Source organism: Paenibacillus doosanensis, from assembly GCF_025060755.1.
In the GTDB taxonomy this organism is placed as follows: Bacteria; Bacillota; Bacilli; order Paenibacillales; family NBRC-103111; genus Paenibacillus_S; species Paenibacillus_S doosanensis.
The window spans coordinates 1-57,671 of sequence record NZ_JANYUY010000036.1 but is presented as its reverse complement, the minus strand read 5'-3'; the positions used below and the strand labels follow the sequence as shown (position 1 = coordinate 57,671).

The 57,671-nt window shown below is 54.1% G+C and carries 46 protein-coding genes (1 of these 46 running past the window's edge); 4 read left to right on the top strand and 42 right to left on the bottom strand.

All coding sequences use genetic code 11. The features are described from left to right. From N0M98_RS22490 to N0M98_RS22450, 9 genes are all read right to left on the bottom strand, one after another. On the bottom strand, window positions 1-75 hold the beginning of the coding sequence (locus N0M98_RS22490) for a mandelate racemase/muconate lactonizing enzyme family protein (protein WP_259619237.1). Its footprint begins 1,014 nt before the window's first position; only the first 75 of its 1,089 coding nucleotides appear in the window; its start codon is at window positions 73-75; its stop codon lies beyond the left edge, outside the window. A gap of 84 nt (window positions 76-159) precedes the next feature. Continuing rightward, entirely contained in the window at window positions 160-1,038 is an 879-nt protein-coding gene (locus N0M98_RS22485; RefSeq protein ID WP_249864527.1) for a carbohydrate ABC transporter permease, read from the bottom strand. Between the two features lie 21 nt (window positions 1,039-1,059). Further along, a complete protein-coding gene (locus N0M98_RS22480) occupies window positions 1,060-2,013 on the bottom strand; it encodes an ABC transporter permease (protein WP_259619236.1) in 954 nt (317 codons plus the stop codon). 1 nt (window position 2,014) lies between these two features. Then, window positions 2,015-3,331 (bottom strand): Gfo/Idh/MocA family protein, encoded by a 1,317-nt coding sequence (locus N0M98_RS22475; RefSeq protein WP_259619235.1) that lies wholly within the window; start codon window positions 3,329-3,331, stop codon window positions 2,015-2,017. Window positions 3,332-3,675: 344 nt separating this feature from the next. Beyond that, window positions 3,676-4,761: a mandelate racemase/muconate lactonizing enzyme family protein gene (locus N0M98_RS22470; protein WP_259619234.1), complete on the bottom strand. Its 1,086-nt coding sequence runs from the start codon at window positions 4,759-4,761 to the stop codon at window positions 3,676-3,678. Window positions 4,762-4,796: 35 nt separating this feature from the next. After that, window positions 4,797-6,326, bottom strand: a complete 1,530-nt coding sequence (locus N0M98_RS22465; RefSeq protein WP_259619233.1) for an extracellular solute-binding protein — start codon at window positions 6,324-6,326, stop codon at window positions 4,797-4,799. Between the two features lie 80 nt (window positions 6,327-6,406). Beyond that, on the bottom strand, window positions 6,407-7,285 hold the full coding sequence (locus tag N0M98_RS22460; RefSeq protein ID WP_259619232.1) for a carbohydrate ABC transporter permease: 879 nt from the start codon (window positions 7,283-7,285) through the stop codon (window positions 6,407-6,409). A gap of 41 nt (window positions 7,286-7,326) precedes the next feature. After that, entirely contained in the window at window positions 7,327-8,241 is a 915-nt protein-coding gene (locus tag N0M98_RS22455; RefSeq protein ID WP_259619248.1) for an ABC transporter permease, read from the bottom strand. A gap of 268 nt (window positions 8,242-8,509) precedes the next feature. Next, window positions 8,510-10,828, bottom strand: a complete 2,319-nt coding sequence (locus N0M98_RS22450; protein ID WP_259619231.1) for a helix-turn-helix domain-containing protein — start codon at window positions 10,826-10,828, stop codon at window positions 8,510-8,512. A 181-nt stretch (window positions 10,829-11,009) separates the two neighbouring features. Between N0M98_RS22450 and N0M98_RS22445 the strand changes: the two genes are divergently transcribed. Together N0M98_RS22445 and N0M98_RS22440 are read left to right on the top strand one after the other, a co-directional pair. Beyond that, on the top strand, window positions 11,010-11,759 hold the full coding sequence (locus N0M98_RS22445; protein ID WP_249864534.1) for an IclR family transcriptional regulator: 750 nt from the start codon (window positions 11,010-11,012) through the stop codon (window positions 11,757-11,759). 212 nt (window positions 11,760-11,971) lie between these two features. Next, window positions 11,972-12,736 carry a fumarylacetoacetate hydrolase family protein gene (locus tag N0M98_RS22440; protein ID WP_259619230.1) on the top strand — a complete coding sequence of 255 codons (765 nt, stop codon included), beginning with the start codon at window positions 11,972-11,974 and terminating at the stop codon, window positions 12,734-12,736. 156 nt (window positions 12,737-12,892) lie between these two features. Here N0M98_RS22440 and N0M98_RS22435 read toward each other — a convergent pair whose 3' ends face one another. The 20 genes from N0M98_RS22435 to N0M98_RS22340 form a co-directional block, all read right to left on the bottom strand. After that, window positions 12,893-13,348 carry a VOC family protein gene (locus N0M98_RS22435; RefSeq protein ID WP_259619229.1) on the bottom strand — a complete coding sequence of 152 codons (456 nt, stop codon included), beginning with the start codon at window positions 13,346-13,348 and terminating at the stop codon, window positions 12,893-12,895. A 45-nt stretch (window positions 13,349-13,393) separates the two neighbouring features. Beyond that, window positions 13,394-14,794, bottom strand: a complete 1,401-nt coding sequence (locus N0M98_RS22430) for a mandelate racemase/muconate lactonizing enzyme family protein (RefSeq protein ID WP_249864537.1) — start codon at window positions 14,792-14,794, stop codon at window positions 13,394-13,396. 107 nt (window positions 14,795-14,901) lie between these two features. Then, on the bottom strand, window positions 14,902-16,095 hold the full coding sequence (locus tag N0M98_RS22425) for a Gfo/Idh/MocA family protein (protein WP_259619228.1): 1,194 nt from the start codon (window positions 16,093-16,095) through the stop codon (window positions 14,902-14,904). 32 nt (window positions 16,096-16,127) lie between these two features. Beyond that, window positions 16,128-17,204 (bottom strand): mannonate dehydratase, encoded by a 1,077-nt coding sequence (locus tag N0M98_RS22420; protein WP_259619227.1) that lies wholly within the window; start codon window positions 17,202-17,204, stop codon window positions 16,128-16,130. 86 nt (window positions 17,205-17,290) lie between these two features. After that, window positions 17,291-17,944 carry a ThuA domain-containing protein gene (locus N0M98_RS22415; protein ID WP_259619226.1) on the bottom strand — a complete coding sequence of 218 codons (654 nt, stop codon included), beginning with the start codon at window positions 17,942-17,944 and terminating at the stop codon, window positions 17,291-17,293. 40 nt (window positions 17,945-17,984) lie between these two features. Beyond that, window positions 17,985-18,695: an SDR family oxidoreductase gene (locus N0M98_RS22410; protein ID WP_259619225.1), complete on the bottom strand. Its 711-nt coding sequence runs from the start codon at window positions 18,693-18,695 to the stop codon at window positions 17,985-17,987. A 36-nt stretch (window positions 18,696-18,731) separates the two neighbouring features. After that, window positions 18,732-19,574 carry a carbohydrate ABC transporter permease gene (locus N0M98_RS22405; RefSeq protein WP_259619224.1) on the bottom strand — a complete coding sequence of 281 codons (843 nt, stop codon included), beginning with the start codon at window positions 19,572-19,574 and terminating at the stop codon, window positions 18,732-18,734. Further along, window positions 19,574-20,455 carry a carbohydrate ABC transporter permease gene (locus N0M98_RS22400; protein WP_249864543.1) on the bottom strand — a complete coding sequence of 294 codons (882 nt, stop codon included), beginning with the start codon at window positions 20,453-20,455 and terminating at the stop codon, window positions 19,574-19,576. Before N0M98_RS22400 ends, N0M98_RS22405 begins: the two co-directional genes overlap by 1 nt. Window positions 20,456-20,500: 45 nt before the next feature. Next, window positions 20,501-21,775 (bottom strand): ABC transporter substrate-binding protein, encoded by a 1,275-nt coding sequence (locus tag N0M98_RS22395; protein ID WP_249864544.1) that lies wholly within the window; start codon window positions 21,773-21,775, stop codon window positions 20,501-20,503. Window positions 21,776-21,911: 136 nt separating this feature from the next. Then, the gene (locus N0M98_RS22390; protein WP_259619223.1) at window positions 21,912-22,328 is read right to left on the bottom strand and encodes a VOC family protein; all 417 of its coding nucleotides are present in this window, start codon (window positions 22,326-22,328) and stop codon (window positions 21,912-21,914) included. 169 nt (window positions 22,329-22,497) lie between these two features. Next, window positions 22,498-23,538: a LacI family DNA-binding transcriptional regulator gene (locus tag N0M98_RS22385; protein ID WP_249864546.1), complete on the bottom strand. Its 1,041-nt coding sequence runs from the start codon at window positions 23,536-23,538 to the stop codon at window positions 22,498-22,500. 220 nt (window positions 23,539-23,758) lie between these two features. Continuing rightward, window positions 23,759-25,942, bottom strand: coding sequence for a malate synthase G (locus tag N0M98_RS22380; RefSeq protein ID WP_259619222.1), 2,184 nt, complete (start codon window positions 25,940-25,942; stop codon window positions 23,759-23,761). 396 nt (window positions 25,943-26,338) lie between these two features. Then, complete coding sequence (locus tag N0M98_RS22375) at window positions 26,339-27,481, bottom strand: efflux RND transporter periplasmic adaptor subunit (RefSeq protein ID WP_259619221.1); 1,143 nt, start codon at window positions 27,479-27,481, stop codon at window positions 26,339-26,341. Window positions 27,482-27,497: 16 nt separating this feature from the next. After that, a complete protein-coding gene (locus N0M98_RS22370) occupies window positions 27,498-28,376 on the bottom strand; it encodes a carbohydrate ABC transporter permease (protein WP_259619220.1) in 879 nt (292 codons plus the stop codon). Window positions 28,377-28,389: 13 nt separating this feature from the next. Then, complete coding sequence (locus tag N0M98_RS22365) at window positions 28,390-29,265, bottom strand: carbohydrate ABC transporter permease (protein WP_259619219.1); 876 nt, start codon at window positions 29,263-29,265, stop codon at window positions 28,390-28,392. Continuing rightward, the gene (locus tag N0M98_RS22360; RefSeq protein ID WP_259619218.1) at window positions 29,258-30,628 is read right to left on the bottom strand and encodes an ABC transporter substrate-binding protein; all 1,371 of its coding nucleotides are present in this window, start codon (window positions 30,626-30,628) and stop codon (window positions 29,258-29,260) included. Before N0M98_RS22360 ends, N0M98_RS22365 begins: the two co-directional genes overlap by 8 nt. 34 nt (window positions 30,629-30,662) lie before the next feature. Further along, on the bottom strand, window positions 30,663-32,114 hold the full coding sequence (locus tag N0M98_RS22355; protein WP_259619217.1) for an ABC transporter substrate-binding protein: 1,452 nt from the start codon (window positions 32,112-32,114) through the stop codon (window positions 30,663-30,665). Between the two features lie 415 nt (window positions 32,115-32,529). Then, the gene (locus N0M98_RS22350) at window positions 32,530-33,402 is read right to left on the bottom strand and encodes a carbohydrate ABC transporter permease (RefSeq protein WP_249864553.1); all 873 of its coding nucleotides are present in this window, start codon (window positions 33,400-33,402) and stop codon (window positions 32,530-32,532) included. Between the two features lie 18 nt (window positions 33,403-33,420). Further along, window positions 33,421-34,323: an ABC transporter permease gene (locus N0M98_RS22345; protein WP_259619216.1), complete on the bottom strand. Its 903-nt coding sequence runs from the start codon at window positions 34,321-34,323 to the stop codon at window positions 33,421-33,423. A gap of 92 nt (window positions 34,324-34,415) precedes the next feature. Next, window positions 34,416-35,948: an extracellular solute-binding protein gene (locus N0M98_RS22340; RefSeq protein WP_259619215.1), complete on the bottom strand. Its 1,533-nt coding sequence runs from the start codon at window positions 35,946-35,948 to the stop codon at window positions 34,416-34,418. Between the two features lie 290 nt (window positions 35,949-36,238). Here N0M98_RS22340 and N0M98_RS22335 point away from each other — a divergent pair, with 290 nt between their 5' ends. After that, window positions 36,239-38,458, top strand: coding sequence for a helix-turn-helix domain-containing protein (locus N0M98_RS22335; protein WP_259619214.1), 2,220 nt, complete (start codon window positions 36,239-36,241; stop codon window positions 38,456-38,458). A gap of 612 nt (window positions 38,459-39,070) precedes the next feature. Here the strand turns inward: N0M98_RS22335 and N0M98_RS22330 are convergent. The 9 genes from N0M98_RS22330 to N0M98_RS22290 form a co-directional block, all read right to left on the bottom strand. Beyond that, window positions 39,071-40,684: an extracellular solute-binding protein gene (locus N0M98_RS22330; protein ID WP_259619213.1), complete on the bottom strand. Its 1,614-nt coding sequence runs from the start codon at window positions 40,682-40,684 to the stop codon at window positions 39,071-39,073. 210 nt (window positions 40,685-40,894) lie between these two features. Then, window positions 40,895-41,908 (bottom strand): alcohol dehydrogenase catalytic domain-containing protein, encoded by a 1,014-nt coding sequence (locus N0M98_RS22325; protein WP_259619212.1) that lies wholly within the window; start codon window positions 41,906-41,908, stop codon window positions 40,895-40,897. A gap of 19 nt (window positions 41,909-41,927) precedes the next feature. Beyond that, window positions 41,928-45,095, bottom strand: a complete 3,168-nt coding sequence (locus N0M98_RS22320; RefSeq protein WP_259619211.1) for a carbohydrate-binding protein — start codon at window positions 45,093-45,095, stop codon at window positions 41,928-41,930. 12 nt (window positions 45,096-45,107) lie between these two features. After that, window positions 45,108-45,941 (bottom strand): carbohydrate ABC transporter permease, encoded by an 834-nt coding sequence (locus tag N0M98_RS22315; RefSeq protein WP_259619210.1) that lies wholly within the window; start codon window positions 45,939-45,941, stop codon window positions 45,108-45,110. Then, window positions 45,938-46,843, bottom strand: a complete 906-nt coding sequence (locus N0M98_RS22310; protein ID WP_259619209.1) for a carbohydrate ABC transporter permease — start codon at window positions 46,841-46,843, stop codon at window positions 45,938-45,940. The genes N0M98_RS22315 and N0M98_RS22310 overlap by 4 nt, the downstream gene beginning before the upstream one ends. 101 nt (window positions 46,844-46,944) lie before the next feature. Then, on the bottom strand, window positions 46,945-48,267 hold the full coding sequence (locus N0M98_RS22305) for an ABC transporter substrate-binding protein (protein ID WP_259619208.1): 1,323 nt from the start codon (window positions 48,265-48,267) through the stop codon (window positions 46,945-46,947). 402 nt (window positions 48,268-48,669) lie between these two features. Continuing rightward, window positions 48,670-49,116 carry a hypothetical protein gene (locus tag N0M98_RS22300; protein ID WP_259619207.1) on the bottom strand — a complete coding sequence of 149 codons (447 nt, stop codon included), beginning with the start codon at window positions 49,114-49,116 and terminating at the stop codon, window positions 48,670-48,672. 67 nt (window positions 49,117-49,183) lie between these two features. After that, the gene (locus tag N0M98_RS22295) at window positions 49,184-51,361 is read right to left on the bottom strand and encodes a helix-turn-helix domain-containing protein (protein ID WP_259619206.1); all 2,178 of its coding nucleotides are present in this window, start codon (window positions 51,359-51,361) and stop codon (window positions 49,184-49,186) included. 269 nt (window positions 51,362-51,630) lie between these two features. Continuing rightward, window positions 51,631-52,467: an AraC family transcriptional regulator gene (locus N0M98_RS22290; protein ID WP_259619205.1), complete on the bottom strand. Its 837-nt coding sequence runs from the start codon at window positions 52,465-52,467 to the stop codon at window positions 51,631-51,633. 152 nt (window positions 52,468-52,619) lie between these two features. Between N0M98_RS22290 and N0M98_RS22285 the strand changes: the two genes are divergently transcribed. After that, the gene (locus N0M98_RS22285; protein ID WP_259619204.1) at window positions 52,620-53,738 is read left to right on the top strand and encodes a glycoside hydrolase family 88/105 protein; all 1,119 of its coding nucleotides are present in this window, start codon (window positions 52,620-52,622) and stop codon (window positions 53,736-53,738) included. A 90-nt stretch (window positions 53,739-53,828) separates the two neighbouring features. Here the strand turns inward: N0M98_RS22285 and N0M98_RS22280 are convergent, their stop codons facing one another. From N0M98_RS22280 to N0M98_RS22265, 4 genes are all read right to left on the bottom strand, one after another. Continuing rightward, window positions 53,829-55,001 carry a glycine C-acetyltransferase gene (locus tag N0M98_RS22280; RefSeq protein ID WP_259619203.1) on the bottom strand — a complete coding sequence of 391 codons (1,173 nt, stop codon included), beginning with the start codon at window positions 54,999-55,001 and terminating at the stop codon, window positions 53,829-53,831. Further along, window positions 54,976-56,085, bottom strand: coding sequence for an L-threonine 3-dehydrogenase (gene tdh, locus N0M98_RS22275; protein WP_259619202.1), 1,110 nt, complete (start codon window positions 56,083-56,085; stop codon window positions 54,976-54,978). The genes N0M98_RS22280 and tdh overlap by 26 nt, the downstream gene beginning before the upstream one ends. A gap of 653 nt (window positions 56,086-56,738) precedes the next feature. Beyond that, a complete protein-coding gene (locus tag N0M98_RS22270) occupies window positions 56,739-57,242 on the bottom strand; it encodes a CcdC family protein (protein WP_375295537.1) in 504 nt (167 codons plus the stop codon). 39 nt (window positions 57,243-57,281) lie between these two features. Beyond that, entirely contained in the window at window positions 57,282-57,599 is a 318-nt protein-coding gene (locus N0M98_RS22265; RefSeq protein WP_259619246.1) for an HsmA family protein, read from the bottom strand. Between the last annotated feature and the right edge of the window lie 72 nt (window positions 57,600-57,671).

Here is a 57,671-nt window from a genome sequence, read left to right as displayed (position 1 = left end):
GCCTTCGTCGGTGTCGACCTTGATGTAGAACAGCCCCATTTCTTTTTTGTAGCAGGTGATGTTAGTAATTTTCATAAAATCCTCCTTAAGAAAATTCGCTTGCCGCCGTCATGGGACTTCAGCCCGCCGGGAGCGGCGCCGCCGGCAGGCGAAGCGGCATCAGCCTTTGACCGAGCCGAGCAGGACGCCTTTGGCGAAATGCTTCTGCAAAAACGGATACACGAGCAAAATCGGCACCGTCGAGACGATGATGACGGCCATCTTGATCACTTCGCCCGGCGGGGCGACATAATCGCTGCCCATCTGCTGCGAGTCGCCGATGCCGCCTTGAGACAGGATGACGATTTGCCGCAGCCACACTTGAATCGGCCATTTCGCATTGTCGTTAATGTACAGCACGGCGTTGAAGAAGGTGTTCCAATGGCCGACCGCGTAAAATAGCGAGAAGGTAGCCATCGCAGGCAGCGAGAGCGGCAGCACCACTTTAAATAAGATTTGGTAGTCGCTGCAGCCGTCGATTTTGGCCGCCTCCTCCAGTCCGTCGGGCAGCTGCTGGAAAAAGTTGCGCAAGATGATAAGGTTAAACGCGCTGATTGCTCCCGGCAGAAGCAGCGACCAATAGCTGTTCAGCAAACCCAGCGATTTGACGACGAGAAACGTCGGAATCATCCCCCCGCTGAACAGCATCGTGAACAGGACGAGCAGCATGATCGGACGGCGTCCGACGAACTCGTTTCTGGCCAAAGGGTAGGCGGTAAGCGTCGTGAACAGCAGATTGATCAGCGTCCCCGCCACCGTAATAAACACGGTCACGCCGAGACTCCAGACGATCGTTTTCGTAGAGAAAATGTACTTGTAGCCGTCGAGCGAGAACTTGGTCGGGAACAGCACGACCCCGCGGTTGACCAGCTCTTCCGAAGCCGTGAAGGAGCCCGACAGCACGAACAGAAACGGGATGACGGTAAATAATGCGAATACGATCAGCAAGACGGCGTTGACCAGATCGAAGATGCGCGAGCCCAGAGATGCTCGAACCATCCGTATCGCCTCCTTTTCATGTTAGTAGACTCCTTGCTCGCCGAGCTTCTTGGCCGCTTGGTTGGCCGCAAGCACCAGGCACAGCCCGATCACCGATTTGAACAGCCCGACCGCGGTGCTGAAGCTGAATTGCCCCTGCTGCACGCCGTTGACATAGACATAGGTGTCGAACACTTCGCCGACTTCGCGGTTCGTCGAATTCAGCATCAGGAAGATTTGCTCGAAGCCTGTGTCGAGAAAGCTGCCGAGCCGCAAAATAAACAAAATGACGATCGTGCTGCGGATGGCGGGAAGCGTAATATGCCACAGCTGGCGCAGCCGGCTCGCGCCGTCGATTTTGGCCGCCTCGTACAGCGTAGGATCGACGCCTGACAGCGCTGCGAGGAAGATGATCGTTCCCCAGCCGGATTCCTTCCAGATGACTTCGAGAATGATCATCGGCCGGAACCAGTCGTTCGACATCAGGAAGTTGAACTGCGGCATGCCCGCGTCCGCCATCATTTTCGTGAAAATACCGCCTTCCGAAGAGAAGAACGTATAGACGATCCCGACGACGACGACCCAGGAGACGAAATGCGGAATATAGATGGCCGTCTGGATCGAGCGCTTGAACCATTCCAGCCGCAGCTCGTTAAGCATCAGCGCAACCAGAATCGGGATCGGGAAGAAAAATACGATATTGTACACCGCCAGCACGAATGTGTTCTTAAACAGCAGCCAGAAGACGGGATCGTGGAAAAACCGGTCGAAATGTTTGAATCCTACCCACGGGCTGCTCCAGAAGCCGCGAAACGGCAAATAATCTTTGAAGGCGATCATGACGCCCCACATCGGCAAATATTTGAATAAGGCGAAATAGAGCAGTCCCGGAGCGATCATAATGTACAGATGCCGGCTTTTCAGTATACGGTTCCACAGCCCCGTGCGTCGGCTTAAGCCGAGCCTGGCCGGTTGCGCCGCCTGCGTTTTCAGCATGTTATCCCTCCTTTCCGCTGTACGCCTCGCCCGGCGAAGCCAGCACCTCGTCCAGACGGACGGGACGGTGATCCTGAACCGACCGCCACACGGCTTCGCCGGTACCGATGGAATAAGCTCCGTCCAGCGATCCGGACAAGATCGGATACGAGCGATGCGGATCGGCTCCGAGGAACAAATCCTCCAGCAGCGCCGGGTCCCCGCCTCCATGGCCGCCCTCGCGGTGCACTACATGTATCGTTTCCTTCGAACCGAACAACGGGAAATAGTCGATCGTCTGCACCGGCACCGGGAACGGCACGCGGCCGGACGAATGATATTCCATCGTTTCGATGCGGCCTTTCGTGCCGTTGATCGCGAGCCGGTATCCTTCGTACGGCAGCGAGAAGTTGACCGAGTAGGACAGCAGCGCGCCGCCGTCGTACTTGACGTTCACCGAATACGTATCCTCGATGTCGATCTCCGAATCGAAAATACAGGCGTCGGGGCGGTACAGGCTGTAAGGCTCCTGACCGGGCTGCGAGCTGACGGCGCCGATATGATCGTCCTGCACATGCACTTCCTTGCTGCGCGTCGACCAGCGCATAAAGTACCGGCAGTCCGGCTTCACCGCACAGGTGCCGCAGTGCCTCCCGTCTTCCTTAAGCGGGTTCAGCTCCCCGCCGGGACCATAATAATTCAGCGCGCCGAAGGCGAATACTTCGACCGGGCGCCGGCCGATCCACCAATTGACCAGATCGAAATGATGGGAGCTTTTATGAATGGACAGCCCGCCCGAATGCTCGCGCATCCGGTTCCACCGTTTGAAGTAGCTGGAGCCGTGATATGTGTCGATATACCAGTTCAGATCAACGGATGTCACCCGCCCGACCTTGCCCTCCAGCACTAGCTCCTTGATGCGGCTGTGAACGGGCGCATACCGGTAATTGAACGCGACCGTAACCTTGCCTTTGCTTCTTCGTTCCGCTTCGAGAATGCGGCGGCAATCCGCTCCGGTCGTCGCCATCGGCTTCTCGGTGATGACATCGAGATCCCGTTCAAGCGCAAGCAGGATGTACTTGACATGCGTATCGTCCCGGCCCGTTACGACAATAACGTCCGGCTTCGCCTGCTCGACCATCGCCGCGAACTCGTCCGGGCCGTATTCCTTCACTTCGGCCAGCTCGGCGAATTTGCTTTTGCATACCTCGAATCGCCTCGGATCGATGTCCAGCAGCCCGGCGATTTCGGTTTGGCTGGCAAAGGTTTTCAGCATCGGGCCGATGAACATCTTCATGCTCCGGTTGCTGACCCCGCATATGGCGTATCTTTTTTTCATGGAAGGTAGGCACCTCGTTTCTTGGTTATCTCCTGATGCAAGTGATGCAAGTTGTCCCGGCACTCGGCATCGCGCATCGCCGGAACTGACTTCATTATTTGCCAACCGGCGATAAAAGGCTACAATCCGCAAAGCGACAATTCGGACGGAGACGTCCCGGAACATAAGCGCAGGACGGCCGTAAGCCGCCGCCCCCATCGGCATAATCCTCAGCGATCCGCGCAATGATCTTTAGCGACACAAGCGAAACAGACCCCCGGCCGCGCCGCTTAAGGCGAAACCGGAGGTCATCTGGCAATCCGTAATTCATCATAGGAAGAACTCGGCTGGGAGAGCGCTAATGATTATTTGACGACGGTCAGCATCGCGTTCATTTTCTCTTCGTCGATGTCGATGCCGAGTCCCGGCCCGTTCGGAACGTAAATCCGGCCTTCCCGAACCTGAAATTCCGATTTGACCATTTGTCCCCGCAAATTATGCTTTTCGATCGAATATTCGTAGTAGCTGTTGCATTCCGGCGTGCTGGCCGCCAGATGCAGCGCCGCCGCAAAGCCGATGCCCCGCGTCGTGTTATGCGGCACATAATGGATGCCGAAAGCACGGCAGAGCACGGAGGCCCGTTTGGCGCTCAGCAGCCCGCCGCATTTGATCGGGTCGGCCGCATACAGATGGCAGGCGCCCCGCGCGATGAAGTCGCGGAACGTAAACAGATTCCAATCCTGCTCTCCGACGTGAATCGGCACCGGCAGCGTCTGAGCCAGCTTCACGTACGCCTCGATATCGTAGTACGGGCACGGCTCCTCGAAATGATGAATATCGCAGTCTTTGATTTTTTCGTATAGCTGCACGGCTTGAATGTAAGTGTACGAGCTGTTCCCGTCGATCATGAGACGCACCTTCGGGCCGATCGCTTCGCGCACGCGTCTCACCTTCTCCGCGTCGTCGTTCAGATCAACCGGCAGCCCCGTGCCGTACCGGGGACCGACCTTGATCTTGACCGCGCCGAATTGATAGGCGGCGATGCCTTCCTTCAGCTTCTCCGTTTCCTGATCGTGCGTCAGGTCCCGGCTCATGCTGGAGCCGTACAGCGGAACGGTCTCCCGGTAAAGACCGCCCAGCAGATTATATAACGGCTGGTTCAAAAATTTGGCGCGCGCGTCCCATAGCGCGATTTCGACGCCGCTGTAGGCGGCCGCCAGCATTTGCCCGGATATTTTATAATGCTTGCGCAGCACCGTCTCCTCGATCTTCTCGATATTGAACGGATCGCAGCCGATGATTTGCGGCTTGATGATCTCCTGAATAATCTTGACCAATATTTCCGAACGCATCGGGCTGCTCTCTCCGAACCCGGACACGCCTTCGTCCGTATCCACCTTCACATACAGCAGGCCGCTTGCCGCATAACAAGTCAAACCGGTTACTTTCATCGCGATTCCTCCAGTTGTCCGGACATGCCGCCGGATTATTTATTCGGGTCCTTCGCATACTGCTCGTTCAGCTCTTGGGTCACTTTGTCTCCGCCCGCCTTGCTCCAGCTGTCCAGAACGCTTTTCCAGCCGGCTTCGTCCAATTGGCCCATGATGTACTTGACTCTCGCGTCGTTAATCATTTTGTTTAATTCGGCGCTCTTCTGGTTCAGCGTATCGGAAGTGTACGAGGCCGCCGGATTCGGCACCAGATTGTTCGCTACCGCGTTTTTCGCGTCCTTGTACTTCTTCACATACGGATCGATGACGCCTTCCACCGCACGGGAGCCGTCGGACACTTGAAGCGTCTGCTCCAATTGGATCACTTCGGAATTGTACTTATCCTGCTGCTCCTGGCTACGCGCCGGCTTGCCGTTTTGCATCGTGTAATGAACGCCCTCGAGACCCCATTCGAAAATATTTTGCCCCGCATCCTCGGAAATTTTATCGAAGTAGGCCAATATTTGCCGCAGCTGCGCTTCGGTCTTCACGCTCGATTTGGGGAAGACGAATTCCCCGGTGTAGCCTGTGTCCATCAGGACGCGAACGCCGTTCTTGCCGTTCAATGTCGACGTCACCTCCAGCTGCGCCTTCGGGTTGCTCTTGAACAGCTGGGAATGGCGGGTAATCTGATCCGGATCGCCCATTCTCATGCCGTATTGGCCCTTATCCATATTGTCGATGTTCTGCGGACGGGTAGCCAGCGCAAAATCCTGATTCATCAGCTTCTCCTGATACAGCTTGCGGTAGAAGCTCAGCGTATCCAGGTAAGCTTGGCTGAAGTAAACCGATTGCAGCTTGCCGTCCTTCACATCCCATTGGTTGCCGCCGCCGAAGGCCGCGAGCAGGAAGTTGAAGCCGCGCAGCGACATCTCCTCGGCGAAGCCGATCGTGTCGTTTTTGCCGTTTTTGTCCGGATCGTTAAGTGTAAACGCTTTAATCGTATTGTACAGCTCATCGATGTTAGTAGGCGCCTTCATCCCCAGATTATCGAGCCAGTCTTTGCGGAAGATAACTCCGTCCCCGACCAGAGCGCGGCTTCTGAAGATCGAATACAGCTTGCCGTCCAGAGAGACGTTCTTGAGCACCTGCTTGTTGAGCGAACGCTCCAAATTCGGATAATCCTTGAGGTAGGGACCGATCTCCCAAAAGTAGCCCGAGCGTATCGCGTTGATGACCGTCTGCGGCCGGCTCTGCAGCAGCACGACCATCGGCAGCGAGCCGGCGGCGATCGTGGCGTTCAGCTTGTCCGTATAGGTCGTTCCCGGCACCCACTGGATTTCCAGCTTCGTATTGGTGTATTTCTCGATTGCCGCAATGACCGGATCGTCGGGACGAGGCGGCTCGGCGACGATGCTCTGGTTCATCATCGTAATCTTGAACGGCTCCTGGGATTTGCCGGTGTCCGCCGCCTTCTCCTGCCCCGCCGGTTTGTCCGTCCCTCCGCTGCAGCCGGCAGCAACCATAAGTCCCGCCACGGTCAGCGACAATACCGGCTTGCGCAGTCTGTTCATTTGGCTTGCCATAGTGAATACCCCCTTGAATGAAATGAATGCTTTTTATAGATACCTCCGCTTGGGAGGATGTCTATCCTGCTTCTTCGCTTTTATCCTTTGACCGAGCCGATTAAAGCTCCCTTGGCAAAATGCCGCTGCAAGAACGGATACACGCACAGGATCGGCAGCGTCGATACGACGATGACGGCCATTTTCACAATTTGCGCGGGCGGGACGATATAGGAGCTGTCGAATGCGGTGGAATCGCCGGCGCCTCCTTGCGACAAGATGACGATCTGCCGCAGCCATACTTGGACGGGCCACTTCATATTATCGTTAATGTAGAGCACCGCATGGAAGAACGAGTTCCAGTGGCCGACGGCGTAAAACAGCGTAAAGGTCGCCAGCGCCGGCAGCGACAGCGGGAGGACGATCTGCCACAGGATGCGCAAATCGTTGCAGCCGTCGATCTTGGCCGCCTCCTCCAGCCCTTCGGGCACCTGCTGGAAAAAGTTGCGCATGACGATCAGGTTGAAGGCGTTAATCGCGTTCGGCAGCAGCAGCGCCCAATACGAATCGAGCAGCCCGAGCCACTTGACGATCAGGAAGGTCGGGATCATCCCGCCGCTGAACAGCATCGAGAAGGTGACGAGCAGCATGATCGTTCTGCGCCCGTCCAGGTCTTTGCGCGACAGCGGGTACGCCATCAGCGTCGTAAACAACAGATTGACGAACGTTCCGGCGACCGTAATGAAGATCGTGACCAGCAAGCTTTTGAAAATAATGTTCGAGGAAAAAATATACTGGTAGCCGGCCAGCGAAAATTTGGTCGGAAACAGCAGCAGCGGATGCGCGAGAAACTCCGCCGGGTCCGTCAGCGAGCCCGAAACGATATAAATGAACGGCAGCAGCGTGCACATCGCGACGATAAATAAAAGGACGCAGTTTAAAGCATCGAACAATCGGCTTCCGAGCGACTTGTCTTTCATGCCTCAACACCTCTCTTGGAACTTGGAATGGACGTTCACGGTTAGTAAATGCCTTCTTCGCCGGCTTTCTTGGCCAAATAGTTGGAGCCGACGACCAGCGCAATGCCGATCACCGATTTAAACAGGTTCGAGGCGGTCGCATAGCTGAACTGCCCTTGCTGCAGCCCGCTCGTATATACGAACGTGTCGAACACTTCGCCGACCTCGCGGTTCATCGGATTCAGCATCAGAAAAATTTGCTCGAAGCCGGAATCCATAAAATTGCCGAGCCTTAAGATGAGCAAAATGACGACGGTGCTCTTGATGGCGGGCAGCGTGACGTGAAGCAGCTGCTGCCAGCGGCTTGCTCCGTCCATCCGGGCGGCTTCATAGAGCTGCGGATCGACGCCTGCAAGCGCTGCCAAAAAAAGAATCGTGCCCCATCCGGTTTCCTTCCACATCACTTCGCCGATGACCATCGTCCGGAACCATTCGTTGCTCAGCAGAAAATCGACTTTGCCGATTCCCGTCTGCATCAATATATTGTTGACGATGCCGCCTTCCGGCGTGAACAATATATACGCGATCCCGACGACGACGACCCAGGAAATGAAATGAGGAATATAGATCATCGTCTGAATAAACCGCTTGTACATTTCCGCCCGCAGCTCGTTCAGCATCAGGGCGATCACGATGGGCAGAGGGAAGAAAAACAGCAGATTGTAGACGGCCAGAATGACGGTGTTGCGGAAAATAAGGCCGAACGACGGGTCCGCGAAAAACGCTTTGAAATGAGCGAAGCCTACCCACTCGCTGCCCCAAAAGCCTTCGAACGGCGAGTAGTTTTGGAAGGCGATCATCACGCCCCACATCGGCAAATATTTGAATAACAAAAAATAGATCAGCCCGGGCAGCAGCATAAAATAGAGCCAGCGGTTTTTCAGCATCCGCTTCGTTAATGCCGATCTTGCCCGCATCCATTGCGCGCTTTTTACACTTTTTGCAATTTCGCCTTCGCCGTACAACTTCATCCCCCATCTCGTATGATGTGCTTTGTTTTGCAGATGTCGCTTATGCGGATCGGTCTTGCTGTATTTCACGATATCACGGCCCCGGATGGCTTTCCAGAATCTTTAGCCGCACAATCAAAGAACCCTGTATCTAAAGACACCGGGTTCCGTAATAATCCTTATCCAACCGATCGATAATCACTATCCAACCAAACGCGAGGGACGGCTCCAAGGCTCATTTCGGGTCGTTCGCATGCTGCTCGCGGTATTTCCCCGGCGTGATCCCCTCCATTTTGCGGAAATAGCGGATGAAGTTTTGCGAGTTGTGGTAGCGCAGCTTTTCGGCGATATCGGCGATTTTGGCGTCCGTCTCCACCAGCATTCGCTTGGCCATAAGCAGGCGGTAATGCGCCAAGTAATCGCTGAAGTTCATGCCGGCTTCTTGCTTGAGTACCCGGCTGACGTAATTCGGATGGTAGTGCAGCCGGCTTGAGCACTGCTCCAGCGTAAGATCCGTATCGTACTCCGTCTCGATCATCCGGATCAAGTCCGTTGCCAGCTGCCGCTGGCCGGACTGTTTGCGCGTTTCGAAGCAAGGCAGCATCGGCTCGATCATTCTCGTTTTGAACCAGTCCTTAATCTCATCGACTTTATGAAACGTAAATAATTGCTGGAAGAGCATATGTTCTTCTCCGTACACGGTTTGCAGCTGCAAATCCGATTCGTGAAGCAGGCGGATCAGGTCGGCGAATAAACGCAGGAAGGATGCCTGAAAATCGATATAATTGCCCCCCTGCTTCGTAATCTCCATGAAAAATTGTTCCACCAGCGGCTCGATCTTCTCTCTCTCCGCATATTGGATGGCCGCAAGCAGGCTTCGTTCCGTTTCTCCGGGAAACAAAATCGCCTGATGATTGCTTTGCGCCAAATTATCGTAATACAAAATAGGCGTGTTGCCGGATACAAGCCCGTGCTTCAGCGCTTCTTTCGCTTCCGCAAATGCGGGGCCCGCCGCCGCCAGCTGCCCGTAAGGACGGCTGATGCCGATGCTGACGGAGAGGCCGAGATACCGGTGCAGCTCCCGCTCGATGCGCTCCGCCGTCACGGTCAGAAACTGCCTGAACTCGTCCAAATCCGGCTGGTCGGTATGCACTATGACGATCTGATGATTTTGCAAAATGGTCGGCAGCAGGCAGCGTTTCTTCGGAATGATGTCGCTGACCATATTGTTGACGGCGAACTGCAGCAGCTCGCGGTCTTTCTCATCATAACGCGTCTTCTTAAGGGAATCGATCTGCAGCGCCATGACGCTCATCCACTCCAGCTCCAGCGGAGGGTCGTAGACCATCATCGACAGCTTCTCTTTGATCTCCTTCAGCGGAAATTCGCCCTGCACCAGCTTGAGCACGAACAGCTCCTCCAACTGGCGGATTTGGCCGTTCAATTGCTGCGTCATCCGGCTCTGCACGTCCTGCAGCTGCGTAATGTTCCGATTGATAACGGCGAATTCGTCGCCCTCCCTCGTCAAGCTACGGGGCGTCTCTTGGGAATTCCGGCCGATATCGGCGAAGCAGATTTCGTACAGCCGCTGAATCGGGGAGTACAGCCGCCGGGAATATTGGATGGAGAAGAAGTTCGCCACGAACAATAGGCCCAGGCAGCCGAGCAGCGTCGTCCAGCTTGTCCGCCAAGCCTCCTTGCGGATCTGGTCGTACGGAATGATCGAAACGTACAGCCAATCGTTATAAGCCGATTTCTGGTACTCTACGCCGACCTTGTGGCTGCCGAGCTCGGCCGATACGTTGCCTGCAGCGCCCGACTCCAGATCGAGGCCGTGAATCAGCGTCTGCAGCTCGCCGACCGGATACGGCGATAGTTCGTTTTGCTTGGCAAGCAGACCGTTAGCCAAGTCGAAAATAAAAATTTCGCCGAGCGAATTGTTTTGCGGCAGCATGCGAAATAGCTCATGCGTGGAAATTTCGGCGATAAGCAGCCCGAGCGGACGATCGGAAATGACCGGAATTTTTTTCACCAAATGAATGAAGCGTTCGTTGGAAATGGTCGTCGCGCGGGCCAGACTGCTCTCTTCGACGGCCCAGTACGAATTGCCGGAAATATTGACGTACTGCGTAATCCAGCCGCGGTTTTTGATAGCGTTTACATCTTGCAGTCCGTAGTTGCTCAATATCCAGCCGTTCTGCAAGCCGACCAGAGCCACGTCGTAGAGACCGAAGTCGAAGCGCTGAATCTGATTCAGATTGGAGGCGATCTCCTGCTCGAACTGAAAGTCCGCGGGCGTCAAATTTTGCGTCATCGACTGCATGATTTCCTTATTGTCGACGAGCCGCTGCAGCGACAAATCCACGCCGTGCAGCACCTGCTCTACGCGCAGCCGCGTCTGCTCCACGATATGCCGGTTGCCTTCATTCACCTTGTCCTGAATCGATTGCGAAGATTTGAAATACAGCAAAAAGCCGAGCAATACGATCGGAATCGTGCTTATGCATGTACTAAACAGCAGCAGCTTCGCTTGGTAACTGTTGAGCCGGTACATTTCACACCCCCTGATCCCCAATAATGAGTCTTATTCTAACCGAAAGTTTCCGTTCCGTCATCAACATTTGTTCAGCCGGCCGGTTCGCCGGTATGCGCATTGACGTTAAGAAGGGGGCGTGCTAAGATCAAATTTAACTATTGTTTATTATAATGAACAGGATGGCAAAGGATGGGATATTATGGAGCAAAAATATGCCGTGCCGGCCTTGGATCGGGCTAACGCCGTTCTCCATCTGCTGGCCGCGGAGCCGCTCAAGTGGAAGCTATCGGATTTGTCCCGGCAGCTCGGCATCAGCAAGAGCACGATGTTCTCGCTGCTTGCCTCGCTGGAACGGCTGGAGTGGATCATACGCGACCGCAACGATACGTATGCGCTCGGTCCGGTGATGGGCAGCTTGGGCAGCGCTTATTTCCGGCAGTACGACGTCATTGAAGAATTCCGCAGGCTGGCCGAGCCGGTGATGCGCAAGCTGATGGAATCCGTGCAGCTCGCCCAGCTGGAGGGCAGCGAGGTTCTGTACTTGTCGAAGATCGAAGCCCCTTCTCCGGTCCAGATGGTTTCGGGCCCGGGCGCGCGCTTCCCGGCTCATGCGACGGGACTCGGCAAAGCGCTCATGTCGGGGATGAGCGACGAACAGGTGCGGCAGATTTGGACCGAGGAGAAGCTGCCGCAGGTGACGGCGCATACGATCGCTTCACGCGAAACGCTGCTCCGGGAGCTGGAGCAAATCCGCCGGCAAGGCTACGCAACCGATATTCAGGAGGGCGTGATGGGATTTTGCTGTGTTGCCGCGCCGGTGCGTCGCCGCGGCTCAGAGGCGATGGTGGCGGTCAGCTGTTCCATGCCGTTGCATCATTGGGAGCAGAAGCGGTCCGAGGCGGCCCAAGCGATCCTGCATCTGGCCGAGCAAATGTCGCAAACAAGGTAAGCCCCGGAAGCCCGCGCTACTTGTTGCTTGCTGTAAACGATAAGACGTCCTTAAGCCCGAAAGCTTCCTTCCGCCGAACTGCGCGGGAGGGGGCTTTTTCTTTTGCGGTTGTCGGTCAAAATAGGATTGACATCCCGCTTCATGTATAGGAAGATAAGATTATACATTATTTTAAACCGTGTTCATAATAATGAACTCGATGAGGTGAGTATATGCAATTTGTACGATTTACTCTAGCCGGCGAAACGGATGTGCGCAGCGGAACCGTAGAATCCGGGATCATCCGCGAATTTACGGGCGATATGTTCGGCGATTTCGCCTATACCGGCCGGCAGCTTGCGCTTGGCGAGGCCGCGCTGAAGGCGCCGCTCGCTCCCTGTCATATTATCGGCGTCGGCAAAAATTTCGCCGCCGACGATGCGGTCAAGCCCCCGGCTCCCGAGCTGCCCGTGCTGTTCTTCAAGCCGCAGACCAGCGTGATCGGACCGGGCGAAGCGATCGTTCTCCCGCAGGCTCCCGAGCCGGTCAAATACGAAGCCGAGCTGGCCGTCGTCATCGGCAAGACCGCCAGGAACGTCCCGGCCGAACATGCCGGCAGCGTCATCTTCGGGTTTACCGTATCCAACGACATGAGCGCCTCCGGCTATTATCATCCGGACGGGCACTGGACCGTCGGCAAGTCGTTCGATACGTTCTGCCCGCTCGGTCCGGTGATCGAAACGGACTTCGATTACCGCAGCGCGCGCATTCAATCGAATGTGAACGGCGTGCCGAAGCAGAACAGCCCGATCGAGCGAATGATTACGCCCGTCGATCGGCTCATCGCCTTCATCAGCCGGTTTATGACGCTGTCGCCCGGCGATGTCATCCTGACCGGCACGCCTCCGGGGGCCGTAGCGGTTCAAGGCGGCGATGTCGTCGACTGCTTCATCGACGGCATCGGCCATCTGATCAATCCGGTGCAGGCCGCGGATTGACGAGGCTGTGCGAGCGCTTCGGGCGGTCTCCCGCTCCGGTGGGCCGCCCGCAATAGCCCGAAGCTGCGCCGAAGAGGGTTGTTCTCCAGGAGAACAACCCTCGGCCTTGCTGCTGTATTTACGGCTCACGGACGGGAACGGCCCAGGGATTCCCGCTTACCGGTCGTTTTCCAACAACTCGATAATCATTTTGAGCGGCCCCAGCGCATCGATATAAGCGTACCTGCCTCCGGTATATTCCCCCTTCTGCAGCAGGGGCATCCGATTGCGATCGAGCGTCGTCACTTTCTCCATCATTCCTTCAATAATAAAAGCGATATGATGAGGGCCTTCGCCGTGCTCATCCAAATATTCCCGCCAAGTGCTGGGATGCTCATCCGGCTCGATCAGCTCAAGCTGCAGCGAGCCCAAGCGAAAAAAGGCCAGCTTGGCTCGCGCTTCCGTGCGCTGCCCCCGGTATTCGGTCTGCGCGGTGTCCGCCGCTGCCGTAAGGCTCCATCCGGGATTGTCCACGCCGAAAAAATCGGCGTATGCCTGCGACGTCTTCTCGATATCTCGGACTACAATACCGATCTGCGCGATCACCTGCGTTCCGAGCAAGTTGGTATCCATTGGCATCCTCTCCCTAGCGTCAATATGATGAACGAAGCGGCTTCCTTAACTGAAAAGCCGGTCGTTCGAATATTCCGTGTTCCAATGGTCGGTGGAAGCCCACATATCGGGAAAGCCGGGCATCAAGTGATCCTTGATCACTTCATCGTTAATATCGTCGAAGCCGAGCCCTGGCTTGCCGGAAACGCGGATGAATCCGTTCTGAATCACCTTTCCGCCGAAGCCGGTAATGATATCGTCCCACCAGGGAACATCCGGCGCGTTAAATTCGGTAGCGACGAAATTTTCGGTGGCAACGCCCATATGCGCGGTCGCCAGCGCCGCAACGGGCGTTTCGCACATATGCATCGCCATCGCCACATGATACCGCTGTGCCAAATCGCCGATCTTCTTGGTCTCGTAGATGCCGGAAGAGCAGATGTCCGGATGAATGATCGGCACCGCCCGGTTTACGATCAGCTCTTCGAAGCTTTCCAGCGTCGACAAATCTTCTCCGGTCGCCAGAGGCGTCGAGGTCAGCATGCTTAGCCGCTTGTACTCTTCCGTATAGGTGCAGGGCAGCATATCTTCGGCCCACAATAAATTGTATTTCTCCAGACGGCGCAATAGACGCGCGGCATCCTCCACATTCAAGTAGCCCAGATGATCGATCGCCAAAGGCATTTTATACCCCAGAACATCGCGCATATGCGCTACTTCTTCTTCGTACCGGTCCAAGCCGCGCTCCGTCATCCGGAACAGCGTATAAGGAGATTGCGTGTTGACCAAGTCGTAGGCGCGGTTGCGCTTCTGAAATTCCGGGCCGTACGGGGTATCCCGGCGGTTTCTAATAAACTCGAAATTGTATTGCGCAGCCTGCCGCAGCTCTTCCACATAACTGCCAGGAGCGGAGATCAATTCCTCCTCGGGGTAAAGCGCCTGCAGGGTCTCGACGCCCAGGACCGCCTTCACCATCGTAAAGCCGCTCTCGTCCGCGAACTGCTTCAAGCGTTTTCCCATCGAATAGCCGTCGCTTCGGAGTCCGGGCGTATTGACCCCAAGATCGCAATAGACGCGCGCGGCATCCCGGAATTTCCCGCCCAGCATCTGGTAGACGGGAACGCCGTAAGCTTTGCCGGCGAGGTCCCATAATGCGATTTCGATGCCGGCGACCCCGCCCGCCTGCCTTCCCGTGCCCATAAACTGCTTGATTCTGCGGAACAGCTTATCTACGTTGCAAGGATTTTCGCCGAGCAGGCGGCCTTTCAGCATCGCTGCATAAGTGCGGCTTCCAAAGTCCCGGAGTTCTCCGATCCCGGTAATTCCCTGGTTCGTATAAATTTTGACGAGCGTGCAATGCATGGGGGCACCTGCCAAATCCACAAATCGCATATCGGTAATTTTGAGCTCGGATGGTTTGGAATAGGTATTGACGTGATGCAGCGTCGATTCGAACTGATCTGACATGTAGTATGCCTCCTGAAATGATTTGAAGAAGTCGCCTTGGGCTCTCACACCCTGCACAACCGTGCCGGCTGAAACGGCCCGGAGTCGTCTCCCGCCGATCGTGCCGATCACCGCCCGGCGGTTTCATGCAATTCGGCTGCAGCGGGTTCCGCATGCTCCCAGGTCAAGGATTGTACGGACCGGCTCACCGCGTCCAGCACCAGATTGCACATCCAGCCGTCATAAAAATTAGGCTGCACCTGTTCCCCGGCCAGGATGGCGCGGATCAAATCGGCGAATTGGTTGACAAATGTATTCTGATAACCAAGCGGATGGCCCGGAGGCCACCAGGCTTGCATATACGGATGAACCTCTTCCGTCGCCAGGATCGTCCTGTAGCCCTGCGTCTCCGGATCATCCTCCCGGGACCAGAACTCCAATTCGTTCATACGCTCGAAATGAAACGCCAGCGAGCCCTTGCTTCCGTTGATTTCAATCCGCTCATGGTTTTTCCTTCCGCCGGCCATGCGCGACGCTTCGAAGGTGCCGAGCGCGCCGTTCTTGAATCGGGCGAGGAAGGCCGCAGCGTCATCGACGGTAACGTCTTCCAGCCGATCCGCTTCCTCGCTCTCTTCGCCGTTCGGGGGCTTGTCTCCAAGCGCCTTGGTCCGCCGGGTTACGAAGGTTTTCTCCATGCCGACCACCCTCTCCATATCCCCGACGAGATAGCGGGCCAAATCGATTAAATGGGCATTCAAGTCGCCGTGAGCGCCCGCTCCCGCGATTCGCTTATCCAATCTCCAGCTCATCGGAGCAGCAGGGTCGGATAACCAGTCCTGCAAATATACGCCGCGAAAATGGTAAATATCCCCGAGCTTGCCGTCGTCGATCAGCTTTTTGGCCAGCGCGATCGCCGGAACTCGCCGGTAGTTATGACCGATCATATGAATGACGCCCGCTTGATGGGCCGCCTCCCACATTTGTCTCGCTTCGCCGGCATTCATGCCGAGCGGTTTCTCGCACAGCACATGCTTGCCCGCCTTGGCGGCGGCAACGGCGATTTCCTTATGCGACGAGGTGGGGGTAGCGATGCACACGATGTCGATGTCGCTTCTGCCGACGGCTTCGCGCCAGTCCGTCGTATATTCCTGCCAGCCGAATTGCTCGGCGGCTCGCTTGAGCCCGGGCTCATTTCGGCCGGCAATCACTTTTTTGACCGGCTTGACCTCCTGCGGGAAAAAGAAAGCCGCGTTGCCGATCGCATAGCTGTGAGCCTTGCCCATAAAATTGTAGCCGATTAATGCAACGTTCAGTTCACGCACAGTATCCTTCCTTTTGCTTAACGAATTCATAATCAAGCCGATGCGGCTTCGTTGTTCACTATGTGCAGCAGCGCGCCGATATGCCCCAGCGCATAAGCCATTCCGGAATGCCAAGGGGCGCCGCAGGACATTAACGGCGTATGGTCGGGCACGAATACGCCGTCATAGCCGGTTTGCTTGAACAGGCGCAGCGCTCTAAGAATGTCGATATCTCCTTCGTCGATAAACACCTCGCTGTAATGCGGCACTTTCCCTCTGACATTGCGGCAGTGCACGTAGCCGATCTTGTTTTGGGAGCTGTATCGCTCAATCGCCTCGTACACGCTGCTTTCCGTCATCTCCTGTATCGTCCCCATGCAAAACTCCAGCCGGTTGGAGGCGCTGGGCACAAGATCCAGCAGCTTCTGGTACAAGTCAGGCTGATACACGAGCCGCGCCGTGCCCCGCAGCGTCGGCATAGGCGGATCGTCGGGATGGGCGGCCATGACGACGCCGGCCTGCTCGGCGGCGGGAACGATCTCACGCAGGAAATAGGCCAGCCGTTCCCACAGCTGCTCGGCGGAAACATGAACCGGCCCGCGTTCCGCAAGAGCTTGATCGTAAGTCACATTCCAAATTTGCCCATGGGGCAGAGGATTGCCGCTGTAAGCATCGGCCTCCGCGTAGCTGTGAGTCAGCGCCCCGCCTCTGGCCGCGCGCTCCTGAATCCGCCCCCATACTCCGGCCACGCTGAAATTGTAGCCGAACACGGGAATGCCCGCCCGGCCCGCGTTATATACAATTTGCTTCAGGTGTTGAAGCTGCTCCGATTTACAGGGACCGTCCAGCAGCACATCGTACCAATCCAGCGGGTCGAAATTTTCTATTGCATGCAGAATCAGCCCCTCCGCCTCGACCATCGACCTTAGCTCCAGCAGCCCTTCGTAAGACCAGATATATTCCTTGCTCCGGTCTTTGCCGTAATATTCCTCCGCCGTCGTTCCCGGCAGCTCGTACATATTATTGTAGTCGGCCAAATGCGCAACGATATGAGTGCATCCGGCCTGACGGGCAAACCGGAAATTATCTTTGTTTAACATATGGCGGACTAATCCTAATCCCAGCTTCACGGTTCTCCCCCTCCGCTCTTTTTTCAACACACTTTTAATGGCACGCCCAAGCTTCCTGAACTATGTTTCGGAACTATGTTACGGAACTATGTTACGATCCAGCGCAGAACCGGTCCGAGAACGGCAAGCAGCTCTTGATTCAGCAGACCTTCTCTCGTATGAGCGGGAGTGAAGCAGCACACCTTCCCTCCCTCCAGCTCGTGATACCATCCGGCGACGGACTCGCCGTCCCTGGACGACGAACGGAGAAACACATTCGTATTCGCTTCGTCGCACTCGACGAAATAATGCTCATCGAGCAAAGAGAACTCAGCGGATGAGGGAATCCCCAGGCCGTTGCTTGCCGCCTTGTAAGTCACCTCGCTGTGCTCGCGCGGATGAAATAGAAAATGCCCTCTTAACATGCCGATATATTCCTTCACGTTCTCGAAGCTCGCCAGCCCCGAATGCCAGCCGAGCCAGCCGCCGCCCTGCCGCACATACTCCGCGATGCGTCCGGCCGTCTCCGCAGTCATCCAGCGGTTCACTACGGCGCTGCCCGGGTTAAGACGATCTTCCTTGAATAAAATGACCGCAGCCGGCCGTTCAGCCAAGCATTCCTCCAGCTGATCGTATGGCGCGTAGCGAATATGAACCTCATCCAGCAGCCCTTGCAGGCGCAGCGCCGCTTCGAGCGAATCGCGGATCGCCGACTCTTCATGGAAAACATCCCCGATAATGGCCGTTATACGGACTGTCATAGCTCCCGTCACCCTTCCTTATTCGGTTCGCCGTTTGCCGTTACAGCGGCATCGGCTTCCCTTGATAGTTAATAAAACCGATCTTGCTCGTAATGGATGTTTTTCTATCGACAATATCCATAATGCCTCTGGCCGTCTCCAGCGGATCGCCGGGCGCTTCCGCCCCGCCCATGTCCGTCTTCATCCATCCCGGATGAACGGCGTACGCTTCAATCCCCTTATCTTTCACATAATAACGCAGTCGCTCCGTGAACATATTCAGCGCCGTCTTGGACATGCTGTAGGCGTAGTTGGTGGCAAAAGCATTCAGAATCGTTCCCGCTTCCGAGGAAATATTAATGATCGTCGGGCGATTGCCTTTATAAATAAGGGGCAATAGCTGCTGGATGATATACATCGGCCCGAACGTATTGACCGAAAAGCTTAAGCGAAGCTGATCGAAATCAAGCTCTTCCAGCGTCTTGTCCCGCTCCAGCAGCACCGCAGCGTTGTTGATTACGGCATCCAGCGAAGGGGTCAGAGCGCTTAGCTCCGCGCAGGCCCTGCGCATCGATCCTTCGTCGGCGGTATCCAATTCAATGCGCCGAATGCGGCCCGGAGCCTCCCGATCCAGCGAATCAAGCGGCGGGCAGGAGTCCGGAGACCGTACGCCGGCATAGACGGTATATCCGCGTTGGATGGCCTCGGCGGTCAGCTGGTAGCCTAACCCCCGGTTGGCGCCGGTAATGAATATGTTTCTCTCCACCGTCATCGTGAATCACTCCGTTTCTTTTTATATGGAACAATATCAGCCTTTGACCGAGCCGTCGGACAATCCTTTGACGAAAAATTTATTGCATAGTATGAAAATCAGCATGACGGGTACCGAAACGACCATCGACGCCCCCATCATCGCTCCCCAATCGATAACGAACTCGCCGCTGAAATTGTTGATCGCAATAGGCAGCGTTCTGACCGTATCGGAGTTGGTCAAGTTCAGCGCGAACAGGAACTCCTCCCATATATTAAGGAAGGCGTACACGCTTACCGCGATCAGACCCGGCAGCGAGACGGGGAGAATGATGCGGACGAGCGCGCCGAGATTGGAGCAGCCGTCGATTTTGGCCGCTTCCTCCAGCTCCTTCGGGATCGTCTGAAAAAACGAGCGAAGCATAATGACCGACATCGGAATCGTGATGGCCAAATCCGCTATGATGAGCGCCAGGTAGGTGTCGATCAGCTGCAGCTTGCTGAATACCATGTACAGCGGAATAATGATGACGACGCCCGGCATCATTTGGCCGTACAGCAAGCCGGAGGAAAGAACCCGCGATCCTCTGAACCGGTATCTGGCAAAGCCGTAACCCGCCAAAACGGCCACCGCTAACGTCAAGGCGGTCGCACATACCGTGACAACGACGCTGTTCAGGAAGGCGCGCGGAATTTGGCTTTCGAACAGAACCCGCGAATAATTGGCAAAGGTCGGATGCTCCACCATGATGCGGGGAGGGACGGTAAAGTTTTCGGCGGACGTTTTTATCGAAGTAACGAACATCCATAACGCCGGAAACAAGCTGAAAACGATCAGGACCAGCAAAATCAAGTAACTGAGCGCCGCCCGTGTATAAAGGCTTCCCGTATTTTTCCGCATTAACCCTTCTCCCCTCCCCTCATCACATATTTCATGTAGATGACGCTTAATAAAGCCGTGATGATGAACAAGACGACGCTGGCTGCTCCGGCTACGCCGAAGTTGTAATTTTGGAAGGCTGCTTTATAGATGAACATCGACAGCACTTGGGTGCTGTTGGCAGGCCCGCCGCCCGTCAGCACGAAAATAAAGGTGAAGGCGTTCAGCGTCCAAATAATAAGCAGCAGGACGATCGTATACGAGGTGGAGGCTACATGCGGCACCGTGACGGTAAAAAACTCCCTGATCCCGGTCGCTCCGTCCACTTTGGCCGCATCCTTCAGCTCATTAGGCACCGATTGCAGCGAGGCTTCGATCATCAGCATGACGAGCGGAAACATTTTCCACACGTTGACGATCACCGCCGAGAGCATCGCATAACGCTCGTCGGCAACCCAATTGATCGGCGCCGACGCGATGCCCAGCGTCTTCAGCAAATAGTTGATGTAACCGAAGTCGGGATGGTACAGCCATTTCCATATGTTTACGCTGATGACGCTGGGAAGCACCCAAGGCACCATCAAACAAATGCGAATCAGCCATTTCATTTTGATAAAATCCTGATTAATGAGCACCGCCGCCATAAAGCCGACTGCAAATTGAAAGGTAACGCTGGAAACCGTCCATACGAACGTATGCCCGATCGACGCCAGAAACTCGGCATTGCGAAATAAATCCGCATATTGGGCAAAGCCGACGAACTGCCATGCATCGGTGTAAAGATCGCTCTTGTTAAAACCCAGCACAAACGTATAAATTAACGGAAATATCATGACGCAGGCGATAGCGAGTACGGCAGGCAAGACAAAAAGCATTCCGGGATTGCTTGTAAATCTAAACATGCGCACGAATATGCACCTCTTCCAGTCCGGTCTGATCTGCTGCAATTACTTGTTGGCAAGAAGTTCGTCGATCGCTTTGGAAGCTTGATTCATCGCCTCTTCGGGCGTTGCTTTTCCGCCTAAAGCCGTTTGCAATTGATCGAATACAATTTGCTTGATTTGATTCCACTGCGGAATTTGCGGCAGCGGCTGAGCGTAAGTCAGAGCGTCGAGCAACGGTTTGACCAGCGGGTCCTGGTATTTGGGGTTGCTGGCCGCCGACTTGCGGGCGGAGAACGTCACGCTGTACTCGGCCGAAATATCCGGTTGGGTGATAAACTGAATGAATTTCCAGGCGGCCTCCTGGTTTTTACTCGCTGCGGGGATGCCGACGGCCCAGCCTCCGAGAATCGTCTTCCGGTCCTTATTCGCAGGAACCATCGTCACGCCCATTTGCGCGTTTGCATTGGCTTGCTTGATCGGATCGAGATCGTAAATCCCGGTCATATACATGCCGACCTTATCGTTCGTGAACAGGTTGCGGTTGGCTACGCCGTCATTTTGCAGCATGCTGTTCGGCACGACCTTATATTTGGTGAACAGCTCCACATACAGCTTCACCATCTCCATTGCGGCCGGCTCGGTCAGCGCCGATTTCGTATTGTCCTTATTTAAGATGCTTCCGCCGTTAGATTGAATCATGTTGAACAGCTGCGTCGTCACGTTGCCTACGTTCGTTCCGGGAAGAGCGATCCCGTAAGCGTCGCCTTTCGTTAATTTTTGAGCCATGTCCAGCACTTGATTCCAATTTTCCGGCCCCTTGGACGAGTCCAGTCCTGCGGCTTCAAACAGTTTTTTGTTAAAAATCAATCCGTGCGTTTCCGCGCGATAAGGCAGCGCATACATTTTATCGTTAACCTTGGTGACCGATACCGCGCCGTCGTAAAAATCGTTCAAATCCACCTGATCTTTCTTGATGTGATCGTCCAACGCCGCCAAGCCGCCGGTCGCAGCAAACGGAGTGACCCAGTCTACGGCCATATTCATCAAGTCGGGGCCGTTCTTTTGCTTCAAAGCGAGCAAATATTTATCCGACATGCCGTTATCGGGGAACTGCTGCACTTTAATTTTGATGTTCGGATATTTCTCTTCGAATTTTTTCACGATGGCCGGCGTATTCGTATTCCATGCCGCATCCCAGAAGGTCAGCTCGACAGGTTTGTCCGCGCCGCCCGCCCCGGCTCCGCCCGAGGAACTGTTCGCTCCCGAACAACCGGCCAATGATGTTCCCAGCAGCATCGCCGCAACGGCCGCAGCGTATGATTTTTTTACATTTGACATGCTAATCGCCCCTTGTATATAGTTTCGGCTTATTCCTTACTTTTGCAGAATTACCGGCTGAAAGCGGAAGCGGCGCCGCTCGCCTTAAAGCGGCATGCGAATGAAAGAGCTTTCACTTTCCGGCAGCCATGCCTGTTTACTTGCCGCTTTGTACTTGCGGACTGTCCGGATGCAGCTGCATAAACTCGATGCGGTTGCCGTCGGGATCTTTCGCCCAGCATTGGTAGTTCAGATCCAGCCCTTGCTTCGGTTCGACATCAAGGGTGACGCCTTTGCTTTTCAAATGAGCGGCGATCTCGTGAATATCGTCCACTTCCAGACATAGATGGTTGTAGCCGATGGTCTGCATATCCACTTCCGTCTTCTTGATCCCGCCGTAAAACAGCTCGATAAACTGCCCGTCTTTCACCTTCAAATATTCGATCCAAGGCTCGTTCGCCGGAGGCTTGCGCAGCTCGAATATTCTGCGAAACCCTAAAATATCGCAATAAAAATGCAAAGACTTCTCCATATCCCTCACCGTGTAAGCGTTGTGCCCAATCCCTTTAATCATACAGCCGTCCTCCTTCAATTTGTTTGGTCCATTGCCATTTTCCTTTTCCCTGGTTCCCCTTGGTTCATGATAGTACTGCGTATATAGAAACGCTAGTTTGGTTAATCTAGCGGGAGAAGGCCGATTGATTCACATTGTAAACGCGCGTTTATTTTTGTTCAAAAAAAGATTAAAGCTTTTTGCAGGATTCTCTCTCTACGAGAACGCAGTCTAATGTAGCTATAACACACTGTTCTGCGGTTCCGTTTTCTATCGCGCGGATGACGCTTTGGGTCACTCCTGCGGTTAGCTGGTCGTAATTGACGCGAAATGTCGTTAACGCGGGTTTATAATAAGCGCTTAGCGCCTGATCGTTCATGCCGATGACGGAAATATCGTCGGGCACTTTCAAGGCGCGATCATTAATCGCGCGTATCGCTCCAAAAGCAATGCTGTCGCTGGAAGCGAATATGGCCGTCGGCAGGTCGCTGGAATTGGCAAGTAAATTGGACATGGCCTCGTATCCGCCGGCTTCGTAGTGGCCGTACATAATCCAGGCTTTGTTAATTTCCAGACCGTGATGCTCCATCTGGCTGACGAAGCCTTTGAACTTGAAGTTGGCGGAAGCTTTCTTGAGATCGCCGTTAATAATGCCGATTCGCTTGTGATTCAGCTTCATCAAATAGTCCACCGCTTGCCTCGCTACCTGCTCGTTATTCAAATTATAGACGATCCGGTTAGGCTCGTTGCGGCCGGGGAGCACCTGGTCCAGGACGCCGATGATGAAACCTTCGGCAATCAGCTCCTCAATGACGGGCTCATGATTTTCCGCGCCGATGAAGATACCGGCGGTAATGCTGCCCTGATAAAATACGTCTTTCACATTTTTGACGCTGTCGGGATGCTTAAGATCCCTGACGACCGACGTAAGCACGATATACCCGAAGGCGGACGCGTTCTCGATCACGCTGGTGATCAGCATGTTGGCCGAGCTGTCCTTGGAAAACTGCCACTGATCGATAAAGAACAAGCCGATCGTTTTCGTCTTCTTGCCGGCCAGAGTGCGCGCGGAAATGTTCGGAGTATAGCCGTACTGTTCAATGACCTTCATAACCTTTTCTCTCGTTTTTTGAGGGACATTGGCATAATTATTGATAACCCGGCTTACGGTGCTCCGGGAAACCCCCGCTATTTCCGCGATTTCTTTGCTGTTCAGTTCGATTTTCTTCATTTTTTTAACTACTCCAGTCATGCGATCCGACGTTGTGAACGCGTGTTTATTGTTATATTAGCAAAGCTTTTGCAGGGTGTCAATTTAAAAATTGCTGTGACCATCCTTTCCTCTCGGTTAGGCATCTTCCCTCAACTCCGTTGTTTCTCATGTTCCGAAGGATGGCAAGCAACAAGCCAGCCGGGCTTCCCCGACTGGCTTGTTTGGTTTGGCAATGAATTTATGCTTGCGCGGCGGCAGGGTTGGATTTGAACGCTCTGCGGTACCGGTGCAATACAGGCTCCGTGTAGCCGTTCGGCTGCTCGTAGCCTTTCAGCACCAGCTCCAGCGCAGCCTGGAACGCCGCGGACTGCTCATAATGATCCGACATCCGGCGGTAAGCGGGATCTCCCGCATTCTGCTCGTCGACGACCCGGGCCATCCGCTTCATCGTTGCGACGATCTGCTCTTCCGTGCAAATGCCGTGATGGAGCCAATTAGCCATATGCTGGCTGGAAATGCGCAAAGTGGCTCTGTCTTCCATCAGTCCGATGTTATTGATGTCCGGCACCTTCGAGCAGCCGATTCCCTGCTCTACCCAGCGGACCACATAGCCTAATATGCCTTGGGCATTGTTGTCGAGCTCCTGGGCGATCTCCTCCGGCGTCCATTCCCGGCTCTCGCTGACCGGTATCTCCAATATTTGATCGGTGTAGTCTGCGCTTGCCTGCTTCAGCCTGTTCTGCACTTCTCTGACGTCGACTTGATGATAATGCAGCGCATGCAGTACGGCGGCTGTCGGCGAAGGCACCCATGCCGTCGTGCAGCCCGCTTCCAGCTGGCTAATCTTCTGTTTCAGCATTTCCTTCATCAAGTCCGGCATCGCCCACATGCCTTTGCCGATTTGCGCGCGTCCCTGCAAACCGCAGGCGAGGCCGATACTGACGTTCGACTGCTCGTAGCCCTGCAGCCAACGCGACGATTTCATGCTGTTTTTGCGAATCATCGGACCGGCTTCCATCGAAGTGTGCATTTCATCGCCGGTGCGGTCGAGGAACCCGGTATTGATAAACACGATCCGATCCTTGACTTCGCGGATGCAAGCTTTCAAATTCAGCGAGGTGCGGCGCTCTTCGTCCATCACTCCGATTTTGATCGTATGGCGTTCCAAGCCGAGCATATCCTCTACGCGGTTCAGCAGCGTATTGGCGAAAGCCGCTTCTTCCGACCCGTGCATCTTCGGCTTCACAATATAGATCGAGCCTTTGAGCGAATTGGGGTAAGGGTTGTTTTTCAGCAGATCATGCTTGGCAATCAGGCTGGTAATGACCGCGTCCATGATCCCTTCGGGAATTTCCCGCCCGTCTTGGTCCAGGATGGCGTCGATCGTCATCAAATGTCCGACGTTGCGGACAAATAAGAGCGAGCGTCCCGGCAACTGGAATGTTTCGCCGGCAGGCGAGGTGTAGCTGCGATCGGGATGCAGGGAGCGATGGACGACGGATTCGCCCTTCTTGAAGGTAGCGGTCAGCGTCCCTTTCATCAGTCCCAGCCAGTTGCGGTAAACGGCCGTCTTATCCTCTGCATCGACGGCGGCGACGGAATCCTCGCAGTCCATGATGGTCGTTACGGCCGCTTCCATCACAATATCTTTCACCCCGGCGCCATCGGTTTGGCCGATCGGATGGCTGCGGTCGATCTGAATTTCTACATGCAATCCATTATTTCGGAGCAAAACGGCGGAAGGCGCCTCGGCGTCTCCCAGGTAGCCGACAAACTGGGCCGCATCCTTCAGCCCGGTGGTTTCTCCGCTTGTCAGAGTGACGGACAATTGCCCGCCGCGGATCGCGTAAGCCGCCGCTTCCGCATGGGAATGGCCGGCCAGCGGCGCCGCTTGGTCCAGAAAAGCTCTACCGTAAGCGATCACCCGCTGTCCGCGAATCGGGTTATAGGCCCCGCTGCGCCCCGCTCCCTCTTCTTCGCCGATCACATCCGTTCCGTACAGCGCGTCGTACAGGCTGCCCCATCTGGCGTTAGCCGCGTTCAAGGCATAGCGCGCATTGTTGACGGGAACGACCAGCTGCGGTCCGGCCTGGAGCGCAATTTCATCGTCCACATTCCCGGTCGTGATTTGGAAATCGCCGGCTTCCGGCTCCAAATAACCGATATCCCGAAGAAACGATTTATAGGCTGCGGCGTCAAAGGAGGAACGGTTTTGTTTATGCCATTCGTGAATCGTCTGCTGAAGCTCGTCGCGCCGGTTCAGCAAAGCTTGATTCGCCGGAGCCAGGTCGGAGATGAGCGATTCGAACTGCCGCCAAAATGATTCCGGGCTCAAGCCGCTTCCCGGAAGAGCCTCTGCTTCAATAAAATCGTGCAGCGCTTGAGCGACTTGCAAGCCGCCTACTCGTACATAAGATTGCATAGGGCATCTCCTTCTTGTTCATTATTATGAACGTTGTTCATATATTTACTTAAGCTTATCTTCCCATACGTTCTTCGAGTTGTCAATCCATGTGGGCATCCTTCGTTTCAACAAGGACTTCAGCTTGCTATACTCGGCTACGCGGAGCTGATCCGGGAGAACGGAGAGAACGATCGTGTTTTTTTGAAAAGGGAATGAATCACATCGTGGAGGAAAGCCAGAGGCTTCATGCGCTCGTATCCGACCTGAAGTCTGCTGCCGATTCTGTTGATATCCGGCCGTTCGGGGGAAGTGAAAAGCGAGACGGTCGTTATTCCCGATTCTGCAGGCGGTGCCGTCAATCTCCTTGAACATCTTGAATTCGCTGGAAAGTAGCTCCGCCGCCCAGCGTCCGGCCTAATACCGGACACGGGTTCCCGACGTGAGCAGGCCTGTGTTGGCTGCAATGACCTCATCCTGCTCGAACAGCCCCGCTTTGACGGCTGTCGCGTACTCGTTCGAGCCCGCAGTCTCGATTCGGGTCAGTTTCGCATAATACGCATTGCCCAGCGGTCCCGCCTCCGAGGAGATCGTATAGACAAACGCTCCTTTGCTGTCGTAATGGACGGCTTCCTTCGGTACGAGGAGCAGACTTTCTCCTTCCGACTTCCGAATGCTTACTTTGACCTGTTCCCCTCCTTGGAGGGGAACATCGTCAGCATGGAGCGATACGGTGAGAAGAGAAGATGGGGCTGTTTTGACGCCGGAAGCAGCGTTAGCGCCGGCGTCGTCACCGGCGCTGCCGACGCCCTCTTCGATGGCCGCGACAGTGCCCGCAAGCGGCTGCTTGCCGCTGTCCTCAAGGAAGATCGATTTCAGCGTATCGCCCGCTCGGAACCTGGACGCAAGCTCGTTCGGTACCGTCAGCTTGATCCGGAAGCCCTTCGACGAATCGGACAGGCGAATGTCGGGTTTACCCGACGGATCGCTCCCTTCTACGGCTCCTACCGCCGTGACAATACCGTCGACCGGAGCCGTCAGCTCGCGGCCTGCCGCCAGCTTCTTCTGCTGCTTCTCAATTCGCCGCTGCTGGTCGGCGATATCGAGCTGAGTCGTCTCCAGGGCCGAAGCAGCGCTGAGCTTAGCCTCTTCGTCCTCTCCCTTCATCGCCGTTATTACGTTGTACTGCAATTGCGGAAGCGAGAGCTGCAGCTTCTGTAAGGCCGATTGCAGTTCTGCAAGCTCATCCTGCGCATCGCTGTCGTCGTATTGAACAAGAGGCTGGCTCTTATAGACCGCGTCCCCAACCTTGACGAGCACGTTAAGAACCTTCCAGCCTGCCGGATTCGTCAAGTCCTGTTCCCCCGCCGGACGCACTATCGCGGTGCCTTCGTAGCTGTAATCCAGCGAGCCGGCTGTCGGCGCGGTCGTAATCACCTTGGGCATCGATAAAGCCCGAATCGTGTTGCCTCCCAGCGTGAGCGCGACGAGCAGGGCGACAAACAGGCCCGCCAGCAGCCGTATGTTTCGTTTTCTTACAAGGGAATTTGGTTCTTCCATTGCCATCACATCCGATCTATCCTTTCATTCCCGACAGTTGAATTCCTTCGACGAAGTAGGACTCCGCGTACAAGAACACCAGCACCGCCGGCGCCATATAGAGGGCTGAAGCGGCGAAGCCGATCCCCCGCGCGTCCTGGTTGATCTGCGCCAGGTACAGAGATAGCGGCTGCTTGACGGAATCCTCCAGGAAGATAAGCGGCTGCTCGATCATGTTCCAGTTGTCAATGAACAGGAGTACCGTCAGCGCAGCCAGACCGGGCTTGGCCAGCGGTACGATAATCCGCAGAAAAATCGTGAACAGTCCCGCTCCGTCGATCCTGGCCGACTCGATATAACCGTTTGGAATATGGGCCATAAACTGGCGCATCATGAAAACGCCGAACGCGCCGAAGATGCCCGGCAGAATGATCGCCGATTCATGGTTCATCAGTCCGAGCTTGTCGAGAACTATGTAATTCGGCACGAGCGTCACCTGGAACGGCATCAGCATCGTAATCAGATAGACGAGGAATAGCCCGTCCCTGCCGAAGAAACGCAGCTTGGCGAAAGCGTAAGCGGCGAGCGCTGCGACGACGGTCTGGCCGACGACAATCGGCAACACCAGCGCAGCGGAGTTCCAGAACATCCGAAGATATTGCGGAGACAGGATCAACACTTGCAGAAACTGCTCGAAAGACAGCCAATCGGGAAGTATTTTCAAATTGACGAAAGTGTCCGCACCGCCTTGCGAAGTATTGAGCATTTGGCCGAGAGCATGGTAATTCCGCATGATTTCCTGCTCTGTCATCAGGGAACCGGTTACCGTGAGCACGATCGGAACCAGCATTGCCAGCGAAACGGCTCCGACGATCAGCGTTGCAGCGATCTTGGTAATGAACCTGAATGTAAGCATGACAACCCTCCCGTCACTCCATATTTTCCCGGAACTTGCGTTCGAGGGTTAGCAGCCCAATCGCAAGCGAAGCGATGCAGCAGACCATCAGCGTCGCGGCTGCGGTCAGCTTCTGAATGTCGAGCGAGGCAAACATATTGTTCATATAATGCTGCATCATATAGAGACGATCGTAAGGATAATCTCCCGCTAACAGGTAAGTCTCCCGGAATACCTTGAACGAATTGACGATCGAGATCAGAATGACGAAGAACAGGGTCGGCGTCAGGTAGACCAGCGTTATGTGGAACAGCTGCCGGATGGGTCCGGCGCCCTCAATGCTCGCCGTCTCGTAATAATCTCGCGGAATTGACTGCAGGCCTGCGAGGAACAGAACCATGTTGTAGCCGATGTTTTTCCAAATGTACATGATCGCGATGATGCCAAGCGACCAGTCCGATTGCATCCAGTCAATTCGCCCGCCCCCAAGACGATGGAGCCACTCGTTCAACGTCCCGTTCCAGTCGAAGAAGATTTGCCAGATCACGACTGTGGAAGCGACGGGAACGACAAGCGGCAGAACGATGGAAGTGCGGAACGCATTGCGCAGATAGAGCTGCGTATTCAGCAGTAAGGCTAGGCCCAGGGACAGCGCAATGAGCAGCGGGACCCCAATACTGGTGAAGATCAGCGTATTGGTTGTTGCCTTGCGAAAAGAGCTGCTGTGCAGCAGCTCCAAGTAGTTGTGCAAACCGACGAATTTGCCGGCGCCGGCGCCGTCCATGAACGATTCGCCAAGGCCGAGCGCGAACGGGATGAGATAAAAGATCGAGAAGCCGACCGCGCTCGGCGCCAGAAACCAGAGAGCCTTGAAGCCGTCCGTACGGAGCAGAAGCCTCAGCCTATTCATTGAGATAAGTCATCGCTTTGTTCTGCAGCAGCTTGGCGACCTCCTCCGCTGATTTCTGGCCGGCAAAATACGCTTTAGACTCCTTGACGATCATCTTTACAACCTTGTCGGATTGATACTCGATCTTATGAACGGCTCCGTTCACGAAGTCCTGCAGCTGGTCGAGCATCGCCGGGTCGACCTTGATGGCTTGTCCATGCAGCGGACCTTCCTCGTAAGCTTTCACGATACCCTCGCTTTTCAGTTTCTGAATTTGCTGCGCATACACCTTCATGTTGATGGGAATGCCGGCTGTCTCCGGAGGCGTCTGGACTTCTTCGGACATCATGAATTTGACGAAGTCCCACGCTTCCGGCTTCACCTTGGAATTCGCGCTGATGCCGACGGCCCGATAAGTTTTGAAGTAGCCGCCCGCAGCCCCGCCCTCTGCATGGGGCTTCTCGTACAGCTTCATATGCTCTCCCCGTTCGCGCAGGGACACGAGGTAATCCCAAGGCGAATTAATCTGGATATTGTAGAAATAGGCGGGTTCGCGTCCCTGCGAGCTGACAACGCCTTCGTCGAACATGGTCTTCACCTGCTTCATCGCATCCAGAAAGGCGGGCGAATCGAAGCTGGCCTTACGGCCCTCCGCGTCGACGTAGGAGTCATAATTGTCGGTGACTAGATTTGCCAGCAGGTATTCGGGACCGCTGTATACAAGCGCGGGCCGGTGCCCGCCTCGGGCAGCCAGTTGCTTCGCGTCGACGATAAAATCGTTCCACGACCACGACTTGTCGTCGACCGGGACACCGGTCTTGGCAATGGCGTCCGTGTCTCCGGCGAAGCCAATCAGGAAGAACGAAAGCGGCAGACTATAGAGCTTGCCGCCGACCCGGGCGTTGTCCAATATGTTAGCGAAGTAGTCCTCCTTCCGGAAGTCTGAATCCCGATCCATCATTTCGCCCATGTCGGCCAGCAGCTTACGCTTGACGAAGTTGTCCGGGGACAGCACATCCAATTGCAGCAGATCGGGACCTTTGCCCGCCAGCATCTCCGTATCGGTTGTCGACACGTATTTTTCCAAATCCGCCTCGAGCGTCGAGTTGCTCGTATCGACATGCGTCAGCCGGATGGTAATATTCGGATGCAACGCTTCGTATTTCCGCTTCGCTTCCTCAAAGCGCGCATCCTCCCAGAAAGTTGAGAAGACAATCGTCTTCTTCTCGTTCGATGGCGGCGGAACTTCGCCTTTGGGCGCTTCAGCGGAGGGAGGGCTCTCTCCCCCGGGCGGCGTACTGTCTTTCGCACCGCCGCTGCTGCATGCCGTCACCGCTAGCATAGAAAGACAGGTCAAGATTATGCTTAGCCTCGATGTTCTCATCTTCAAGTGGTCCACCTTCCTTTAAAGTCGCTCTTTATTCGTTAAGCAGCAGATCAATCTTGTTCCCAATAAGCTTCGCCGCTGCTTCTGCCGACTTCTGGCCGGAGAAGAACGCCTCCGACTGCTCGTCGACGATCTCTTCAATCTTGGACGGCCCTCTCACGGCATTCACGGCTTTGGACAAGTAGCTGCCCATTTGCTCCAGGAAAGCCGGATCGACCTTGACCGTGGAGTCGTCGTAGTCTTTTACCCCGTCGCTCTTGATCTTGTCTGCCTGATGCTCGTATACGCTTCGCTTCAAAGGAAATCCGGGATTGTCGTCAAACTCGCCGACATAAGACTGCACGCTCTCATCGTTCAGCAGGTACTTGATAAAGTCCCAGGCTACCTCCGGATGAGCGGAATTACCGTTGATACCGAGGGTCCCGAACGGCTTGAAGTAGCCGCCGTCTCCAGCGTTCGCGGGATGCGGCTTGATATACAGCTTCGTATGCTTGTAAGGGGAACGCACGACGGCATCGCGAAGCGAATAAACCTCCATTTGGGAGAAATAAGCGTCCACGTCGCTGCTGTCGACGGCTCGGGAATCCAACTTATTCGTTATCCCGCTCTCAACCGATTTATAGATAAGCTCTTCGTCGCCTAGCGTTGTAACCTTCCGCATCATGTCGGCCAAGGCGTCCGTATCGAAATAAGCGTTCCCGTTCGTGCCGGACACAAGCTGCGCGTAATTTTCGGAGACCATATTGACAAGCAGATTGGACGGCCACTCCGAATAGCTGTACTTGTAAGATCCCTTTTGCTTCAATTGTTTGGCAATATCGATAAAGTCGTTTAACGTCCACTTGCTGTCTTCGAAGGTTACGCCCGCCTTTTCGATCGCATCCGCATCCCCGAACAAGCCCACTAGCGAGAAGTAAAGCGGCATGCCGTACAATTTGCCGCTGTCCTGCGAATGATCCAGGACATTGTCAAAATACTGCTCCCGGTGAAAATTAGGGTCCTGCTTCATCAGCTTGTTCAAATCAACCAGCAACTGGCGCTTTGCATATTGATCGGAAGGCAGCTCGTCGAGCTCGATCACGTCCGGTCCGCTTCCGGCCAGCAAGGCCGCGTTGTTCGTCTTGACGAATTGCTCCCTCTTGTTCAACACGTCGTTCAAATTCTCTCCTGATGTCGAAGAGGCATGAAGCTCGATTTCGATATTCGGATGCAGCTTCTCGTATTTCTTAACGGCTTCCTTCACCTGCTCGCTCAAATAATAAGTGGCAACGACCAGCTTTACACGCTCGTTCGGAACCAGTTGGATCGAAGGAGCGTTATCCTCCGCACGGGGCGGCGTGGAAGCCTGTCCGACCGAATTCGCCTCCGCTCCTCCTGCCGATGTATCCGAAGCCGTTCCCGCCCTGCCATCGTACCCGCCTGCATCGGAGCAAGCGGAGAGCAGCACGCTCAGAACGAGCCCAAGCCATGCTGTTTTTTTCACTTTAACATCTCCCTTCGATTTCAGACTGTCTTCATGTCCGGCATATCTCTAAGCTTAGAACAGACATGTAGCCAATTTGTCGCCCTTTTGTAAACAAACTGTTTCAAGAATCGATTGCGCGGGGAATCTCTCGCTGAAACCGGATGGATGAACCATCTGCAGCAGTTGTCCGACTCGACAGCAAGCCCCCCCAGTTGATGACCCGCATGCCGTTATTTCACCCGATCTTTCAGCAAATCGGCATACTTGTATAAAACTTCGGCTTACAATGAATACGATAAGGATCGTGTTGACGAACGGCCAGAAATCATCTAAAGTCGGACGTTCGGATAGAAATAGAAAGGACGCCAGCCAAGATCACGCTAGCGTCCTAATCATTTAAAATTAATACCCTTGCCCGTTTTATCGCTAACCCTCACCCTTTGACCGATCCGAGCATCATGCCCTTGGCAAAATGCTTTTGCAGGAACGGGTAAACGAGCAGGATCGGCACGGTGGACACGACGATCATCGCCAGCTTCACGGTAACGCCGATCCGGGGCACGTCCTCGCTGAGCGATGAGGCGACCGCATCCGACGTCAGCACGATGAGCAGCTGCCGCAGCAGCACCTGCAAAGTAAACCGGTCGGGATTGGAAATGTACATGACCGCCTGAAAAAACATATTCCACTGAGCCACCGCGTAAAAAAGCGTCAGCGTAGCCAAAATCGGCATGGAAATAGGCACCATAATGCGAAACAGGATGCCGAAATCGTTGGAGCCGTCCATCCGCCCGGAATCCTCCAGCTCCTCCGGCAGCGTGCGGAAGAAGCTGATCAGAATCATCATATTAAACGCATTGATCGCATTGGGAATCATCAGCGACCAGAGCGAGTTCATCATCCCGAGGCTTTTGACCAGCAAATAAGACGGAATAATGCCGCCGTTAAACATCATCGTGAAAAATACGGCGAACGCCATCAGATTCGCCCCGGCCAGCCTTTTCTTCGATATAGGGTAAGCCAGCATAACCGACAGCAGCATGCTGATGAAGGTGCCGAGGACGGTAATGATCACCGTATTCTGAAACACCTTGACGAAATTCGGCGTGTTGAAGATCGTCTTGAACGCGACCAGCGTCATCTCCTTCGGCCACATCCGGATCGCGCCTTCCATGACAAGATGCGGAGCCGTCACCGAGCTGACGAGCACGCTCCAGAACGGTACAATCATCAGGGCGGCCAATAAGGCCAGCCCCGCGTAGTTGCCTGCGTCGAAGACGACGCCGGCCAGGCTGTTTCGCTTCATGCTCTCCCTCCTCCCGCGTTAAAATAAATAATGCTCGCTCGTTTTTTTGGAAATCATGTTGGCCGTAAGGATCAGGACGAATCCGACCGCCGATTTGAAAATGCCGACGGCCGTCGCATAGCTGAAGTTCCCCTGCAGCACGCCCGCCTGATAGACGTACGTATCGAACACTTCCGCCACTTCCTTGACCAGAGGATTGCCCATAATATACAGCTGGTCGAACGAGATGTTCATTACCTGGCCCAACCGCAAAATCAATAAAATGACGATCGTGTTCATGACGCAAGGCAGCGTAATATGAACCGTCTGCTGCCAGCGGTTGGCTCCGTCCACTTTGGCCGATTCGTACAAATCGGGGTTAATCCCCGCCAGCGCCGCCAAAAATATAATCGTTCCCCACCCGGCGTCCTTCCAAATGCTTTGGACTGTAATAATGCCCCAGAACAGCGACTTGTCCATCAACAGCTGCAGCTTCGGATAGCCGATGGCATGAACGAGCTTCGTGAGCAGGCCGTCGGAGTTCATCAGCGAAATCGTCATCGAGCAAATCACGACCCAGGAGACGAAATGGGGCAAATAAACGACGGTCTGAATGCTCTTCTTGAACATCGCGGTCCGGATTTCGTTTAACAGCAGAGCCAGCACAATCGGAGCCGGAAAAAAGAATACGATATTCAGCAAGCTGATGACAAGCGTATTGCGCAGGATGAGCCAAAAATCCGGATGCCGGAACAGCCGGGAGAAGTGCTCGAATCCGATCCAATCGCTGTGCATCACCCCTTGGAACGGATTGTAATCCTGAAACGCAATGACAATGCCCCACATCGGAAAATAATGAAATACAACAAAGTACAGCATTCCGGGCAATGCCATCAAATACAAATATTTATCGGCCTTCCATCTTTTCAACGCCATGGTCATACTTTATGCGCACCCGCCTTCTGTCCAAACGCGGGCGGGTCATGCGGCTTATCGCCGTCTGCCCGCCGCGCCGCGTATATTGGTCACCTTCGTTATTTCGCAGTCATCGCTTCGGCAATTTCCTGAACCACTTTATTTCCTTCGAACCGGTCGTACCACTGCTTCACGACGCCATCCCAATCGCTGACTTTAAGTTGGCCCATAATCGTCTTCACCGTATTGTCTTGAATGAATTTCTCGGCTTCTGTGGAATATTTGGCGTACGTCGGCGAGAAGAGCAGCTGGCTCTCGTCGATCACAAGAAACGGTTCGTTCATCTTATGTCCTTTGACGACGAGATTTTGCGCTTCCTTCGTATTTTGCGGGAAAATATACAGCTCATCCGTCGACTGAACCGGTAGCGTGAAGGTGAACGTACGCGGCATATCGCGGTCGAATATTTTGGTATCCGGCTCGATCTTGCCCTCCGCCGTTTTGGTGTAATGAACGCCCTCCACTCCGTAGTTCCAGAAAATGCCGCCTTCTTCGCTCGCCCCGTAATCCAGCCATTCCATAATTTTCTTCATCTTCTTCGGATCGTCCGCCGCTTTCTTCGAGACGAAGATCCCGCCGCGGTCGACGCGTCCCGTAATGCCGCGCTCCCCGTTCGGCCCTTTAATCGCTTCCAGCGGAACGAGCTTGGCGTTCGGGTTCGTCTTCTGGTAATTCGTTTCGAAATCGTAGACGCGCGTCATGAAATTGAACATAATGCCCGCCTGGCCTTTGCGCACGAACTTGGAGTCGGCCGTCGGCCCGTCGGAGACGGCAAAGTCGGGGTCGATGAGACCTTCGGAGAACGCTTTGTTCATCCAGGCCAAATATTGTTTAAAGGCATCCGTCTCGAACCGGGGGACGACTTTATCTCCTTGCTTGACCCAGAAATTTTTGAGGCCGAACGCCTGCGTGATCCCGGTCGCTCCCCGAATCGATATGCCGGCCGCCATATTGCCGAGCTGCAGGCCGTACGTGTCCTGCTTGCCGTTTTTATCCGGATCGTTCTTTGTGAACGCTTTCGCGACTTCGTACAATTCATCCAGCGTCTGCGGCGCCTTCAGCCCCAGGTTATCCAGCCAGTCTTGACGAATCAGCGGAATATCCTGCGAGGCGATCGGATTGCGCACGCTGGACAGCCCATAGATGCTGCCCTGGTATTTGGTAAGGAACAGCGGCTTTTCTTTTTTCAAATTCGGGTATTCGTCGATATATTTGTCGAGCGGCACGATGACGCCGGATTTAATGAGCTTGACGATGAAATCGTCCATATCGGTCCAGGCGAAAGCGTCAGGAATATCGCCGGAGGCCACCGCGACCTTGACCTTCTCTTTGTAAATATCCGGCGTAGCCGCAGTCAAATTCAAGCGAATCCCCAGTTTGTCTTCGATATACTTCAAGGAAGGATTGTCTTCGCGGGCGATGCTCGGCGTGTTCCAGCCGATATAATAAGCGAGGTTCAACGTAACGGGACCGTCGGAAGCGGCGGAAGAACCGCCGGAGGCGCCCGGTTGACTTGCACATGCGGCGGAAAACGCCAGCAAGGCGCTCATCCCCGCGACGGCAAAGACTTTGCGATGTTTGGAACGAATCATGATAATGGTTTACCCCTCTCCATAGCTAATGATGTCATTGATGAAACGGGTGAAGCTGCTCAAGCCGTCGTACGGATGCATCCGGCATATCGCCATTATGCGGCCGGACGAGGCGGCGGGCAATTGACAATTTGCTTTTTTTCCGTTTTTCGGCAAAAGGTACATTTATCAATTTGCGTTTTGGCGCGATTTGCGCGAATTGTTAAGCCGAATGTCCCCTGCTGCTTATTTCCTGACCTTCCCGCCTCATGTATAATGGAACCTGAATACTCGTCGTCGGGAGGGATCTTATGTCTAAAAAGATGCAAATAGCGGTAGCGAATATATTGGTCTCATCCCTTAGCATCGTATTGATCGGATTGCTCGTCTTCAGTCAGGCGTCGGACATTATCCGCGAACAAATTGAAAGCGCTCACTTATCGACTTTAAAAGGAACGCGCGATCATTTCGAAAACTATTTTACCAAACTTAATCAATCGGCCGTCCAAATGGAAAAAATACCCGATTTCGAGCGATGGTCGAATCAGCCCGAAGGGCATAGCGCGAACCATTTCGATGTGCTGTCGCTTGTCCAGCTTCTCGTGCGGGTGCAAGCCTCCCATGATTATGTGGATAACGTCGTCTTGTACGATCCTCGCGACAAAAGTCAAATTTCTTCGCAGCCGACTCTTGGCGATTATAACATGGGATACGTGCCGTTTTTCGATGAATTTGCCGGAATGAACGCCGATTACGCTTTTTTAACGAAAACGACGGACGGCGCGTCGACTTACGTATATATCCGCAAGCTGCCTATTTTTATTAGCGGCCCTTCTTCTTATTTGTTGTTTCATATTAATTCCAAGCTGTTTTACGATTATTTGGGCATTAGCGACGACAATAAATCCCAGCTGGGCACCGCGTTCATTATGGATAAGCAGGGCTCGCCCATCGGCAAGGGAACGTTCGCCGGGCTGGAGGACATGACCCGCATGATCGCCAAGGAGCAGGAAACGTCCCCGTTATCTATGGAGACGCCCCAGACTTTGAACAAGAACGGCATGCTGATCACCTGCGTTCCGTCGCCGATGACCGGGTGGATTTTCGGGCTGGCCGTTACGGACAAGCAGTATTTGAGCAAAATCATTACGCTGCGGAATATGACCCTGCTCATTGTCGCAGCTGCCGTGGCATTGGCCGTACTTGCGGCTGTTGCCAGCAATCATATGTTTTTCCGGGGGTGGAACAAGATCATCCGCCTCATCGACGAATCTTCCGGGGGCAAATCGCCGGCCCAACCGCGGGCGGACGAATTTGAGAAAATTTATTCCCATATGTTCCAGCTCAAAAACCGGCTGCGGGAAATGATCCCCGAAGCCAAGGAAGCCTATGTCCGCAAAGTGCTGGAGACCGGAGTCGTTACGAAGAAAAATTGGACGGAGCAGCTCGGGCTGCCTCTCAGGGAGGACGCTTCCTTTTGCTGTTTTGCCGTGGAGATCGATTATTACAACCAGCTGAAGGAAACGTATTCCGAGTGGGATTTATTTTATTTCGGCTACGGTATCGCCTGCGTCATCCGGGAGGTGCTTGCGGACAGCGGATTTGCCGTGAAGCTGAACGACGGGAAGCTGGCGGGCGTAATCTGTCTTGAAGAACGTGGGGAGAGCTCCTGGCGGGAGCAAACGGACCAGAAGCTGCGAACGATCCATCATTTCATAGCGGAAAACTTCCCGATTACGGTCTCGATTGGCGTCAGCCGGCCGAGGCAGGGCATGCATCAGCTGCATCTGGCTTCGGCGGAGGCGCTGGAGGCGTTGAAGCAAACGTTCGCTTCCGGGACGAATACGGTGCTGTACTACGAGGAGCTGTCAGATATGAAAGGGAGCGCCTTCTCCTTCGACGAATCCCGCCGTATCGAGCATGATTGGATTCAAAGCATCCGCTCGCGCAATAAGGAAGAAGCCCTTCTTGCCTTGAACCGGCTTCGCGCGCTGGCTCTGGAGCAGGATTACCGCAAATTGCAGCATCTGCTGATCGACTTCACGCTGTCGCTGCACCGCAATGTCGGGCCGGAAATGAGCCGGCCGCTGGAGGCGCCTACGCTGAGCAAGCTGCTCGACTTATCGACGCTGGAAGAATGGCTCTCCTGGCTGCGCAATCAAACCGAACGCTTCATCGACCGGCTGTCGGAGGAATACCGGGGACAAATGGAACAGGCGGCCGCCAAAATCAAAAATCATCTGGTCGCCCGCCTGCAGGAAGATATTCGATTGGAGGATTGCTGCAAGCCGCTCGGCATCCCCGTATCCGTAGCGAAGCAGGCTCTAAAGGAAGTGTACGAGACGACCTTCGCGGAGCTGCTGCTGAAGGAACGCATTGAGAAAAGCAAAGAGTGGCTTCGCGAAACCGATATCGGTGTGGAAGAAATTGCCCAAAGACTGTATTACAGCAACGCCCAAAGCTTCACCCGTACTTTCAAGAAAATGACGGGCATGCCTCCGGGACAGTACCGTAAGCTTGCGGAGCACTAAAGGGGGGGTGAAAAAGTCCGCTGCGGCGTCCATTTGATCCTCCAATCTCTGTTGAAATCAGATTCTTTGGATGGTTATTACCTTTTTCTATGGGGAGAATCCGGTTTCAATGGCGAATGCTGACGCTTTTCCAGATTCAAGCGACCCCTCCGCTCCTTTTTTCATCGCACTTTTTTAGACAATGGATTGGCTGCGGCCTAGGTTTTTATCGTGAAAATATCGCCTTCAAACACTGCTCCCCCGAGTATCTTTCTCAGGAGCGGGTAAACGCTCGAACGGCGTGGAAGGGAGCTGCAGGAGCTCTTAGTTTAACGGACACCGGGGAGCTTAAGTCGTCGCAAACAGACGTTTTTTAAACGTAACGGTCATCAATGCACTTACATAGCCCCAAATTGCTTTTTAAGGAAGTTTTCCAACAAATAGCTGCAGCTGCGTCCGTTAGAAATCAAAAGTGGACAATATAGTGTATATAACGGCCGCTGTGTCCGTTACTTCCGATCGCTTTAAATAGGAAATCGGGGACAAAGGCGACCGCTTATGCTGTTCCAACTCTCTGTCGACTCTCCGGCCACTTATTCACCGGAGCACTAAATCCAGGCCGCGCCGCCCCGGCTACTTAATGTCGATATTGTACAAGTCTTTGGTGAACACCCATTTGTCTTTATTTTGCCGGTACCACTCCTGATACCACAGCTCGACCTTGCTGCCGTTCCCTTGTTCCCAGGCTTTTCTGGCATCCTGGACCGCTTGCTCCGCAGAGTAGCCGTCCCCGCTTAAGATCGCCCGGTTCCAAATGTCCTGAATCGCCTTCTCGTTGTCCGAATTAATAAACTCGATCTCATTAGGCAGCGCAGGCATGTACCGGTCCAGGGTAAAGCCGGCATAAGGGCGCTGCGGACTTATATACAATTCGAATGCCCGGTTTAGCAGCTCGTAGACTTCCTTATCGAAAGGCTGCGACAGATCAAGATCCTGCTTATATTTCTCGTATTCGGTCATATGATATTGCGCGCCGAGAGTCCGAAAATCGCCGAGCCAGGACACTTCCTTGTCGTATTTCGCTTTATCCAATGTCACGGGGACCCCGTTCTCCATCCGGTAATGCACGCCTTCGATGCCGAATTTGAAGGTCTTCTCCGACGTTTCCTTGCTCATAAAATCGATATATTTCATGACGCCGGCCGGGTCCTGCGCCTGCGCGTTAATGACGCCGCTCATTTGAAAAGGCGGGTTGAACTGCGCGCTGAACTGGCCGAACGGACTCCTCGGCAAAGCGATAGGAATAATTCGGGCTTTCGGATCGTTTTGCCGAAGCAGGGCGTAGAAATCGTAAATTTGCTTGGCGTTGCCGGCGAACGCATACAGTCCGAGCTTGCCTTTGACGAAATCCTGATCCGCTTTTTTTCCGTTCTTGTCCGTCAAATAATCTCTGTCGATCGCGCCGGCGTCAAACAGCCGCTTTTTGAATTGCAGCGCCGCTTGGGCCCGCTGCCAGTCGTGAACGATCTGCCCGTCTTCCAACACCCAATTCAAGTTTTGGAACATGCTGTTAATAATGTCGGGGGCAAAGCCGCTCATGTTGATGCCGTACGTATCCTGTTTGCCGTTGCCGTCGGGGTCCTGCAGCGCGAACGCTTTGGCGACGTCCAGCAGCTCGTCGGTCGTTTGCGGCACGTTCAGATTCAGATTATGCAGCCAATCTTCGCGGATAAACAAAAAGGTAAACGGGAAATATCCCTGCACGCGGCCGAAGGCGTACATCTTCCCGTCCGGCTGGGTCGCCAATTTCTTGAGCATAGGGAATTTGCCCAGCAGCTCCTTGTATTCCTGGCTGTGCTCCGCGATCAGATCGTCGATCGGCATAATTTGCTTCTGGTTGTACAGCTTGTTAATAAACCGTGTGTCGTATTCTTGAATCAGGTCCGGCGCTTCGCCCGTAGCCAGCAGCATATTGTACTTGGGGACGGATTCTCCCCGAGGGATGGCTATGTATTTCACGTCGATTCCCGAGTGCTGCCGGACCCAGTCCACCCACATGTTGCCGGTCGCCGTGCCCATACCCTCCGGAATATTGCCCCGTTCATACATGGACACGCTAATATGATGTTCAGCCCCGCTATTCCCGTCCCCCGGAGCGGCCGGCGAGCCGGAGAAGGAGCAGCCGGATAGCAGCATCGCAGCGGACAGCGCGCACAGGGCGGTCGTTTGTTTCTTGATGGACGGCATGTAAGAAGTCACCTCCCGAACATTGTATCACAGAGCCGCGGTACCGGGCTTTCGTTTGCTTGTCTTCTCTATAGCGGAATATTATGGGAAACAAAAAGGCAAAGGAACCGTTCCAGGACATTCATTCGCCTGGAAGCGCGGTGGTATGCGCGGCCTGCGACCACATCTTCACCGGGCTTCAAAAAACGGTTCCCTTGAACTTCAATTGGCTTATAGCAGCACGTTCACCTTCAAATACCGGTTCGGATTACGCTCGATGTCGACCATCGCGTCGACGGCTTCGTCCATGCTGACGACCTTGGTCAGCAGCTTGCGGACGTCGACTTTGCCGGTATAGATCAAATCGACCGCTTCCGCAAATTCCCCGACGCTTGTCCGCGAGCCGACGATGTCCACTTCCTTCTTCGTTATGACATCCGTCGGAAGCGACGTTTCCTGCTTGGGCCAGCCGGTCAACGCAATTCTGCCTGCATGGGAGACCAGATCGAGCGTCATGCGGACGGCCGGGTTGGCACCGGACGCTTCCAGCACGACCTCGGCCATTCTGCCCTTGGTAATGGCGGCAACCTCTCTCACGGCATCTTCTCGCGAGGAGTTAATGACATGGGGTACGCCGAACTGCCGCGCTTGCTCCAGCCGCTCCTGCAATATATCGATGACGATCGGAACGGCTCCGTAATGGATGGCCGCGAGGGCGGCCAGCAAGCCGATGGCGCCCGCGCCGATGATGGCGATATGCTCGCCCCGGGCGAGCCGGCTCCGGTGCAGTCCATGAAGCGCAATCGTCAGCGGCTCGGCCATGCACATGATATCCCACGGCATATCGTCCGGCGCTTTAACCAGCATATGGGCCGGATGGCAGAAGTATTCGACCATGCCGCCGTCCGTATGCACGCCCAGCACCTGCAAATGCTCGCAGCAGTTCGTGCGGTTCAGGCTGCATGGATAGCACTTGCCGCAGTACAAATACGGGTCGACAATGACTTTGTCCCCCGGACGGATACCTTGCTCGTTGGGAGGGATGGAGATGACTTCCCCGGCAATTTCATGGCCGATGGTGCGGGGATAGCTTACTAGCGGATTCGTCCCCCGGTACGCGTTAATATCGGAGCCGCATATCCCCGCCGATTTCACTTTAATTAGCGCCTCGTTTTCCTTGGGAACGGGCTTGTCCAATTCAATAAGCTTGAGCTGTAACGGCTCTGCGATATGAATTCCTTTCATCGCGCTTCTCCTTCTTTCCTCATGATTTCAAGCTGATTAAGCGAAGGACGGGGGCTTTGCCGATCCCGGTATCCTTCAGTCGGTATTCATAGGACCAGCCGTCATTTTCGGTCCGCCATGCGTTAGGATCGAAATACACTTCCTTCTCGTCGCAGTTATGCACGGTTCCGAACGTATTGACCCGGTTGCCGTAGCTTTTTATCTCGATCCGGTGCGTCCCTGCGGCGTTAATGTTCAATTGGAGCGTGTAAGGGGCAAAGACGATCTCCCCTGCCGCTTCCCCGTCCACGTACACCTCCAGCAGAGGAGCGCGATACTTCGACAGCTGCAGCTCGTAAATTCCCGCTTCCAGCTCCAGCTCCATGCCATACACCGCATTCCCGCCGTAGAACGGCATTCCCTGGCGGGTCAGCGAACCGAAATAATAGCGGCTCGGCGGCGGGACGATCTTGGCGGCGGAGCCCAGCGCCTCGACGTGAAACGCTCCAAGCAGATAGCACGCCTCCACATTGGTCTTCGGCTCGAAGGGCATGCGCAGCAGAATCGTATTCGTTCCTTGCCGCAGCGGCGGAAGAGCGCACTTCCGAATCGACCGGTCGACGTAATAGCCTTGCGGCTGCTTCTCAATCCGCTCGCCGTTAAGGCAAATTTCGGTCGATTCGATATTTTCCAGCGCAAGGCAGGTTCCTTCGTAAGCGAGCTCCGACTCGAACGTAAACTTCAGCTGCAGTACAGGCGCTTCCTCCGGAGCCGTCGTGCTGCGAACCGCCCACGGCTGAGCCCAAGCCGCCTTTCTCAGCGGATAACCGAGCTGCCGGCGGCAATGATTGTCCAATTTCAAAATGTCTTCCTTCTCCTGCCACGGCCCGTCGTCCAGCCGGTATTCCGCCATATCCAGCAGCAGCACGTTGTCTTCTTCCAGACGGATATCGACCGGAGTCTGGAACAGATGCCGCTCGTACACATAGGCTTGAGGCTGTGCCGGGGTGATCCGCGTCCCGGTCTCAGGCTGCGCCAGAGCGGCCGCCTGCTCCGGGACCAGATGCAGCAGCAGGCTGTCATGGCTAAGCAGCTTCCTCTTCAAGATGGTGTTGCCGTCCCGGTAGGAGACTTCCGGCAGGCTCTTCTCCCCGGTGAGCGTGTCCAGCAGCTCCGCCCGCCACAAGCCGCGGATCGTGACGACAATTTGATCTTCAAGTACCAGATCCGGATTGTCCTCCGCTTTGCCGTTTGCGATCAACAGCCACCGCTGTTCTCCTTCAGCCCGCAGCTGGTATATATATTTGTCCGACCGTTCGCCGTCCCAATTTTTTTTGTGGTTCGGCTTTTTCAGAAATTTCGGTCCGTCATAGCGGATATCGAGCATCCGGTACCGTTCCAGCGCCTGCAGCACCTCATATTTATTAAAAGCAATGCTTGTGCATGCTTCGGCGAGATGCCGGGGCTCATCGTCCGGGACGGCGTCGACATACCGCGGCGCCTCTCCTATAAACATAATCTCTTTGCCCCGCGCTTTCAAGCTTCGCAAAAAGTCCAGCGTCGTACCGCGGAGCGTAACGCAGCCCGGAACGAGGATCACGTCGTATTCCATCGCCCCCAGCTTCCCGTCCGATTCCAATGAGGGGATTAACGATTCGGCGATATAGTCGAAATCCAGCAGTCCGAACAGCAGCCATTCGGTAATGTTCTTGAAATTCGTCTCCAGCTGCTCGCGGATCAGGTTCGTCTGATTGTTCGGCCCGTAATAGAGCCAGTACGATTCGACGGGATGAATGACGCCGATGCGGACCAAAGCCCGGCCTCTCGTCATGACCGTATTGATTCTGGCGAAATGATCCTCGATCAAGCCGTATTTGCGGTACCACGGCGATTGCTCTCCGATGGACGCCGGGTAATCCCGCTTCGCTTCTCCGCCCATGCTCATCCAGGTCAGATGATGCACCCGGGTCGTTACCCCGAGAGCAGCCATCCAATCTCCCTGCAATTTATGCTTGCGGAAGTCGAAATCCCAATTCGTCACGCCGTACAGCTCGCTCAGCACTCCGCCGCGGCCGTACTGCCGGGCGATGCTCTGCGCCTGCTTGGCCGTGCTGTATTCCCGCTGATCGCAGAGCATGTCAATCCCGGGCAGATGGAAGCTGCGCAGGCTGCGCATCGCTTCTCCGAGCGCCTTCGTCTGCGAATGCAGCGTCGGCTCCTCCATCATATGCCCGCACAGCATGATGCCGTGGTCCTCGCACCAGCGGCCGATCTGGTCGGCGAACGCTTCGGCGAACCGTTCGGCCAGATGGTTGTGATACCGGTAGCGGACCCGGGAGATTTGCCCGTCCTTTGGCTCCCACAGCAGCTCGGGCAGTCGGGCGATCAGGCTCTCGCCGTATTCGGCCCGAAAGCTCTGTTCAAAGTCGCCGGTAAACGGCAGGATGACGTCCTGCTTCGCGCCGGCATATCCGAGAAATTGCTTGTGCGGAAACTGCGGCTCATCGGTAAACATCGCCGGGATCGTCCGGCCGAACTCCACGCCCACTTCTTGATAATACCGCTCATGGGTCACCTCGATGAAACGGCTGATCGCTTCCTTGCTCAGCGTATCGACATAAGCCTGGTTATTGAACCACGGACTGTCCTGCCCGTGCTCCAAATAGACGTACCAGATCGTCTCTCCGTCCGCCGCTTCCGCGTCCTCTTGGCATTCGGCGTAGCCGTCCAGATAGCCTTCGGCGTCCAGACGGACGCGAAACGCCGTCAGCAGCGTTCCTTGGCCGTTCGCGGACACCGCCGCGCAAGAGTCGAAGTTGCTCGGCTTCGCCTCTCCTTCCCGCTGCTTAAAGGGAGTAACTACCAAATATTTGCTCCTGTACTCCGGATTTTCGGTAACGAAGCCGCCCCCGTAGCCGGAAGGCCAGCGATCCTCGTCATACAGCCAGCACAGCAGCCCCTGCTCCTTCGCCTGCTCGACGCACAGCTTGACCATATCCATATATTCCCGGCCCAAGTACTCCGTTTCCAGACCCACTCGCGTATGGATATGAAAGCCGCCCATCCCCATCGCAGCGAACTGCTTAATTTGCTCTGTAATCGTCTCCTTCTCCAGCTTCGTGTTCCAGGCCCAGAACGGCGCGCCGCGAAACTCGGACGTCGGATGTTGAAATAAGCTCATATCGAACGGTTCATTCTTGTATAGCATATCGGTGTCCCCCTAGCCTTTGACGGCTCCTGCGGTAATAGATTGTACGAACGCCTTTTGCGCCAGCAAGTAGATGACGATAAACACCATCGCGCTCACGGTCAAAGCTGCAAATACCGGCGTATAACCGAGAATGGACGTTTTATCGTTTAGCGTGGAAATGCCTACGGACAACGTATATTTTTTCACGTCGCTGATCGAGATAAGCGCCCACATAAACTCGTTCCAGGCGCTCATGCCGCCGAGCACCGTTAACGTGCTCAAGATCGGCTTGGCCAGCGGCACGATCATTTTGACAAGAATTTGCCCGGTGTTGCAGCCGTCGATTCGCGCCGATTCGATGACTTCGTCGGGAATATTGTTGAAATAATTCGTAATCAGAATAAGCCCGAGCGGGGCGAAGCCCTGAAAGTACGGGAAGACGATGGCGGCCAGGCTGTTCTGGATGTGCAGATCGAGAATCAGCAAATACATCGGCAGCAAAATAATCGGCGTAGGGATTAACAGGTTGACCAAAATAAGCCCGTACAGAAATTTTTTGAACTTCATCTTCATCTTGGCGAAGGCAAACCCGGCCAGCGTAATGAATACGAGATCGACGACCAGCGTAGCCGCCGTATTGCGCACGGTATTGAAGAAATACGTAGCCAAATTGCCTTTTTGAAACGCGGTCCGGAAATTCGTGAAATCGAGTCCCGACGGCAGCGACCAGATGCTCGTCAGAAATTCGCGCTCCGACTTGAACGATTGCAGAATCGCCCACAGTAACGGATATAACGATACGCAGGCGTACAGAAAGACGATCACGAAGATGATGGAATTGACGATTTTTTTGCGGCTTTTCACTTTTGCGCGCCCTCCTTTCGTCTGAGCAGCTGCGAAAAGATCATAATGGCGACCATCACGATCATCATAATAATCGAAGCCGCCGTAGCCGTCCCGAAGTTTTGCGTAGAGAACGCTTTGCGGTATACATAGGAGGTGATAACCTCCGACGCGCCGCCGGGTCCTCCCTGCGTCATGACCCATACCATATCGAAGGCTCTCAGGTCGTTCGTTACCGTCAGCAATAATAACGTGGCGAACGTGGGCATCAAATAAGGGATGATCACATAGCGCAGCTTCTGCATCGACGTCGCTCCGTCCATCTCGGCCGCCTCCAGAAAATCGTTCGGCATCGTCATCACATTGGCGTACATAATCAGCATGTTGAACGGAATCGTATGCCAAATCCAGGTCATCATAATCGCCGGCAGCGCCGTGTGCTCGTTGGACAGCCACGGCTGTGCCCAGTCTCCCAGTCCAATTAGCTCCAGCAATTGATTCAGCGGGCCGATCGACGGGTCGTAGATGATTCTCCAGATGCTTCCGATAACGACCATCGAAATTAAATACGGGATGAACAAGGCGGTGCTGAAAAACCGCTTCAGCGGAATCCCTCTATACAGCACGTAAGCCAGCAAAAAACCGATGCCGATCGATAGGACGGCATCCGCTCCGATTAATTTAAACGTATTCCAGAAGGCCGAATAAAACTTGGGGTCTTTCAATACTGTGGCATAATTGTCGAAGCCTACATATTCGTTTAAGTCGCCTATGCCGTTATATTTGTACGTGCTGATCCGCAGCGCGTTGACAAACGGGGTATACAGGAAGACGCAGAACACGATAAGCGTAGGAAGAATCAGCAGATAAGCCGGAACGCTTTCCCTGATCTCCGCCCAAAAGCCCTGCTTGGATTTCACCATGAGAACAACACCTTTCTAAACACAATAGCCCGTTACATTAAGCTCTAATGAACAAGGCGACAGGCGTCTCGTATCCGATACCCGTCGCCTTTCTGAGAGGTTTACTTCGCTCTTGTTTCTTCGTAAATTTTTTGCAGCTGGCTGCAGACGTAATCCAGATCGTATTTGCCCATCAAATAGTTAGGGAGCAGATCGGTCTTGAACGCCGTGCTGATTTGCGTATTGATCGTCGTCGGCACCAGAATGTCCGGACTGAAGCCGGCGGCCGCCGCATTGGTGAAGCCCGATAAAAACTGGGCCAGCTGAGGATCGCTCTCCAGATTGTTCAAGCCCGAATTCGAATACTTCAATGCATCGACTTGGGAGAAATGCGTCTTGGACGTAATGAATTTGAGCAGCTTCACCGCTTCTTCCGGTTGTTTGGTCGATGCGCTCACGGCGAAGACGTTGCTGGACCCGCCCAGCGAACGGCTCGGCAGGCCGGCAATGCCCGGCAGCGAGTAAGTGGCGAGCGACATATCCTTAGGCGCATTGTTCATAATGTACTCCAGCTTGTCCGGAGCGATCAGGAATTGGCCGAGCTTGCGCTGCACGAACATTTGCTGCATCGTTTGCAGCTCCGCCGTGATTCCGTTTTGCGGGAAATATCCTTTGTCCCACAAATCTTTGAACGCGGTCAAGCCTTTCTTGACGCTGTCGCTGGAGAACGTCATCGTCTTGTCCTCGAACGCATTCGGATTTTTCGTCAATTCATCGCGCGTATATTGATCCCAGAACAATCTCGGATACCAGTCGATCCAGTTGTTATGCATCGAGAGCGGCGTATAGCCCGCCTGCTTCAGCGCCTCGTTATTCGACATGAATTGATCCCACGTCGTCGGCGGCTTCAAGCCCAATTTATCGAAAATCGTTTTGTCGTACAGCACGGCGATCGTCGTCATCGTGAACGGAACGCCGTAATCGTACGTCTCGCGCTCCCCTAACCCTTTCTTCACGACATTGCGGGCATTATCGAGCAGCGCAGGCACGAAGGTTTCCTCCCAAGTCTTGTCCCCTTCGTAGTTTTTCCCTTTCAGCTCCTTGGTCAAATCCATCGCCAGCCCCTGCTTAATCTGGTCCGTATAGAACCCGGATTGCGTCCAGAATACGTCGGGAATCTCCCCCGCCGCCGCCAGAGCGGCGAACTTCGCCGAATAATCCGCCGTAGGTACGTATTCATAGCTGATTTTGATCCCCGGATTTTGCTGCTCGAATAATTTCACCGAGTCTTCCCCGACCAGCGGGTTGGTGGATAAGAGACGCAGCGTCACGGTCTTATCCCCCTTATCCGCTCCCTGCTTCGCGCCGTCCCCGCTGCCGCAGCCTGCCGCTACGGAGCCGAATAAACCTAGAGATACGATTAAAGGCAACACTTTCTTGTTCATCTATTCTGTTCTTCCTCTCGTCTATAATATTTGGATTTGGGTAAAACGGTTCGTTTGCTTAATGCTCCCCTTGTTCTGCTCGCTTTCTCTTGCGTTCTCTTACGATGCTTGTCCTCGCTTTCGTATGATTTGTTCTTCTCGTGGCTGCCGCGATGTCATTTACCTTAAGCCAAACGGCCGGCCGGCTCAATAAACACCTTTTGCTTAGGAGCACAGTTTTTGCCGGAAAGCCTTGCGGGCCGCGGACTTATCAAAAATTGTGGCGTGTGCAAAATCGGTTGCAGGCCGCAAACATCCCTTTTTATGGAAAAAATAAACCGCCCCTTGGACCAAATGGCGGCTGGCGCTTCCATCGGCTTAAGGAACGGCTTCTATGGGTTGGGTAGCATATCGAACGGCGTATCACTGGACTTCAATGACAAAATCGGATGACGTATCTCCATGGGAATGTTTGCCGTCATCTGATCTCCAATAGGCAAAAATTCCGTAGTAATATATGCCTGGCTGCTTAGGGGCTTGAAAATAACCGTCTTTTAACGGAATATCAACCGGTTTCTCATCTTGTGATAGCGTAACCTTAATGTTCGAGGGTTCTTCTTTGTAATTGAATGACACCTTAATGTTCGATTCCGGAGCCACAACCGTTGGCTGCTGCCCTTTTAACACCGATTTTGGCCCCCCATAGTCCGCACATCCTAATTTCCCCCAACAATAGCTGCTTTGTTTTACGGGGATCAGGGTTTTGCCCGCCATTACTTTGGGAAGGGGCGGTGTTTTTTCGGAACATCCTGCTGTTATGATAAGGAACAATACTGTGCAAATCATTATGGCTATCGTCTGTTTTTTCAAGCAATCCGCCTCCATGTTTCATTAGACGCGGAAAATGCAGGATTTGTTTACCGGCAAGCTAAAAAATTTACATCATTTTGCGATAATCGCCGGCGGATACTTTCTCCAGCTTCTTAAACACCCGGCTGAACGAATAATAATGCGTATATCCGACCTTTGCGGCAATGTCCTGCAGAGAATCGTTCGTACTTCGCAGCAGCGTCTTCGCCTGCTCGACCCGTATGCGGGCCAGGAAATCGACGAAGTTTTGGTCGAATTCTTCCTTGAACAGCCTGCTTAAGTAACTCGGATTCATATGGAAGGTGTCGCCAAGCAGCGATAAGGACAAGTCCGGGTTGCCGTAGTTGGCTTCAATATACGCTCTAACGTCGTGAACGACGCTGCGCTGGTTTTGGCTGCTGCGGAAGACATGCAGCTGTCCGGCCGCCTTGACCAGAATCGCTTTAAAAATCTCATGAATGTCGTCGATCGTTTCGAACGTGTCCGCCGCCTGATTCAGCTCCAGAATCGGGTCTTCCCCTTCGCGCGGCAGTCCGCTGATGTCCTTATATATTTGGTAAATCAAATAATGCAGCAGGTTGGCGATTTCGGTTCTGCTATACCGGTTCGCCCGCAAGGTTTCGACCAGTTCGTCGAAGATTGTCTCCCATTTGCGGTCGCCTTCCCGGAAGGCCAGACCGATGGAGCGGATTACGAGAAGATGGTCGAATACTTCCCCTTGCTCTTTCATATCGATATCTTCAAACCGGATCACTGTATTGCTGCCGAAAACCGGCTTGTAATCCAGCGCTTCCAACGCTTTCTTGAAGGAAACGTGAAGCTGCTCGGCGTCCTTGATCGCGTCAGTAACGCCCAAGGTGACCGTAAATTTCAAATTTTGCCCGATCCAGGTCCGAATATGATCCCAGCAGCCGGGCAGGGCGGACTCCCGGTCGTCCGGAAGAAAGCAGATCAGGCCGAGGCGCTGCGGAGCAATCCACTCCCTCCAGCAGTCCGCGCCGGCATCCTGCATAATTTCTTTCACCGCGCTCCCTAGAGCAAACCCCAACAACCCCTGATCGCGCTCGTTGTACATCGCGCAAAACTCGCTGAAATCGTCAATCTCCACGACGAACGCGGACAGCATCGCAGCGTCTTCGATCCGGCCCAGCTCCTGCAGCGCCGCGCCCCAACGGGTTTTATCGTGGGCAGGGTCCGTCTTGAGCAGCTCCTGGAACAGCATCCGGCGCCGAAACGCCAAATTTTGCTTATAATGCTCCTGCGATTTGTTCGACTCCTTAATCAATTTGTCGAGCGCCGATTGAATAAAATGAAAATCGTGGCTTCGTCCCTTTTTGCCGAACGTCTTGTGGACGTAATCATGAATTTGGTGCGTAATGTCCTCAATCGGCTTCGAATGCTTCAGCGAGATAAAGACGATCGCCAGCGTTCCCAAGATGATCGCGCACAGCCCGAACACCAGCCACCACATCGAAAAGGCCGAAGTCCACTCCAGCAGCCCCGTCTCCTTAATGCTCGTGCCGACCGCCCAGCCCAAATAGCCGGACCGGATCAGCGACATGTCCTGTCCGCCGGAACCGAAGACCCGCTGTCCCTGGCTGTCGTACAAGTTGATATGGCTGATGTCCGCATGGGTCATTTCGTCGAGCATGCTTTTCACGGACTGCACGTTTACGTTAATGACGATAAATCCTTTTTCCGCTGTAAATAGAGGAAACGGTTTCACGAGGGAGAAGACCTCGACCGGCTTGTCGTATTCCAGCTCGCGATATTCCCGCTTGTTCGTCCAGCCCTTCGGGAAACCGCCCTGCTGCAGCTCGCGAATAAACGCCTCGTCGCCGTAGGAGTCCGCCTTGGTCGATATATCGGAGCTTAGTACGGTCTGATCCTCGATATTGTATAAATAAACGGAATGAATCCATTTGTTGTTGATGACGATATTGTTGAAGGCGTCGGACACTTTGTTGGCGTAATAATACTTTTTGACCTTATCCGTCGTGTATAAATATTCCTTCAAATTGTCATTCTGATCGATCTCTTTAATCATCGTTCCGTCGATCGTTTTCAACGACTGCTCAAGAATCGAAACGACATGATTGGCGAACGCCACATTCGTTTTCAGCGTCTGCTTTTGCGAAGACTCGTTGATCATAAACACCGATATAAGAAAAATGACGGCAATAACAATGTAAAAAATTGGCAAATAAGAAAAAAGCATTTTCAAGAACCAACGATTGTTTATCAACACTTCCCCCTGCTTTCGATGACTGGTCGTTGCTATCTATTATCTCTATCTATCTCTATCGTTATGTGCACGTTTTTTACTATATGCCAACGTTTGCCGCCGAAACAATGCTCATTTTTTTACAACGCTCAATTTTTGAGGTTAAGGGGGAAATGGGCCCGCAGCGGCGGGGACCTTTGAATCTGGAAAAGCGGCCGCATCTCCAACGCCGCATAGTTTTATCGCGGTTCACGGTTGTTAACGCCCGCCCGGAATCGTTCCTTCCCGCGCTACTTCGCCTTTCGATAATATAACGGCGCGTAGCCCGTAATGGACTTGAACACTCTGCCGAAATGCGTCACGCTGCCGAAGCCGACCTTTTTGGAGATCAGGCTGACCTTCATCGAGGATTGCTCCAGCAGCTTCTTCGCTTCCTTAATCCGGACGCTGTTCAAATATTCCACGAACGTAAAGCCGGTCGCTTCTTTAAAAAAACGGCTTAAATAATACGGGCTGACGTAGAATTGCTCGGCCAGCAGATGAAGCGACAGCTCCTGCATATAATGGTTGTTAATATAGCGGACAACCTCGGAGATTCTTTCGTGCATCGGACTTGGAGATTCCGGCGGCTCCATGCTGTTCTGTTTGACATGCCGGCAGCAAATGACGAGCAGCTGAAGCACCAAGGTGAGCGCGTACATCTCGAAGCCCGGCTTCCGGTCCCGAACCTCCTGCATGATACGGGCAGCAAGCGCCTCGACGGCGATACGATCCTGCAGGGAGCATTGAACGACGATGTATTCCTGCTCAAACAACGGCTGCAAAATGTCCGTATGCGAACCGTTGGCAAGGCGCATGTCGCTCTCGTGAATATTCACGATCAGCCGCTCGTGCTCGGGCGTTTCGGCGTTGGTAGTGCGATGCAGTATATTCGGCGAGATGATGATCACGTCCCCTTCCTTCATCACCATCGTCCTGTCTTTAATAAAAAATTCCCGTTCGCCGGACAGCAAATAGTAGATTTCGTACGTACTGTGAAAATGACTGGCCGGCATATGATGACTTAGCGCTTTGCGATAAGATATCGAAAAGGTTCCTTCGGCGTTATTGAATTGAAAATTGCTCATCGGCGCTCCGCCTTCCGTGTAATTTCTAATTTCTATTGTACGCATTTGTGCATCCACTGCAAGATATAAGAAGAAATGAAGGATTTCCGCAAAAAATGTACATTATTTCTGTGCTACTATAGGCTTAAGTACAAGAAGGAGGAATTAATACGATGAGTTCTGCACCAGCGAACACGGAGACATGGACCCCCATTCAATGGGCCGAGAAGGCTTGCGAGGCATTAATGGCCAAATTCGAGCCGGAATTGCTTCCGCCGGACCGGTTCCACTATCATCAAGGGGTTTTTCTATCCGGTATGGAAAAAACATGGAGAGAAACCAAGAACGATAAATATTACGATTATATCAAACGGTGGGTAGACAGCCAGGTTCTCGCCGACGGCAGCATCAAGAAATACCATCCCGACGAGCTGGACGATATTCAGCCCGGCGTGCTCCTTTATAACTTGCTTGAGCAAACGGGGGACGAGCGGTATAAGAAAGCTTTGTACACGCTGGTGCCGCTGCTAAAATCCTGGAAGACAAACCCTTCCGGCGGTTTCTGGCATAAAGATCGCTATCCGAATCAAATGTGGCTGGACGGCTTGTACATGGCCGGGCCGATTGCCGTTCAGTTCGGCAAGACGTTCGGTGAAAGCGAATACTTCGATATGATGACGTTCCAGGCCATTCTGATGGAAAAGCATACCAAGGACTCTGAAACCGGTCTGCTGTACCACGGATGGGACGAAACGAAGGAAGTCAAATGGGCCGATCCCGAGACGGGCCGCGCTCCGGAGTTCTGGGGCCGCGCGATCGGCTGGTACCCTGTCGCTCTGCTGGAAATGTTCGAATACCTTCCTGAGGATCATAAAGACAAAGCCGCGCTGGTCGCCATTCTCCAGGATTTGCTGATCTCCTTGACGAAATTCCAGGACGAAGCTACCGGCTTATGGTATCAGGTGGTCGACAAAGGGGATCGTCCGGACAACTGGCTGGAAAGCTCCTGCACCGCCCTGTACGTTCAAGCCATCGCCAAGGCAGTACGTCTCGGCTATCTGGACGCCAAGTATATGTCATATGCCTGGAAAGGTTATCAAGGCGTGATCGATACGCTGAAGTTCGACGACAACGGCAACGTCGTTATCGGCAATATCTGCATCGGCACGGGGATCGGCGATTACGCCCACTATATCGCCCGTCCTACGAGCGAGAACGATCTACACGGCGCAGGCGCCTTCATTCTCATGTGCGTAGAAATGAGTCTGGCGCAGCCGGCGGCGGCGCAATAACGCGGCACCGTCCATACTTATGGGATCAACCCAAAAAGGTCGAATCGGAGCTTCCTTCTGCTCCTGCATTCGGCCTTTGTTGATTTATGGTTATTCGCCCAGCTTCCGGCTCGCCCGCTCCAAAGCGTTCAAGGCAAAATCCAGATCGGCTCTCGTATGCCCGGCCGTCACGATGAACCGGACACGTCCCTTGTCCATGGCGACCGTAGGATACACGATGCCTTGAGCGAACACGCCCTCCTCCAGCAGCAGATCGGAGAATCGCATCGTCTTCGCCGGACTGCCGATAATGACCGGGATGATCGGGGTTTCGCTCGCGCCCGTGTCGAATCCGAGAGCTTGGACGCCGGCGCGGAAGTACGCCGCATTGTCCCACAGCTTCGCAATGAGCTCTCCGCTTTGCCGGAGCACCCGAACGGCGGCGAGGCAAGACGCCGCGACGGCGGGAGTTTGCGACGTGCTGAACAGAAAAGGCCGCGCTTTGTGGATCAAATAATTTTTTAGCACCTGCTCGCAGGCAACATAGCCTCCGACGACGCCGACCGCCTTGGACAGCGTGCCGATTTGGATATGAACCCGGCCGTTCAACCCGAAATGATCGGTCGTTCCTTTACCGTTGGTGCCGAGCACGCCGCTGGCATGGGCGTCATCCACATAGACGAAAGCGTCGTAGGCTTCGGCCAGCTCGACGATCGCGGGCAGCGGCGCAATATCCCCGTCCATGCTGAACACGCCGTCGGTCACGATGACGCGCTTCTTGTACCCGCCGCTTTGCTTCAATATTGCCTCCAGTTGATCCATATCTTTATGCGCGTATATTTTCCGATCGGATTTGGTCAGACGAATGCCGTCGATAATGCTGGCGTGATTCAACTCGTCGCTGATGACGACGTCGTCCGGACCGAGAATTGAGGCGAGCACTCCCTGGTTCGCGGTAAACCCGGATTGAAACACCAGCGCCGCCTCCGTTCCTTTGAACGCCGCGAGCTCCCGCTCCAGCTCGTCATGGATGCGAAGCGTCCCGGTGATCGTCCGCACCGAACCGCTGCCTGCGCCGTATTCGCGGATCGCGGCTATCGCGGCCTCCTTCAACCCGGGATGACCGGTGAGTCCCAAATAATTGTTGGACGACATCTGCAGCACCCGCCGCCCGTTCAGCGTCATCCAGGTATCGGAGCCGCTGTCCCACACCGTTAAGGGGCGGTAGCGCCCCTCCTTCTTCAAATTCTCCAGCTCTTCATACAATGAGTTCCAGTCCGCCATGAGTATGCTCCTCTCCTTCGTTATGCTCCGCAGCCGTTTCGTTGTCGTGCGTGAACACAATTTTTCCGCATTGTCCCGAGGCCATCAATTCAAACGCTGCCTTATAATCATGCAGCGAAAACCGGTGGGTAATTAACGGCGTCAGATCGATTCGGCCCTGCTCCAGCAGCCCTTTGACCTGGTACCAGGTCTGATACATGCGCCGTCCGGTAATGCCTTCGATCCGCAGCCCTTTGAAAATAATATGAGAGGACAAGTCCAGCGATACTTCGCGGGTCGGAATGCCGAGCAGCGACACGCGCGCCGCCGGAGCCGCCGCTTCGAATCCTTGGCGAATGGCGTCCGGATGACCGGACATTTCCAGGATAACCTCGGCCCCCTCCCCTCCGGTATACTCCCGTATCGCATCGGCCAGCGGAACTTGCCCGTTGTTAATTACGGCGTCCGCGCCCATCCGGCGCGCCAGCTCCAGCCGGTACGGATTGACGTCCGCCGCGATGACGGCTCCCGCTCCGCAAGCTTTGGCGACGGCGACGGCCATCAGGCCGATCGGTCCCGCGCCGATGACGGCGACCGACTTGCCGGCAATATCTCCGGCCAGCACCGTCTGCACGGCGTTGCCTAACGGGTCCTGCAGGCAAGCGAGCTCGAACGGCATGTCCTTGGCGTTATGGATAATGTTGGACGCTTTCACAATCGCGTAATCGGCAAAACAACCGGGAGCCGTAATACCGAAGCTTTTCGTATTCGGACACACATGAGCGTTGCCTGTCCGGCATGCCTTGCAAACGCCGCATACGATGTGCCCTTCGCCGGAAACCGTATCGCCGGGCCGGACATGAACCACATCCGAGCCGACGGCCTCCACGATCCCGGCGAATTCGTGACCGAATACATTCGGGGTGACGACCGTCTTCTCCGCCCAAGCGTCCCAGCGGTAAATATGCACATCGGTTCCGCAGATGGAAGTGGCTTTAATCTTCACCAGCACTTCGTCGCGCCCGCAGCGGGGTACAGGAACCTCCTTCAGGACAGCGCCGGGCCCGCGGACCTCCTTCACTAATCCAATCATGGTCGCATTCATCGCGATCACCCGCCCTAAGATGGTTGTTATATTGTACGTTTGTACAAAATAAAATACGTTAATATAATATATTATACATTTGTATTAGATAATGTACAGATATTTGCCGTCTCGATCAGGAAATTTTTTTCGGAATCGCCGATGAACACCATTTCTTTAGATCCGGGGATGTAAACCGCCATCTTGAGAGACTTTCAATAGATACGTTCAGATTAAATGGGCAGCATCTGTGAAGATGATCACAACATCACTTTTCCAATCACGCCAAACGTTTCATTTGGTAAACCGGTAACCTCCCCCCCCCCCCCAAATTGTCTCAACATAAGGCCGATCGAATGGATCTAATTCTATTTTTTGACGCAGCTTTATTCATCATATCCGGCAAATAAAAAATATTATTAAAATCAACTAGGGAATATATATTTTCGGTTACGACAATACTATCGTCGACCCCCTAATAATCATGAACGATGCAAGTATGGCAAGAATACGTTCTTGCATCATTCCACGAATCGATTCCTTGATGGATGCCGCGCCGTGATTTTAAGATAAGGATATGAACGCATGATGAATGTAACATTACCAATAAGGCTCGCCACTTCTATCAAAATGAGGCGACATCAGTACAACTGACATCGCCTCCGGAAGGTTATTTACAAAGATTTTTGCTGCTGGAATTCTCGCACCTTCAATTTGCGGTATTGCAGAAGCATAACATACCTCCAAGGAACGAGCATGCCAAAAGCGAGAAGGAAGAAGAGGGCGCCCGTTTGCGGGATCGAAATATATTGTTCGATATAGCTATGCAGCGCTATTCGCAATACAAGCAGCCCCATTAGTACGAAAATGAACGATTTGGATCGTTTGATGAAGACTTCGCCGCCCTGAACCTCCAGTTTCGAGCTGCGGATCAGAGGATAAGAAAATAACAGCAGTCCCGCCAAAAACGCAAGCAAAGCCCACATAGCGGGTATCCGGAAGGCGGGTACGGTAAACATGAGAAAGCCGCTGCTCATGCCAATCGTAGGCATTGCTATTTTTACCGCTGAGACTGGTTTGCGACTCGCTCGCGTACGGACGAATATTGCTAGCAATGCCATTCCAATCATGCTAATGCTGGATATAGCTTGCAAATTAAGCGCGCCTAACTGAAGCATAACATGTTCCTCCTTTTCTGAGTAAGCATTGGAATTGTTTTATTTAATAATGCTCAAAGCGACACCAATCAGATATGGAATTAACCACAATCCCCAAACCATCAAGCTGAACTTATGAAATTGCTGGATTTGCTTTTCGCTTTTTCTCCACAATACAATTGCTGCCCATATCGCATGAATAAGCATCAAAATCAGAGCAGCCGCTCCAGTTATTCCGTGTAAATTTATTTCCCTGCTTGTATTTAACTGTTGCATAAAGCTAGTACCAATACCGTCAAACAACAAACCTGAAAAAAAGTAAACCTGAATTTCGAAAGCGCATAAGAATGCGGTGGCGATCATCCAGGAGCGGATCAACAACTGTGAATAAGTGGGAGTGGGACCAGCGAAATTTTGAAACCAATATCCACATGGGGATAACTCCCCCCT

Bases quoted from the DNA above. Each gene is read 5' to 3' on its own strand.
- N0M98_RS22485 (WP_249864527.1), bottom strand. From the start codon at position 1,038: ATGGTTCGAGCATCTCTGGGCTCGCGCATCTTCGATCTGGTCAACGCC.
- N0M98_RS22480 (WP_259619236.1), bottom strand. From the start codon at position 2,013: ATGCTGAAAACGCAGGCGGCGCAACCGGCCAGGCTCGGCTTAAGCCGA.
- N0M98_RS22475 (WP_259619235.1), bottom strand. From the start codon at position 3,331: ATGAAAAAAAGATACGCCATATGCGGGGTCAGCAACCGGAGCATGAAG.
- N0M98_RS22470 (WP_259619234.1), bottom strand. From the start codon at position 4,761: ATGAAAGTAACCGGTTTGACTTGTTATGCGGCAAGCGGCCTGCTGTAT.
- N0M98_RS22465 (WP_259619233.1), bottom strand. From the start codon at position 6,326: ATGGCAAGCCAAATGAACAGACTGCGCAAGCCGGTATTGTCGCTGACC.
- N0M98_RS22460 (WP_259619232.1), bottom strand. From the start codon at position 7,285: ATGAAAGACAAGTCGCTCGGAAGCCGATTGTTCGATGCTTTAAACTGC.
- N0M98_RS22455 (WP_259619248.1), bottom strand. From the start codon at position 8,241: ATGCGGGCAAGATCGGCATTAACGAAGCGGATGCTGAAAAACCGCTGG.
- N0M98_RS22450 (WP_259619231.1), bottom strand. From the start codon at position 10,828: ATGTACCGGCTCAACAGTTACCAAGCGAAGCTGCTGCTGTTTAGTACA.
- N0M98_RS22445 (WP_249864534.1), top strand. From the start codon at position 11,010: ATGGAGCAAAAATATGCCGTGCCGGCCTTGGATCGGGCTAACGCCGTT.
- N0M98_RS22440 (WP_259619230.1), top strand. From the start codon at position 11,972: ATGCAATTTGTACGATTTACTCTAGCCGGCGAAACGGATGTGCGCAGC.
- N0M98_RS22435 (WP_259619229.1), bottom strand. From the start codon at position 13,348: ATGGATACCAACTTGCTCGGAACGCAGGTGATCGCGCAGATCGGTATT.
- N0M98_RS22430 (WP_249864537.1), bottom strand. From the start codon at position 14,794: ATGTCAGATCAGTTCGAATCGACGCTGCATCACGTCAATACCTATTCC.
- N0M98_RS22415 (WP_259619226.1), bottom strand. From the start codon at position 17,944: ATGACAGTCCGTATAACGGCCATTATCGGGGATGTTTTCCATGAAGAG.
- N0M98_RS22410 (WP_259619225.1), bottom strand. From the start codon at position 18,695: ATGACGGTGGAGAGAAACATATTCATTACCGGCGCCAACCGGGGGTTA.
- N0M98_RS22405 (WP_259619224.1), bottom strand. From the start codon at position 19,574: ATGCGGAAAAATACGGGAAGCCTTTATACACGGGCGGCGCTCAGTTAC.
- N0M98_RS22400 (WP_249864543.1), bottom strand. From the start codon at position 20,455: ATGTTTAGATTTACAAGCAATCCCGGAATGCTTTTTGTCTTGCCTGCC.
- N0M98_RS22395 (WP_249864544.1), bottom strand. From the start codon at position 21,775: ATGTCAAATGTAAAAAAATCATACGCTGCGGCCGTTGCGGCGATGCTG.
- N0M98_RS22390 (WP_259619223.1), bottom strand. From the start codon at position 22,328: ATGATTAAAGGGATTGGGCACAACGCTTACACGGTGAGGGATATGGAG.
- N0M98_RS22385 (WP_249864546.1), bottom strand. From the start codon at position 23,538: ATGAAGAAAATCGAACTGAACAGCAAAGAAATCGCGGAAATAGCGGGG.
- N0M98_RS22380 (WP_259619222.1), bottom strand. From the start codon at position 25,942: ATGCAATCTTATGTACGAGTAGGCGGCTTGCAAGTCGCTCAAGCGCTG.
- N0M98_RS22375 (WP_259619221.1), bottom strand. From the start codon at position 27,481: ATGGAAGAACCAAATTCCCTTGTAAGAAAACGAAACATACGGCTGCTG.
- N0M98_RS22370 (WP_259619220.1), bottom strand. From the start codon at position 28,376: ATGCTTACATTCAGGTTCATTACCAAGATCGCTGCAACGCTGATCGTC.
- N0M98_RS22365 (WP_259619219.1), bottom strand. From the start codon at position 29,265: ATGAATAGGCTGAGGCTTCTGCTCCGTACGGACGGCTTCAAGGCTCTC.
- N0M98_RS22360 (WP_259619218.1), bottom strand. From the start codon at position 30,628: ATGAGAACATCGAGGCTAAGCATAATCTTGACCTGTCTTTCTATGCTA.
- N0M98_RS22350 (WP_249864553.1), bottom strand. From the start codon at position 33,402: ATGAAGCGAAACAGCCTGGCCGGCGTCGTCTTCGACGCAGGCAACTAC.
- N0M98_RS22345 (WP_259619216.1), bottom strand. From the start codon at position 34,323: ATGACCATGGCGTTGAAAAGATGGAAGGCCGATAAATATTTGTATTTG.
- N0M98_RS22340 (WP_259619215.1), bottom strand. From the start codon at position 35,948: ATGATTCGTTCCAAACATCGCAAAGTCTTTGCCGTCGCGGGGATGAGC.
- N0M98_RS22335 (WP_259619214.1), top strand. From the start codon at position 36,239: ATGTCTAAAAAGATGCAAATAGCGGTAGCGAATATATTGGTCTCATCC.
- N0M98_RS22330 (WP_259619213.1), bottom strand. From the start codon at position 40,684: ATGCCGTCCATCAAGAAACAAACGACCGCCCTGTGCGCGCTGTCCGCT.
- N0M98_RS22325 (WP_259619212.1), bottom strand. From the start codon at position 41,908: ATGAAAGGAATTCATATCGCAGAGCCGTTACAGCTCAAGCTTATTGAA.
- N0M98_RS22320 (WP_259619211.1), bottom strand. From the start codon at position 45,095: ATGCTATACAAGAATGAACCGTTCGATATGAGCTTATTTCAACATCCG.
- N0M98_RS22310 (WP_259619209.1), bottom strand. From the start codon at position 46,843: ATGGTGAAATCCAAGCAGGGCTTTTGGGCGGAGATCAGGGAAAGCGTT.
- N0M98_RS22305 (WP_259619208.1), bottom strand. From the start codon at position 48,267: ATGAACAAGAAAGTGTTGCCTTTAATCGTATCTCTAGGTTTATTCGGC.
- N0M98_RS22290 (WP_259619205.1), bottom strand. From the start codon at position 52,467: ATGAGCAATTTTCAATTCAATAACGCCGAAGGAACCTTTTCGATATCT.
- N0M98_RS22285 (WP_259619204.1), top strand. From the start codon at position 52,620: ATGAGTTCTGCACCAGCGAACACGGAGACATGGACCCCCATTCAATGG.
- N0M98_RS22280 (WP_259619203.1), bottom strand. From the start codon at position 55,001: ATGGCGGACTGGAACTCATTGTATGAAGAGCTGGAGAATTTGAAGAAG.
- tdh (WP_259619202.1), bottom strand. From the start codon at position 56,085: ATGAATGCGACCATGATTGGATTAGTGAAGGAGGTCCGCGGGCCCGGC.
- N0M98_RS22270 (WP_375295537.1), bottom strand. From the start codon at position 57,242: ATGCTTCAGTTAGGCGCGCTTAATTTGCAAGCTATATCCAGCATTAGC.